Annotated in this window: 45 protein-coding genes, 4 tRNA genes and 1 pseudogene (1 of these 50 running past the window's edge); 17 read left to right on the forward strand and 33 right to left on the reverse strand. The window is 49.3% G+C overall.

Features of this window, described 5'->3' with window-relative positions; translation table 11 throughout:
* Positions 1 to 443: 443 nt before the first annotated feature.
* The 3 genes from HQN87_RS28690 to HQN87_RS33145 form a co-directional block, all read right to left on the reverse strand.
* Positions 444 to 516, reverse strand: a tRNA-Lys gene (locus tag HQN87_RS28690).
* A 146-nt stretch (positions 517 to 662) separates the two neighbouring features.
* Complete coding sequence (locus HQN87_RS28695; RefSeq protein ID WP_173140275.1) at positions 663 to 1,982, reverse strand: APC family permease; 1,320 nt, start codon at positions 1,980 to 1,982, stop codon at positions 663 to 665.
* Between the two features lie 53 nt (positions 1,983 to 2,035).
* Positions 2,036 to 2,320: a serine hydrolase gene (locus HQN87_RS33145; RefSeq protein ID WP_173140395.1), complete on the reverse strand. Its 285-nt coding sequence runs from the start codon at positions 2,318 to 2,320 to the stop codon at positions 2,036 to 2,038.
* A gap of 160 nt (positions 2,321 to 2,480) precedes the next feature.
* Between HQN87_RS33145 and HQN87_RS28705 the strand changes: the two genes are divergently transcribed.
* The 8 genes from HQN87_RS28705 to HQN87_RS28740 all read left to right on the forward strand — a co-directional run bounded on the left by HQN87_RS28705 (position 2,481) and on the right by HQN87_RS28740 (position 11,965).
* Positions 2,481 to 3,179, forward strand: a complete 699-nt coding sequence (locus HQN87_RS28705) for a response regulator transcription factor (RefSeq protein ID WP_173140277.1) — start codon at positions 2,481 to 2,483, stop codon at positions 3,177 to 3,179.
* Positions 3,180 to 3,203: 24 nt separating this feature from the next.
* Entirely contained in the window at positions 3,204 to 4,658 is a 1,455-nt protein-coding gene (locus tag HQN87_RS28710) for a HAMP domain-containing sensor histidine kinase (RefSeq protein WP_173140279.1), read from the forward strand.
* Positions 4,659 to 4,758: 100 nt separating this feature from the next.
* Positions 4,759 to 5,523, forward strand: a complete 765-nt coding sequence (locus HQN87_RS28715; RefSeq protein ID WP_173140281.1) for an ABC transporter ATP-binding protein — start codon at positions 4,759 to 4,761, stop codon at positions 5,521 to 5,523.
* Between the two features lie 32 nt (positions 5,524 to 5,555).
* Positions 5,556 to 7,925, forward strand: a complete 2,370-nt coding sequence (locus HQN87_RS28720) for an ABC transporter permease (RefSeq protein ID WP_254075719.1) — start codon at positions 5,556 to 5,558, stop codon at positions 7,923 to 7,925.
* A gap of 207 nt (positions 7,926 to 8,132) precedes the next feature.
* The gene (locus HQN87_RS28725; RefSeq protein ID WP_173140285.1) at positions 8,133 to 9,326 is read left to right on the forward strand and encodes a serine hydrolase domain-containing protein; all 1,194 of its coding nucleotides are present in this window, start codon (positions 8,133 to 8,135) and stop codon (positions 9,324 to 9,326) included.
* Positions 9,326 to 10,144 (forward strand): ABC transporter permease, encoded by an 819-nt coding sequence (locus HQN87_RS28730; RefSeq protein ID WP_173140287.1) that lies wholly within the window; start codon positions 9,326 to 9,328, stop codon positions 10,142 to 10,144. Before HQN87_RS28725 ends, HQN87_RS28730 begins: the two co-directional genes overlap by 1 nt.
* Positions 10,145 to 10,208: 64 nt before the next feature.
* Complete coding sequence (locus HQN87_RS28735; protein WP_254075720.1) at positions 10,209 to 10,958, forward strand: ABC transporter permease; 750 nt, start codon at positions 10,209 to 10,211, stop codon at positions 10,956 to 10,958.
* Entirely contained in the window at positions 10,958 to 11,965 is a 1,008-nt protein-coding gene (locus tag HQN87_RS28740; RefSeq protein WP_254075721.1) for an ABC transporter ATP-binding protein, read from the forward strand. Before HQN87_RS28735 ends, HQN87_RS28740 begins: the two co-directional genes overlap by 1 nt.
* Before the next feature lie 42 nt (positions 11,966 to 12,007).
* On the opposite strand, the gene HQN87_RS28745 is transcribed toward HQN87_RS28740, so the two are convergent.
* The gene (locus tag HQN87_RS28745) at positions 12,008 to 13,075 is read right to left on the reverse strand and encodes an ABC transporter substrate-binding protein (RefSeq protein WP_173140291.1); all 1,068 of its coding nucleotides are present in this window, start codon (positions 13,073 to 13,075) and stop codon (positions 12,008 to 12,010) included.
* A 204-nt stretch (positions 13,076 to 13,279) separates the two neighbouring features.
* Between HQN87_RS28745 and HQN87_RS28750 the strand changes: the two genes are divergently transcribed.
* From HQN87_RS28750 to HQN87_RS28770, 5 genes are all read left to right on the forward strand, one after another.
* Positions 13,280 to 14,386, forward strand: coding sequence for a FecCD family ABC transporter permease (locus HQN87_RS28750; RefSeq protein ID WP_173140293.1), 1,107 nt, complete (start codon positions 13,280 to 13,282; stop codon positions 14,384 to 14,386).
* On the forward strand, positions 14,386 to 15,153 hold the full coding sequence (locus tag HQN87_RS28755; RefSeq protein WP_173140295.1) for an ABC transporter ATP-binding protein: 768 nt from the start codon (positions 14,386 to 14,388) through the stop codon (positions 15,151 to 15,153). The genes HQN87_RS28750 and HQN87_RS28755 overlap by 1 nt, the downstream gene beginning before the upstream one ends.
* Positions 15,154 to 15,487: 334 nt before the next feature.
* The gene (locus HQN87_RS28760) at positions 15,488 to 16,630 is read left to right on the forward strand and encodes an asparaginase (RefSeq protein WP_173140297.1); all 1,143 of its coding nucleotides are present in this window, start codon (positions 15,488 to 15,490) and stop codon (positions 16,628 to 16,630) included.
* Between the two features lie 228 nt (positions 16,631 to 16,858).
* Positions 16,859 to 17,419 carry a hypothetical protein gene (locus HQN87_RS28765; RefSeq protein ID WP_173140299.1) on the forward strand — a complete coding sequence of 187 codons (561 nt, stop codon included), beginning with the start codon at positions 16,859 to 16,861 and terminating at the stop codon, positions 17,417 to 17,419.
* Positions 17,420 to 17,474: 55 nt separating this feature from the next.
* Positions 17,475 to 18,797, forward strand: a complete 1,323-nt coding sequence (locus HQN87_RS28770) for a TerD family protein (RefSeq protein WP_173140301.1) — start codon at positions 17,475 to 17,477, stop codon at positions 18,795 to 18,797.
* Between the two features lie 71 nt (positions 18,798 to 18,868).
* On the opposite strand, the gene HQN87_RS28775 is transcribed toward HQN87_RS28770, so the two are convergent.
* From HQN87_RS28775 to HQN87_RS28785, 3 genes are all read right to left on the reverse strand, one after another.
* On the reverse strand, positions 18,869 to 23,584 hold the full coding sequence (locus HQN87_RS28775) for an Ig-like domain-containing protein (protein WP_173140303.1): 4,716 nt from the start codon (positions 23,582 to 23,584) through the stop codon (positions 18,869 to 18,871).
* A 313-nt stretch (positions 23,585 to 23,897) separates the two neighbouring features.
* Complete coding sequence (locus HQN87_RS28780; RefSeq protein ID WP_173140305.1) at positions 23,898 to 24,239, reverse strand: carboxymuconolactone decarboxylase family protein; 342 nt, start codon at positions 24,237 to 24,239, stop codon at positions 23,898 to 23,900.
* Positions 24,240 to 24,268: 29 nt separating this feature from the next.
* The gene (locus HQN87_RS28785) at positions 24,269 to 24,655 is read right to left on the reverse strand and encodes a tautomerase family protein (RefSeq protein WP_173140307.1); all 387 of its coding nucleotides are present in this window, start codon (positions 24,653 to 24,655) and stop codon (positions 24,269 to 24,271) included.
* A gap of 110 nt (positions 24,656 to 24,765) precedes the next feature.
* On the opposite strand from HQN87_RS28785, the gene HQN87_RS28790 reads away from it, so the two are divergent.
* A complete protein-coding gene (locus tag HQN87_RS28790) occupies positions 24,766 to 25,641 on the forward strand; it encodes a LysR family transcriptional regulator (protein WP_173140309.1) in 876 nt (291 codons plus the stop codon).
* A 106-nt stretch (positions 25,642 to 25,747) separates the two neighbouring features.
* On the opposite strand, the gene HQN87_RS28795 is transcribed toward HQN87_RS28790, so the two are convergent.
* The 9 genes and pseudogenes from HQN87_RS28795 to HQN87_RS28840 all read right to left on the reverse strand — a co-directional run bounded on the left by HQN87_RS28795 (position 25,748) and on the right by HQN87_RS28840 (position 38,667).
* Positions 25,748 to 26,182 carry a hypothetical protein gene (locus HQN87_RS28795; protein ID WP_173140311.1) on the reverse strand — a complete coding sequence of 145 codons (435 nt, stop codon included), beginning with the start codon at positions 26,180 to 26,182 and terminating at the stop codon, positions 25,748 to 25,750.
* Entirely contained in the window at positions 26,175 to 26,843 is a 669-nt protein-coding gene (locus HQN87_RS28800) for a helix-turn-helix domain-containing protein (RefSeq protein ID WP_173140313.1), read from the reverse strand. Before HQN87_RS28800 ends, HQN87_RS28795 begins: the two co-directional genes overlap by 8 nt.
* A 160-nt stretch (positions 26,844 to 27,003) precedes the next feature.
* Positions 27,004 to 27,076, reverse strand: a tRNA-Lys gene (locus HQN87_RS28805).
* Between the two features lie 120 nt (positions 27,077 to 27,196).
* Complete coding sequence (locus HQN87_RS32165; protein ID WP_216857487.1) at positions 27,197 to 33,886, reverse strand: HTH domain-containing protein; 6,690 nt, start codon at positions 33,884 to 33,886, stop codon at positions 27,197 to 27,199.
* 92 nt (positions 33,887 to 33,978) lie between these two features.
* Positions 33,979 to 34,659, reverse strand: a complete 681-nt coding sequence (locus HQN87_RS28825) for a restriction endonuclease (RefSeq protein ID WP_173140315.1) — start codon at positions 34,657 to 34,659, stop codon at positions 33,979 to 33,981.
* Between the two features lie 238 nt (positions 34,660 to 34,897).
* Positions 34,898 to 35,422 carry a hypothetical protein gene (locus HQN87_RS28830; RefSeq protein WP_216857488.1) on the reverse strand — a complete coding sequence of 175 codons (525 nt, stop codon included), beginning with the start codon at positions 35,420 to 35,422 and terminating at the stop codon, positions 34,898 to 34,900.
* A gap of 45 nt (positions 35,423 to 35,467) precedes the next feature.
* Positions 35,468 to 35,632: pseudogene (locus tag HQN87_RS33150) on the reverse strand (hypothetical protein); the annotation flags it as partial.
* A 549-nt stretch (positions 35,633 to 36,181) separates the two neighbouring features.
* Positions 36,182 to 37,354, reverse strand: coding sequence for a copper amine oxidase N-terminal domain-containing protein (locus tag HQN87_RS28835; protein WP_173140319.1), 1,173 nt, complete (start codon positions 37,352 to 37,354; stop codon positions 36,182 to 36,184).
* A 125-nt stretch (positions 37,355 to 37,479) separates the two neighbouring features.
* The gene (locus HQN87_RS28840; RefSeq protein WP_173140321.1) at positions 37,480 to 38,667 is read right to left on the reverse strand and encodes a copper amine oxidase N-terminal domain-containing protein; all 1,188 of its coding nucleotides are present in this window, start codon (positions 38,665 to 38,667) and stop codon (positions 37,480 to 37,482) included.
* 450 nt (positions 38,668 to 39,117) lie between these two features.
* Between HQN87_RS28840 and HQN87_RS28845 the strand changes: the two genes are divergently transcribed.
* Entirely contained in the window at positions 39,118 to 39,387 is a 270-nt protein-coding gene (locus tag HQN87_RS28845; protein WP_216857489.1) for a helix-turn-helix domain-containing protein, read from the forward strand.
* 167 nt (positions 39,388 to 39,554) lie between these two features.
* The gene (locus HQN87_RS28850; RefSeq protein ID WP_173140323.1) at positions 39,555 to 40,247 is read left to right on the forward strand and encodes a helix-turn-helix domain-containing protein; all 693 of its coding nucleotides are present in this window, start codon (positions 39,555 to 39,557) and stop codon (positions 40,245 to 40,247) included.
* A 72-nt stretch (positions 40,248 to 40,319) separates the two neighbouring features.
* Here HQN87_RS28850 and HQN87_RS28855 read toward each other — a convergent pair.
* The 3 genes from HQN87_RS28855 to nrdR all read right to left on the reverse strand — a co-directional run bounded on the left by HQN87_RS28855 (position 40,320) and on the right by nrdR (position 41,297).
* Positions 40,320 to 40,392, reverse strand: a tRNA-Lys gene (locus HQN87_RS28855).
* 6 nt (positions 40,393 to 40,398) lie between these two features.
* A tRNA-Ala gene (locus HQN87_RS28860) sits at positions 40,399 to 40,474 on the reverse strand.
* A gap of 346 nt (positions 40,475 to 40,820) precedes the next feature.
* A complete protein-coding gene (nrdR, locus tag HQN87_RS28865; RefSeq protein ID WP_173140325.1) occupies positions 40,821 to 41,297 on the reverse strand; it encodes a transcriptional regulator NrdR in 477 nt (158 codons plus the stop codon).
* 126 nt (positions 41,298 to 41,423) lie between these two features.
* On the opposite strand from nrdR, the gene HQN87_RS28870 reads away from it, so the two are divergent.
* On the forward strand, positions 41,424 to 41,642 hold the full coding sequence (locus HQN87_RS28870; protein ID WP_173140327.1) for an alpha/beta-type small acid-soluble spore protein: 219 nt from the start codon (positions 41,424 to 41,426) through the stop codon (positions 41,640 to 41,642).
* 103 nt (positions 41,643 to 41,745) lie between these two features.
* Here HQN87_RS28870 and HQN87_RS28875 read toward each other — a convergent pair whose 3' ends face one another.
* From HQN87_RS28875 to HQN87_RS28940, 14 genes are all read right to left on the reverse strand, one after another.
* Positions 41,746 to 42,309: a lytic transglycosylase domain-containing protein gene (locus HQN87_RS28875; protein ID WP_173140403.1), complete on the reverse strand. Its 564-nt coding sequence runs from the start codon at positions 42,307 to 42,309 to the stop codon at positions 41,746 to 41,748.
* Positions 42,309 to 42,905 (reverse strand): dephospho-CoA kinase, encoded by a 597-nt coding sequence (gene coaE / locus HQN87_RS28880; protein WP_173140329.1) that lies wholly within the window; start codon positions 42,903 to 42,905, stop codon positions 42,309 to 42,311. Before coaE ends, HQN87_RS28875 begins: the two co-directional genes overlap by 1 nt.
* A gap of 9 nt (positions 42,906 to 42,914) precedes the next feature.
* Positions 42,915 to 43,640 carry a manganese efflux pump gene (locus HQN87_RS28885; protein WP_173140405.1) on the reverse strand — a complete coding sequence of 242 codons (726 nt, stop codon included), beginning with the start codon at positions 43,638 to 43,640 and terminating at the stop codon, positions 42,915 to 42,917.
* Between the two features lie 176 nt (positions 43,641 to 43,816).
* Entirely contained in the window at positions 43,817 to 44,668 is an 852-nt protein-coding gene (gene mutM / locus HQN87_RS28890) for a DNA-formamidopyrimidine glycosylase (RefSeq protein ID WP_173140331.1), read from the reverse strand.
* Positions 44,669 to 44,719: 51 nt separating this feature from the next.
* Positions 44,720 to 47,392 (reverse strand): DNA polymerase I, encoded by a 2,673-nt coding sequence (polA, locus tag HQN87_RS28895; protein WP_173140333.1) that lies wholly within the window; start codon positions 47,390 to 47,392, stop codon positions 44,720 to 44,722.
* Positions 47,393 to 47,520: 128 nt separating this feature from the next.
* Entirely contained in the window at positions 47,521 to 48,180 is a 660-nt protein-coding gene (gene phoU / locus HQN87_RS28900; protein ID WP_173140335.1) for a phosphate signaling complex protein PhoU, read from the reverse strand.
* A gap of 59 nt (positions 48,181 to 48,239) precedes the next feature.
* A complete protein-coding gene (gene pstB, locus HQN87_RS28905) occupies positions 48,240 to 48,995 on the reverse strand; it encodes a phosphate ABC transporter ATP-binding protein PstB (RefSeq protein WP_216857490.1) in 756 nt (251 codons plus the stop codon).
* Positions 48,996 to 49,141: 146 nt separating this feature from the next.
* Positions 49,142 to 49,870, reverse strand: coding sequence for a response regulator transcription factor (locus HQN87_RS28910; RefSeq protein ID WP_173140339.1), 729 nt, complete (start codon positions 49,868 to 49,870; stop codon positions 49,142 to 49,144).
* 119 nt (positions 49,871 to 49,989) lie between these two features.
* Positions 49,990 to 51,783 carry a two-component system histidine kinase PnpS gene (gene pnpS, locus HQN87_RS28915; RefSeq protein ID WP_173140341.1) on the reverse strand — a complete coding sequence of 598 codons (1,794 nt, stop codon included), beginning with the start codon at positions 51,781 to 51,783 and terminating at the stop codon, positions 49,990 to 49,992.
* 209 nt (positions 51,784 to 51,992) lie between these two features.
* Complete coding sequence (locus HQN87_RS28920) at positions 51,993 to 53,594, reverse strand: glycoside hydrolase family 43 protein (protein WP_173140342.1); 1,602 nt, start codon at positions 53,592 to 53,594, stop codon at positions 51,993 to 51,995.
* A gap of 42 nt (positions 53,595 to 53,636) precedes the next feature.
* Positions 53,637 to 54,989 carry an ABC transporter substrate-binding protein gene (locus HQN87_RS28925; protein ID WP_173140344.1) on the reverse strand — a complete coding sequence of 451 codons (1,353 nt, stop codon included), beginning with the start codon at positions 54,987 to 54,989 and terminating at the stop codon, positions 53,637 to 53,639.
* A 95-nt stretch (positions 54,990 to 55,084) separates the two neighbouring features.
* A complete protein-coding gene (locus HQN87_RS28930; RefSeq protein WP_173140346.1) occupies positions 55,085 to 55,924 on the reverse strand; it encodes a carbohydrate ABC transporter permease in 840 nt (279 codons plus the stop codon).
* On the reverse strand, positions 55,917 to 56,864 hold the full coding sequence (locus tag HQN87_RS28935) for a carbohydrate ABC transporter permease (RefSeq protein WP_254075722.1): 948 nt from the start codon (positions 56,862 to 56,864) through the stop codon (positions 55,917 to 55,919). Before HQN87_RS28935 ends, HQN87_RS28930 begins: the two co-directional genes overlap by 8 nt.
* Before the next feature lie 96 nt (positions 56,865 to 56,960).
* On the reverse strand, positions 56,961 to 57,671 hold the 3' portion of the coding sequence (locus HQN87_RS28940) for a response regulator (RefSeq protein WP_173140348.1). Its footprint extends 558 nt past the window's final position; only the last 711 of its 1,269 coding nucleotides appear in the window; the start codon falls outside the window, past its right edge — the gene reads right to left on this strand; its stop codon occupies positions 56,961 to 56,963.

Genomic DNA, 57,671 nt, shown 5'->3' on the forward strand with positions numbered 1-57,671 from the left:
CACAGTTTCCCTTTTAAACTCTTCGTTATATCGCTGACGCTGTTCTCCCATGTGAACACCTCCGTTACTTCTATTATCGGTCCGTACGTTAACGGTTGTCCACAGTCTATTCTAGTCGCACTTATGCTCCTCATTGGCTCATTTAGCCTGCGTCCGCTGAATTAAGGTGCACTTATGCTCCCCATTCGCTCATTTAGCCTGCGTCCGCTAAATTAAGGTGCACTTATGCTCCTCATTCGCTCATTTAGCCTGCGTCCGCTGAATTCAGGTGCACGTATGCTCCTCATCGGCTCATTTTGGCCTGCGTCCGCTGAATTCAGGTGCACTTATGCTCCTCATTACTCTCCTTCAATCGCATACGGCAGGAACAGAGGGACTTATCCTTATGTATTATAATCACGCAAACAGCAAAAAAACGGCATCTCTGCCGTTTCTTAAGGGAATGGACTCTCAGGGGCTCGAACCCTGGACAAATAGATTAAGAGTCTACTGCTCTACCAACTGAGCTAAGAGTCCGTATATTGTCTATGTCTGTACATCTACTAGACGATAATCTCTAAGCTGACTGCGCCCGCTCAAAAGTTACTTTCATAGTATACTTTTTAGATCAGGCGCTGTCAACTGTTTATTATTATTTTTCACACTTGGCCGTCAAACGCCGTCTACTCCTTATTCCTCCTGACCATCACAACGTACACCGGGAGTCCGGCCAGTGTGATTCCAATTCCTATAAGCGAGCGCAGCGGATCACTGATGATCGTGCTGGCCAGAATATAGAGGCCTCCTGCTACGCCAAGGACCGGAGTGAACGGATAGAGCGGCACGCGGTAGCGGCCTTTGGCGGGCGGCATCTTGGAACGCAGGATGAATACGCCGAACACACCCATGGTGAAGAAGATCCACAGCACGAATACCAGCAGGTCGGTCAGCGTATTGAAGGTTCCCGAGAAGATATAGATCACCGCCAGCACACTCTGAAACATAAGCGCATTGGCCGGTGTCTGAAACTTCGGATGAATACTGCTGAGTACCCGCGAAAAGGGAATTTGGTTCCTCTCGCCCATCGCCTGCGGCACCCGCGCGGCGGTCATCAGATACCCGTTCAGCGCACCCAGCACGGAGACAATAATACCAGCCGTGATGAACGCTCCGCCGCCGCTGCCGAACAGCGCTTCCGCCGCATCTGCACCGGGTGTCCGGGACGATACGATCTGGTCGTAGGGCAGCGCCTTGAATACCGCAATATTGAACAATACATACACGGCAATCACAAAAATAACCCCGATCGAAATCACCTTTGGCAGCGTTTTGGCCGGATCTTTGATCTCCCCCGCCATATTGGTAACGCTGATCCAGCCGTCATAGGCCCAGAGTGTGCCAAGCACCGCAGCCCCGAAGCCTGCTCCCGCAGCCGATGCACCGATGCCGCCGAAGCCGGGAGCCAGATCCGAGAACAGACCTACGCCCACAATTCCCGCTACCGGAATCAGCTTACCCACCGTTGCCACCGTCTGAATGATACCGCCGAACTTCGTCGCTATGACATTCATCAGCAGAATAAAGGCCAGAATACCCACAGCGAGCAGCTTCTGCTGCCAGGAATTCAGCGGCACAAAATAACCGGAGTAGGTAGCAAACGCAATCGCCAAGGCCGCTACAGAAGCCGGGTAAGAGATCACTGCCTGCACCCAGCCCAGCAGATAGCCGAACACCCCGCCGTACAATTCGCTTAAATAGGTATATAGCCCTCCCGACTTCGGAATAGCCGCAGCGATCTCCGCCACACTCAGCGCCGAAGCCAGTGTGATGATCCCCCCAGCTCCCCAGGCCAGGATACTCATCCATGGGCTTCCGGCGTTATTCAATACAATCCCGGGCTTCAAAAAAATCCCCGAGCCGATAATCATCCCGACCACCAGGGCCAGGGCTTGCAGGAAGGTTACACTTTTGGTTAACGGCTTCGTCTTCATGATGTCATTCATTGTCCTCTCCTATTTGCTCCGATACATTCTTCAACATATTGTAGGATATACCATTACAAAGTTAACAGGCAATGAGATTTGTATGCACGCCAAAAAGGAGCGAATAAATCGCCCCTCTTCCCATAGACTCTATTGCGGAGGGAGAGCTTCCCTTGATCGACCAGCTGCATAATGGCTGCCGCCGTGAATACTTTGGATACCGAGCCGATCCTGAAGGTATCTCTGTTCGCGTCTACCCCCGATCCCGGTGTTCTGCCGGTTACACCATCCCCCTTAGAGATGAGGACCTCCCCGTCCTGAACGGCCGAGACTTCGGCAGCACCGGCTTTCGCCTTAATATCCTCTCTCGCAAAAAACCATCCAGAAACGCCTCGACTTCCTTTGCATCATGAGGGCCATTAAGTCTCTCTCAGGAACTCCCCTTCCTTATAGGCCCGGACGTTATATCTCTGTTATGGTAGAATAATAAAGAAAATTAAACCAACAGGAGAATATATGATGAATCAGCCTAAACGGATACTTATCATTGAGGATGAACAGGATATATCCCGGATTCTCAAGGATTATATTAGCCTTCAAGGCTATGATGTACATATTGCAGACAATGGAATGGATGGACTCCGGCTGGTGGATTCCCTGTCGCCTGACTTCATTATTCTGGATATTATGCTGCCGGATATAAGCGGCATTGAACTGTGCAGACAGCTCCGCGAGAGAACCCATCATCCGATCCTTATTCTGAGCGCCCGCGGCAGTGATACAGATAAAGTACTCGGGCTCGGCTTCGGTGCGGATGATTATATGACCAAGCCCTTCTCCATCAGCGAATTAGTCGCCAGAATTCAGGCTCATCTCCGCAGAAGTGACGGTTTAACCAGCCTTCCCGCTCAGGAGGACCTGCTCTCCCTGGGTGCTATCACCATTGATAAAAAAGCCTATAAAACCACACTGAACGGTCAGGAAATCTCCCTGTCCGCCAAGGAATTCGAACTGCTGTATTATTTGGCCGGGCATAAAAACCAGGTATTCTCCAAGAGCCAGCTGCTCGATCAGATCTGGGGATATACCTCCCAAGGCGACGAGAATACCATCACCGTGTACATCCGCCGGCTGCGTGAGAAGCTCGAAGCGGACCCATCGAACCCGGTCTACATCCGGACGGTATGGGGAGTCGGTTATAAATTCACGCTTGATTAAATTATAGAATGGAGCAGCAGAACTATGTATTGGAGCCGCTGGTTCAAGGCCTGGTTCGCCTCAGCAGTCATATGTATCATTATATTCATCGCCAGCGGAGCATGGATCATCTATACGCTGGCGCACCAGGAGCAGGATGCCCAGCCCTCTTATGTGGTGAATCAGGCACGTGTCCAGGTAAGTGAACTCATGTACCTGCTGGAAGAGCATCATGAAGAGCTGGAGCAGGCTATAGATTCGTCAGTTATCCGGGAAGAACTGCGGGCCTGGAGTCAGCAGCAGAATCTGAGTCTGCTGTATGCAGGTCTCGACGGCACGGTTCTGTTCCATTCTGCTAACCCTCTTCCGTCCGGCAAGGACAAGCTGAATCTTAAGCATGAGCTTCACTACGATGTATACAGCGCCAGGACAGACGGGAACGCCTTCAGACTCGCTTTTCCGGTCATCGACCCTGACTCTGGCAGGCAGGCCGGAAATGCAATCTTTACCCTGTCTGCATCTGATGTTGCTTATCGCCAGGCTTCTTCTTTTCCGGTTACGGCAACGGTATTGATGGCTGCCTCCCTCCTCTTCCTCCTGCTTCTCCTGCTTCAGCTCAGAAACAAAGTGAACCGCAATCTGCTGCAGCCAATCAACCAGCTCAAGGATCATTCCGAAGCTATCCTTAAAGGAAACTATGAACAGAAGGCAGAGCATACCCGGCAGGATGAGATCGGAGAGCTCTACGCGGTATTCGATCAGATGAGAGGCGAAATCATGGAGCTCAGCCTGCAGAGAGAAGCTCAGGATACAGCACAGAAGGAATTAATTACCAATATTTCACATGATCTGAAGACACCGCTCACAGCGGTCAAAGCCTATATCGACGCTATTCAGGATGGAGTGTGCCCTGATCTGCCGTCCGTAATGGAATATATGAATATTATTCAGACGCAAACCAACAAAATGGCAGGATTGGTCGAGGACTTGCTGGTTCATGCTTTAAGGGATTTGGGCCAAATCTCCGTGAACCCGGTGGAGTGCTACAGCAGAGAGATTTTCGAGAATATTCTTAAGCCCATGGGGCCCTATATCCGGACAAGCGGCGTAGAATTTATTGAACCTTCAGAGATTCCCAATGTACTGATCCGCATAGATCCCGTCCGGATGGAGCAGCTTCTGTCCAATCTGATCGCGAATGCCCTAAAGCACACTTCAGCTAATGACTCCATCCGCATAGAGATTTCCAGGCAGCACAATCAGCTCCAGTTAACTATATCCGACACGGGAGAAGGAATTCTGGAGCAGGATATGCCGTTTATCTTCGAGCGGTATTTCCAGGGACGCGCCCCCTCACAATATGCCAAAGGGTTCACAGAAGGGACCGGCCTCGGGCTGTCTATCTGCAAGCACATTATCGAAGCCCATCAGGGGAGCATTTCCTTCAAGAGCCTCAAGCATCAGGGAACGGAGTTCTATCTCACTTTGCCTTTATGCTAAATCGGAATCCGCCTGTAGTACTTTATTAATATCCTGATAAGCTTATTGCAAGATCCCTCTACTATAATTGAAAAAAAAGCACTACTGGAGGGTCCAATACATGACGAAAGCTACCATTATTCAGACTAAAAATCTCTGTAAAACCTATTCCACAGGCAGTGAGCAATTTCATGCCATCCGCAATATTGACCTTAATATCTATCAAGGCGACTTCACGGTCATTATGGGAGATTCCGGATCAGGCAAATCGACCCTGCTGTACCTGCTCAGCGGCCTTGATTCCGTGACGGCAGGGGAGGTTTATTTCCATCAGCAGCGCATGGACACATTCTCTGACAAGGAATTGGCCAGCTTCAGGGCCGGTAAGATCGGCTACATCTATCAGAGCAGCAATCTCGTACCAGACCTGACGCTATTTGAGAATATTGCCTTGCCCGGTTATGTGGCCGGAACGCCCAAGCGGGAGGTGAAGCAGAAGGTTCTGTCGATCATGCAGGCAATGAGCATTGAAGGCCAGCGCTTCCGTCTGCCTGCGGAGGTATCCGGGGGACAGCAGCAACGGGCTGCGATTGCGCGGGCAATCATCAACACGCCGGAGATTATTTTTGCCGATGAGCCGACAGGCAGCCTGAACTATGATCAGGGAGTGGCTGTACTTGATATCCTGACAGAGATGAATGCCGGGGGCCAGTCCATTGTGATGGTCACCCATGATATCAAAGCCGCCTGCCGGGGTAACCGCCTGATCTTTATCCGTGACGGTAAAGTAGGCGGCATGCTGGAATTCAGCTCCTTTACGCCGGATCAGCTGCAGGACAGAGAATCGCTCATCTTCTCTTATATCTCCGAGAGGGGTAATGTCTGATGTCTGCAATAGGGTCTATTTGCCTTGGGAATTTGAGAAGACGCAAGGTTCAGAATGCTCTGATCGGGCTGCTTCTCCTGCTGTCCACGCTGCTGATCAATACGGCGATTACCGTGATCACGAGCTCAGAGAATCTGTATGAGGACTTGCACCGGGAAACCAGGGGCTCCCATGAGCTGTTAAAGCTGACCAAAGGCTTGCATGATCCGCAAAGGGTGCAGGAATGGTGGGCAGGCCAGCAGGGAATAACGGTATCCTCTGTGATGACCTACAAGTCTATGGCCGGGATTATTCATAATGGAGAAGATATCCCTAATCTGTCCTTATACATGATGAGCACGCCGGATCAGCCTTTTGGCACGGATGAGCTCGTGTTCGCCCAAGGCCAGGAAGCCGCACATCCGGAGCCGGGAACGGTCTGGATTCCCACCTCGCTCGCCTACAAATATAATGTTGCTGCCGGGGATACGCTTCAGTTCAAAGCAGGGGATGAACCTCTGCAGCTAAGCGTTTCAGCTGTCGTCATCGACCTGCCGCTGGGAGGTCCCTTCTCAACAACTGCACGCATCTGGATGAACCCTGCGGATTATCAGCAGGATCTGAGCACTGTTTCAGTGAATAACTCCTATCTCATGGGTATCCGTTTCGATGACTACAGCCAGAGTGCCGCTTACTGGGAACAGTTTGAGGAGTTTTTGGGTACTCCTTTTATGGAAGAGAGAACCACCTATGAGGAGATTTCCGCCTTCTATTTCATCATGAATAAAATCATCGGCTTCGTCATGACCTTTCTGGGACTTGTAATGATGCTGGTCGCCCTGTATACAATCGGCTTCACCATTTCAGATGCTATCCTGTCCAACTACAAAACGATCGGGATATTCAAGTCTCTCGGCCTGTCGTCAAGGAAGATTATCTTCACGTATATCCTCCAGTACGGCTTCCTTTCGCTAATTACTATTATACCCGGGCTATTGCTCAGCCGTTTGTTATCCGGAGTCATTATTGAGCTGTCCCTGTCCTTCTTAAAAACAGATCATTCCTCTGTCCATATCTACAGTTCAGATACAGAATTGATTGTAGGGGCCGGGATTCTGCTGCTGATTCTTCTGGTTGTGTGGGTATATGCAGGCAAAGCCCGTTCCATCCAGCCCATGCAGGCCATCCGTTACGGCATGTCTGAGGCAGCCCATAGCCGCATCAACAGAAAGTGGGGGGAAGAACGCAGACGCGGGAAGGAATTCGAAAAGTGGCCGGTGCCTGTAGTCATCGGACTGCGAAATGTGACCAAGAATCTGAAAGGCTCCCTCCTTATGCTCGTACTGACCACCGTAACATCGGCAGTGCTGGTCTTTGGGCTGGTTCTGCTGAACAGTATTTATCAGATGCAGGAGACCTCACCGCTATGGGGGTATGATTCCTCGGATGTGGTTGTCATGGTCACGAATGCAGCGGAATTCGACCACAGCAGTCTTACAGCTGATATCGCATCTGACAGCAGAGTGCTCAATCTGAATTGGGCAGGATATGCGATTGGTGTTGCACCGGCCAGCCGGACACAAGCCTCAGACCCGGCAGGCAGCCGTCCGCAATCGGTCAACATTCCACTGACGGTTGTCGAAGGAAGTATGGATGAAATAGGCCTCGCTTCCATCAGCGGCCGCAATCCGCACAACCGTAATGAAATCTCCATCGGCATTAACATCTCGCGGAAGCTTAACAAAGAAATCGGTGACGTTGTTGAACTCTATATTGAGAAGGAGAAGCATTCCTTCACAGTGACCGGCATCTATCAGTCCATTGCCAACATGTCCAATCAGGCCAGAGTAACCTCAGAGGTGGTTCGCAATCTCTCTGCGGAGACAGGTTATTTGAACTTAAAAGACAGTGCCGATTCCGATGATATTGTGCAACAGCTTAATGATTCATACGGTTCAGATATTCAGGCGGTCAAGCAGCAGACCATGCTGGATTCCGTGTTCAAGGAAGCTACAGCAGTACTTATCATTCCAATGAGCCTGTTAGGCCTGCTGTTCCTGCTCATTACCTGCCTCATTATCTACAGCACCAGCCGTATCCACATCCGCAAGGAGATCAAAACTTACGGGATCTATAAATCAATAGGACTGACTTCAAATACAATCCGCAGCGCTTTAACCTTGGGAATTGCAGCGCTTGCAGCAGCGGGAGCCATTCTGGGGATATTCTGCGGAGTCTATCTTCTGCCAGGCATCCTGAGAGGCCTGCTATCCTCTTACGGGATCGTTAAGCTGCCGCTGCTCATGCAATGGACAGGTATTTCCCTGCTCGCCCTGCTTAGCATTACTGTAGCCGGCTGCGGCTGCTGGTTTGCCTCCAGAATCATCCGCAGCCATTCAGCCCGGATTCTTGTGACGGAGTGACGGATAAGACACTTGCCCGGAACAGCCTGCCGGGCAGGCAAACTTTGGTTATAAACAAACTCTCTATTGCAGCATCCAATCGCTGGAAATATACTTAATCGTGCCGGCTGCCATTGACATGAAGCAAGGCACATGCCTGTCACTGTGAAAGCGCCAATATATTTTCCAGAACCATGCACGGCACTACTAATTTTAAGGAGGCATACTATGCATCACACTCCAGGAACTACCGACTGCTCACCGGCAGAGGTAGGTTATGACGTTTCACGAATTCATGTTTTGCACAACCATTTCCAGAATCTGATCGACGACAAGAAGATTCAGGCCGCCTCTTACTGCGTATCCAGATACGGCAAGACGTTCATGCACGGTGCCATCGGCCCGCTCTCGTTCCGCGAGGAACGGACGGAGCCGCTTTTGCCGACAACGGTTCATAGAATCGCCTCCATTACCAAAGCCATTACCTCAGTGGCGATAGCCAAGCTTGTGGAGGATGGCATTCTCCGGCTGGACCTTCCCGTTGGAACCTTTCTGGAACCGTTTAACGTGGAGCCTTTTAGCAAAATTGATATCTACAGCCTGCTGACCCATACCTCCGGCCTGTTCCCCGACTGCGCGGGTAGCATGATCCCTTATCACAAGTCTTATTGGCAGCTGATCGGTGAGTACTTCGACAAGTATAAGCCTGAGGATGGCGAGCCGGACTGGATCACAGCCGCGCTGAGCTGCGGGGTTAATAAAAAGGTTGGCGAGGAATGGCAATACTGCTCCTTCGGCTTCTGTATCCTCGGTGAGATCATTAAGAAGGTCACTGGCATACCCGCCGAACAGTACATAGAAGAGCAGATTCTGCAGCCGCTCGGCATGAAGGACACGATGTGGGAGCCTACGCCCGAGCTGGCTGCACGCTTCATTATAAGAAACGAAAGTAAAGAAAAGCAGCTTCATGACCTGATCCATGGCATACAGCCTGAAGTCCCTCCGGCAGAGAAGCTGTGGGAGACCGTGTCCAGTACAGGTGGCGGGCTGATCTCTACCCCTGCTGATCTCATCCGGTTCGCCAACATGCTGCTGGGCATGGGAACTCTGGGCGATACCCGGATTGTCGGCCGCAAAGCCGTTGAGAAGCTCACGACCCGCACCCTCTACGGGGTACCCGATTACTGCTGGGGCAATGATGTCAAAGACCGGAGCTATGGCATTGGACTGGATATGCGCCAGGGTCCCGCGTTCTTTTATTCCGAGGGCAGTTATTTTCATGAAGGGGCCGGGGCCTGCTGCATGGTTATCGACCCTGCCGAGCAGCTTACTGCGGTATGGTTCGTGCCGTTCACGGACGATAATTGGTATGCGGAAGGTCTGTTCAATGTAACCAATATCATCTGGTCAGGACTGATCTAATGAACCGCTTCAAGCATAACTGGCTCATCTGCCGCTCGGTAGCGGAGGTAACCTACAAGGAATGGAGTGCCTACCGCACCCATTCCCTGGTGTCTGTCATCGTCGGCCCTGTATATTTCATGGTGCAGTATTTCATCTGGACAGCGGTCTATGGCGGGCAAGCTACACTGGGCGGTATGGATCTCCACCAGATGATCCGCTACTTCGGGGCCACAGCGCTGATTGGTTATCTGATTATGGATTTTGCCGACTGGAACCTGTCGATGCTGGTACGCACCGGCAAATTCCTCACCTTCCATCTGCGGCCGGTGCATCACCGTTCCTTCGCCTTGTACCAGAAGCTCGGGCACCGGGCACTCGGCTTCCTGTTTGAATTTCTGCCTTGTCTATTGATCTTTATTCTTATATTCGGCATTGATATGCGGCCGGCAAGCTTTCCCTGGACTCTGGTGTCAGTGATGCTTGCCTTTCTGATGAATTTCTATGTAAACTACACAATCGGCCTGACTTCCTTCTGGCTGGTGCAGTCGGGCGGAATACGAAGCGCCTTTATGCTGGTGTCGGGGATTTTCTCGGGCGCGCTCATTCCGCTTGATTTCTTCCCGCACTGGCTTCAGGTGACCCAGCTGTTCTTGCCTTTTCAGTACATCGCTTATATGCCTGCCATGGTGTTCACCGGCCATTATTCGCTTGGGGGTCTGGAGTTATCTATTCCTGAAGCTGTAGCTATGCAAGGGGTGGCCGTGCTGGTGATGTTCGGGCTCTGTGAGCTTGTTCGCCGCCGGGCGATGAAGCAGTTTACTGCTGTCGGCGCATGAATACCCAGAGGGAAAGGAACTTCTTGATAATATGAAAAGATATGTCGATGTATATAAACAATGCATGTACTCCGCTATACAGACGGCAGCGGCCTACCGGATGAACTTCATCGTCAGCAGTCTGATCACGCTCATCGGCAACATTCTGTTTCCGCTGGTGACGGTGCTGATCTACCGGGCAGGCACAAGCTTTCCCGGCTGGAGCTTATTCGAGGTGCTGTTGATCCAGTCTATCTTTACGATGTCCAGCGGCCTCTCCAGTCTTGTCTTCGGAGGCGTGCTGTGGACAACCATGTCTCATGTGCGTGAGGGCAGCTTCGAGGTCATTCTGCTCAAGCCGCTGAATCCGCTGTTCTACATTGTAGCTACCACCTTCTCTACCGAAAGTGCCGGACTGTTCCTGGGCGGGGCGGCATTATTCATCTTCTCGGTTATGCAGGTAGGCGCTATTTCGGCCTTATCCTGGCTGCAATTCACAGGCATGTTCTTGGCCGGGACGGCTGTGCTGGCCGGATTAGCGCTGATGATGGCGGCGATGTCCTTCAAATGGGTGGGCAATTCGCGGATTTCCGAGCTTGCGGACAGCGTCCTGCATGTCGGCAAGTATCCGCTGCCGATCTTCCCTAAGGCGGTGCAGGCCGTGGCTACGATGATTATTCCTGTGGGGATGGTCGGCTTCCTCCCGGCCTCCGCGCTGCTTGGCCGGGTACAGGCCAGCGATTTCGCCGCGGTTCTGCCTTGCTTTGTATTCATGGGGGCAGGCATTTGGATATACCGGCACATGATCAGATTATACGAGGGGGTTGGCGGCTGATGTCAGTCATTGATGTGAAGCACTTAACGAAGACTTATACAACCTATAAGCGGGGCGCAGGCATGGGACAGACCTTCAGAAGCTTCTTCCGGCGGGAAGAAATCTCGGTCCAGGCCGTGAACGATATCAGCTTTGCCATTGAGCAGGGGGAAATTTGCGGCATGCTGGGTCCCAACGGGGCGGGCAAATCCACCGCGATCAAAATGCTCTGCGGCGCACTCTACCCGACAAGCGGAGAGATTGAGGTGCTCGGTTATTCGCCTGCCCGGGACCGAAAACATTATGTCCGCACCATCGGAGCCGTCTTCGGCCAGAAATCCCAGCTCATCTGGGATATTCCCCCCATCGACAGCTTCAAGATGAACAAGGCCATCTACGGGATCTCCACTCCGGACTTCAATAACCGTCTGGAAGAGCTGACGGCGCTCCTGGATATTGCCGGAGTGATGGAGAAGCCTACCCGGGTACTGTCCCTTGGTGAACGCATGAAATGTGAATTCGTCATGGCTATGCTGCACCAGCCGGAGATCCTGTTCCTGGATGAGCCGACCATCGGGCTGGATGTGATCGCCAAGGTTAAAATCCGCGAGTTCATCCGCCAGATGAACAAGAAGCAGAACATGACCTGTATCCTTACTACTCATGATCTGGAGGATGTAGAGGAGTTAGCCCACCGGGTGATTATCATTAACCATGGCGAGAAGGTCTTTGATGATTCGCTGCAGCGGCTGAAGCTGTTCCTGGGGGAGAAGAAGCGGGTAAGCTTTACTTTTGCAGAGTCCGTTCAGGGCACCGTCTTCGACAACGCCTGCACCCGCGTGGTTGAGCGCCCCTCCGACTTCCAGATTACGCTGGAGGTGGACACGGCACAGATCTCCATCAGTGAATTCATCGAGAATATCTCCCGGAAGCATAGCTTCTCGGACATTTCAGTCAAGGAACTGCCCATCCAGCAGGTGGTTATGAATATTTATGAGACCAAGAAGCAGCCTGAACCGTCACTCTGATCGTGACAGCTCAGGCTGCTTTTTTAATGGAATGATAGAGAGCTACTTCGCAGCTGCCAGTTCTGACGCAAGCTTCTCGGCCCCGTCAAAGATGGAGTAGCTATAGCCCCAGAACTGGTTGAAGTCAATCTTATAAATCGCCTTGTTCTGGATGGCCTTGAGGCTCTGCAGCGACGGATCGGCATAGAAGGCCTTGAGCGTCTGTTCAGGGTCTACACCGCCTGTATACACCGAGATCAGCATGACATCCGGATTGGTAGCGATTAATTGTTCCTTGCTGATCTCACCGGTAACATCAGCGTAGCTGTTAGTCAGTCCCAGCAGCCCCAGCACATCTCCCGCAAAAGTATCGACGTTGCCGCTATAGACAGCAATCGCCCCGTTGCCCGCGTCAGATACGTAAGCAAAGGTCTTTGCTCCTGTTGCTGCCGCCCCATCCTTCAGCTTCTGCGCACGCTCCTTCAACTCAGCGATATATGCCGCAGCCCGTTCCTGCACATCGAAGATTTGACCCAGCTGTTCAATATCCTTGTACAGGCTGTCAAGCGTGGCCCCGGCCAGACTGGTGCTCTGCACGAAGGTTCTGATTCCCAGCTCATTGAGTCCCTCTACCGTCCCCACTCCCCAATCCGCATCTGCGAACAGGCCGCCGCGCCCCAGCACCAGATCCGGGCCTCTGCCTACAACCAGCTCTTTGCTGGCATACTCCTGGGAGATCACAGGAATCTTCATGAATTCCTCCTGAACCGCCGGATCACCGGCACCGTAAAGGGCCGCTACTCCGACCATCTTGTCGGTAAGACCCAGCTTAATCAGCAGCTCGGCTGCGCCCTGGGTATTCGCCACCACCTTGTCAGGAGCCTTGTCGAAGATCTGCGGCTTCGCCTTCCATTCGGTGCCTTCCCCGCTGTTCGTGTGATTCTCGATCGTCAGCGGATATACAGTTTTGGCAGGCTGTGCAGTCTCCGCCGGTGCCGGGCTGCTGGATGCAGGCGCAGCCGTTCCCGCTGCCTCCTTCGTATTGCCTGTGCCTGATGAACAAGCCGCCAACATGAGCGCCATGACCAGCATCACCAGCGGTGACGCGTATCTTTTGAATATTTTCTTCATTCTCTTGGTCCCCTTTTCTGTATGTACGTTTGTGTATCCTGCCAGGAATTTCATGAAGACGGGTAGGTATGCAGGGGATACAACCGTAGAATATAGAAAGTCGGGCTGTATGTCAATGAGAATTATTATCATTGACAATCATTCTCAATGTGGCTTATATTTAAAAATAACTTATATTTAAACTAAAGGAGCCTGCTTATTGTCATGCAAACCGATCTAGCCGTACCCTCACCCCCGAAGCCATCTGTCCTTCATACACGTTACGGATTTATGGCTGTGATAGGCGTCCTGTTCATCCTTACCCTGCTGTCCGCCGGGGCCGCGGTCTCCTTCGGGCAGGTGGATATTCCGGTCTCCCAATCCTACCGGATTCTGCTTCACCACATTACCGGCCTCCAGATCGGAGATGTCCAGGAGCTGACGTCCGGCTCTTTTGTCGATATTATCTGGAAAATCCGCTTCCCCCGTGTCCTGATGGCCCTGTTCATCGGCGCCGGACTTACGCTGTGCGGAACGATTATGCAGGCCGCTGTGCAGAACCCTCTGGCTGATCCATACATACTAGGCATCTCCTCCGGCGCTTCACTGGGCGCAACCTTTGCCATTCTGATCGGCTTCGGCTCCATGGGCCTGCTCGGCCAGACCGGCGTCGCCTTCTGGGCCTTCGCAGGAGCGGTTGGCGCTTCGCTGCTTGTGCTTATGCTGGCCAGCGCAGGCGGCAAAATGACCTCCGTCAAGCTGGTCCTCGCCGGTATGGTGATTAACGCCTTATGTACCGCCTTTGCCAACTTTATTGTATATTTCGCAAGCAACGCTGAAGGCATCAAGACCGTCACCTTCTGGACGATGGGCAGCCTGGCTGCCTCAAGCTGGGACAAGCTCCCGCTGATTGCGATCACGATCCTGCTCGCTGTTATCCTGTTTCTGTCGCAATTCCGCGTCCTGAACGCGATGCTGCTCGGGGATGAAGCTGCGGTCACCCTCGGGATTCATCTGGGGGCATACCGCAGAGTCTACATGATCCTCACCGCGCTGATTACCGGGGTAATGGTCGCCAGCTGCGGAATGATCGGCTTCGTGGGACTCATTATCCCCCATCTGGTCCGCGGGCTGGTCGGCTCCGACCACCGCAGGCTGCTGCCGGCCTCCATCCTGTTCGGTGCCATCTTCATGATCTGGACTGACGTTATTGCCCGGACCATTGTGCCGAATGTAGAGCTGCCGATCGGGATCATTACCGCCTTGATTGGCGCACCGATGTTCATGTACATGCTGATCAGAAAAGGTTATGCATTTGGAGGGAAAAGCTGATGAACCTGAATGTCGAACATCTGAGTGTATCCTTCGGAGAGGCGAACATCGTGCAGGATGTATCTCTGAGAGTGAGCAACAAACAATTCGTAGGCCTGATCGGCCCGAATGGCTGCGGCAAGTCTACGCTGCTCAAAAGTATTTATAAAGTCATCAAGCCGCGCCAGGGGGATGTCTTCCTGTCCGAACTCAATGTGCTGAAGGCTGGCCCGAAGGCCGTGGCCCAAAAGCTGGGCGTAGTCGGCCAGTTCAACGAGCTAAGCTTCGACTTCACCGTGCGGGAGATGATTGCGATGGGCCGGACTCCCCACAAGGGGATGCTGGAGACCGACAATCAGGAGGATGCTGAACTTATCGCCGCCGCCCTTCGTAAGGTCAATCTGGAGGGACATGCTGACCGCAGCTATAATTCCTTATCCGGCGGCGAGAAGCAGCGTGTCATTCTGGCGCGGGTGCTGGCCCAGCAGCCTGAATTCATGATTCTGGATGAGCCGACCAACCATCTGGATATTAAATATCAGCTGCAAATTCTGAATATTGTCAAAAAACTGGACATCGGTATTCTCGCTGCCCTCCATGATCTCACTCTTGCAGCAGAATACTGCGATTACCTATATGTCATGAAAGAAGGCCGGGTGGCCGCCTGCGGGAAGCCCGAGGATATCTTAACGAAGGAATTAATCGGCGAGGTGTTCGATGTCGCCTGCGAGACCTACCGCAACCCGGTAACCGGGGCGCTGGGAATCGCCTATCTGCAGACCCGTTAGCTTGGCCCAGGTGACATACAGCTTCACTGTCACCTTCATTCCAGCAGCTTGTGAAGCTAAGACCGTCTTTCACGCTCTCTCCCATCCGATTTAGTTTTACGGAGGGATTCAGCAGGAAGGCGGCTTTTTTGCTATAGCTTAATTCACATCTAAATGGAGCCAAATACAATTTAATGTTATATAAACTAACATAAATAATAAATATTTTTAATATTTATACATTATAATTGCATAAATATAGATTTATTTTACATATAAGTAAAAATATCATTTTGACATTTATGATTTATGTCACCTATAATTACATTGAATTTAAATTAAAAGGAGGTCACTTATGAATTTCATTCCCAAAAGAAGTCTAAATCTCTTCACCGCCCTGCTTGTTCTCTTCACCCTGTTGTCATTCCCTTCCCTCACGAAGGCTGCCGAGGTCAGCGTCCCCGGGAAGATCATTCCTAATGTCGTAGTGGTAGGCGTCGGCGGAACGATCACCTCCACTTCACCTTCCAGAGAGCTGTTCCAGACTTACGGCACACCGAAGGTACCGATTAAGGATATTATCCAAAGATTACAGCCTGAGCTATCCAAAGTAGCTAATGTCACCAGCACGGAGCTAAGCAATATCAGCTCGGCGCAAACCACCTCCAAGGACTTATACAATCTTACGATTGCTGTGGATAAGGAACTGAGCAATCCTGCTGTCGATGCCGTAGTGGTTACCACCGGCACTAACATCATGGAAGAACTGGCCTACTGGACCGACCTCACCGTCCGCAGTCCGAAGCCCGTTGTCTTCACCGGCTCCATGAGACAATCCAATACCATCTCCTTCGACGGGGAAGCCAATCTGCTGAATGCGATCAGGCTGGCCGCAAGTAAGAAAACGGCCTATTACGGAACAGTGTTGATGATGAACGATGAATTTTTCGCCGCAAGAGAAGTTACCAAGACCGATGCTCTGCGCCTGGATACCTTCGACGGGGGCCGGTACGGCGCTCTGGGGACGGTAGATGAGAACCGGATTCGCGCGGTTCGTGCGCCAGCCCGTGTCAAGGATGCCGGAACCGAAAAGTGGAAGACTCCATTTGATCTCAGCACGATCCAGCCGGAGGATCTGGCTAAGGTTGACGTTGTGTACAGCTACACCGAAGCCTCCGCGACTCCCATCACTGCCTTGGCGGATGAAGGGGTTAAGGGAATTGTAACTGCGGGTCACGGTGCCGGAGGCATCTCCACCGCGCAGCAAGCCGCCCGCACAGCGGCAATTGAGAAGGGCGTCCTGTTCGTAAACGCTACGCGTGCAGGCTCAGGGGCGGTATATGACACCGGGGCCAAAGGAATCATCGGCGCAGGCGATTTACTCCCGCAGAAGGCAAGAATCCTGCTTCAGCTGGGCCTCACCTTCTCCAAGGATCAGGAGCAGATCCGCCAGTGGTTCTCTACCATCGGCATGCCGGATTTCGATATGAGCAAATAGGAAGCCGCGGCTTGAGGAAGTTCCACGCATCATCCACCCTGTATTGAATGACCAAAGACAAGCGGAGGCCGGCGGCCTCCGCTTGCTCGTGTTCTGCCTGCCCGTTAGATCTCAGGCCACATCCTAATACCTCAGCCTCAATTTAGGATAAAATCCTCTCTCCAACATTCCCCAACTTCTGCTATGCTAGTAGAAACCTAAAAGTAGAAGCAGGAGGCGTACATTTGCATGGATGGATTTCAATATGAGCTTACTTCAGAGACTGCCATTAATCTGAAATATGAGTATGGCGGCGAATACTTCACGTTCAGCCTGTACCGGGATGACCGAGGCTGGGTGCTTCATCCTTTTGACGGCATCCTGCTGAGGAATCCGGCGATGTGCACGCTTGTCGCACAGGAGTTGTTCAAGCACAAGCCTTTTCAGGTGATGCTGGCCAAGGAAGGCATTCTCTTCACCGACATCCGTTCCACCGTTAACCTAGATAATGTGAACACTCCGATTGCTGCGCGCAATGAGCGGGAGGTCCAGGGGAACCCGGCCGACGACCTGATGGACTTCGTGCAGCAGCACTCCATTGAAGAGGTCATTGATTACGAATGCAGCCTTGTTGATAACCGCATCTCCTTCTATAGAGAAATCCTGCAGCGGATGTTCATGGATAATCTCGGCCCCTCAGATCCGGAGTTCCAGAAGGTGCAGGATATTGTCCGTATCTACGAACAGACCCTGGATCAGTTATCCAGCCTGAATGGTCCAAGCCTGGACTTCGGGCGGCGCGGCAGATGATAACCTCCTCACGTATGGACGGAGACTCTACTAATCTATTGAAAGGCTGGTTCTAATGACACTTGAGCTAATCAAGGGACAAAAATGCAGCTTAACCAAAGACGCTCCCGGCCTTACCCGGATCATCGTAGGCATGGGCTGGCACAATACACGGCCTGAGGTGGAGTTTGATGGCTCTGCCTTTTTACTTACACCGGCCCAGACGGTCTCTGCAGATGAGGACCTTATTTACTACGGCAATCCCTCAACACCGAACCAATCCGTAACTGTAGTCCTGTCCGATCAAGCGGCTTACGCAGGGCTGACCGACAACATACAAATCGTTGTAGAGCTTAGTCAAATTCCTGCAGCCTATGAGCGGATTGCATTTGCGCTTACGATTTATGAGGCTGAGAAGCGGCAGCAGAATTTCTCGCTGCTACAGGATGCCTATATACGAATGATCAACGCTGCGGATGGAACAGAGCTTGTGCGTTATACGCTGGGTAATGCTTACACTGTGGAGACCGCCATTGTCGCCGGAGAAATCTACAGATACCGGAACGAATGGAAATTCAGCGCTGTAGGTTCCGGGTATGCCGGAGGCTTGGCTGCCTTGTGCAACAGTTATGGGATACAGGTCAATGACATCCCGCTGCCCGCCCCACCCGCCGAACGGATAATTCAAACGCAGCCGTCCCGCCTTGTTCTGCCGGAGCTGCGGTCACGGCCCAAGCCTGCCGGCAGTGTGCCTCCTGTTTCACCAGCAGCGCCAGCCTCACCTCCAGCCCTTCCTTTGAATCCGAATACGAATACCATCCAGCTTAAGAAACGCGGGGAGGTGATCAGCCTCCAGAAAGGGATGGGCTCTCTGGGCGAGATCCTGATTAATCTCAACTGGTTCCAGAAGAAAACCCCGGGCTGGTTCGGAAGCAAAGGTGTCGATCTGGATCTGGGTTGTTTGTTTGAATTAAAAAACGGGCTGAAAGGCACAGTCCAGGCGCTCGGCGAATCCTTCGGCAGCCTGAACCGGCCGCCTTACATCTCCCTGGACGGGGATGACCGTACCGGGTCGATCGCCACGGGTGAGAATCTGCGGATTAACGGTCATTATCTCTCCGAGATCAGCCGGGTGGTGATCTTCGCCTTCATCTATGAAGGGGTCACGAACTGGGCGGAGGCTGACGCCATTGTAACCATCAAGCAGCAGAGCGGTCCGGAAATTGAAGTCCGGCTGGATGAGCATAACAACCATAAGGGCATGTGCGCCATTGCCATGCTCCGCAACCAGCAGGATGAGACCTTCAGCGTGGAGCGGCTGGTAGAGTATTTTGCCGGACATGAGGAGCTGGATCAGCGTTATCACTGGAATCTAAGGTGGGAGGCCGGAAGTAAATAGTATCCGGCCCTATCATCAACAAACAGCCCTTCCCCGTCAGAAGACGGTAGGAAGGGCTGTTTGTGTTAAGGCTACTCTACAGTATGATCCACAGATGCTGCCTGGATATTGCCGAATGCCCAATAGCTCGCCGGGACATCATTCCATTTCTGGACCGCACCCGTCAGCGGAGCGATGCCAAGAGCACGGTTAACGATGGTTACGGCTTCCGCGCGTGTTAAGGTCTGGTTCGGACGGAAGGTGCCATCTTCATAGCCTGTAATGATGCCTGCTTGTGACATTCTATTAATGGCTGCCTGGGCCCAGTGTCCGGCCACATCACTGAAGCTGGCTGCGTTGCCCTGGGCGCCTGGAATCAAGCGGGATAACATGGTCGCCATCTCGGCTCTTGTAATCGTCTGGTTAGGCTTAAAGCTGCCGTCTCCATAACCTTTCATAATGCCGCTTCTGGTCACTTGATCAATTGCATTCGCCGCCCAATGTCCGGCAGTGAGATCAGCGTAAGATACGCCAGAAGTGACTGCGGACTGGGTGAAGGTGCGGGAGATGATGCTGGCGGCTTCCGCCCGGGTGATGCTGTTCCCGGGTCTGAAGGTACCGTCGGCATAACCCGTCATATAAGCCTTCACTGGTACCGCAGGATCTTCTGCCAGAACAACGGTAAATGTACTGAATTTATTGATACTGAATTGAATCCCGGACTTTCCGGTCTGGCCGAACGGTACAATTTCACCCTTGACCAGTTCTTTGGTGCCGTCGCTATGCTCAATGAATACCGCCAGCGCCTTGAGCTGCTCCGCTGTTAACGAAGTGTTGTTAAGCGGCAACACCAGCGTAACCGGGCGGCTCTGCAGGTTGGTCTCTATCGTTACCGGACGGCCCACCAGAGTGACCGCTGCACCGCGGGATACACTTTGCACCTGTGCTTTTGCACGGGCTTCAGCCTCTGTAGTCTGCTGCTGCGTTTTCAATGGAACCAGGTTGAAATAAATATCTGTATCGAATCCAGCCAGCGAGCTGGCCGGCACCTTCACTTCCGCATTAACCGTGAAGATATCCAGTGTGATCTGGTTATCGGCAAGCTGCTTACCGGAAGCTGCCGGAAGGGTCAACCGGGTCTCCGCAACCTCATCATTCTTATCTGGTACGATGATTCTGGCAATACCGGAACCGGCAGCCTTAAGTTCATTGATCGCCCGGATGGCCTGCTCCAATGTGAACGAGATGGCATCCTTTTTCACACCGTTAGCATCCTTCGTACGGCTAATGACAACCGAGGATACTGTGGAGCCTTGGGTTGCACCATTTTCAACGTTCGCATTAATAGTTTCCGTCTGGGGGCTTGGTGTTGCTACCGGACCCGGCGCTACTGGACCCGGCCCTGGACCGCCGCCCGGTGGAGGAGGATCTGTTGGTGTGACCGGTACAGGAACGGTGGAGAAGCTCCAGAGTGTTTTATCCGCAATTCCTGCATAACTGTTGCCTGATTCATCTGTAAATGCACCCGGCTGAATCAGTACATAATAGCTGACGCCTTGCTTAAGCAGACCGCTTGTATTGATGCTGACGGTAGAGCTCGTGATGGTGACAAGCGCCGGGTTACCCGCTGTAATCTTCGTTACAAGCTCATCATTCGCTGCATTCACAAGTTCAATATCTGCAGCCCCGGCTAACACATTCTCATTAAAAGTCAGCGAGAGCGCTGCGGTTGTAGGTATATCAGTTGCATTGGCTGCCGGACTGTATGCTGTTACCAGGGGCGCAGCTGTATCCGGGCCGCTGGTTGTTACAAACCGCCAGGCTGTGATGCCTGCGATGCCCGCGAAGCTGTTGCCTGCGGTGTCTGTAAACGCGCCTTCTGTAATACGTACAAAGTAGCTTGTCCCCTGCTCCAGGTTGTCAGCCGGATTAATCGTTACTGCATGATTCCGAATCGTTACCCTATCTGAATTCGCAGCAATCGTCATGACCGGATGAAGTTCATCTGTGCTGCGGAAAATCTCAATGTTCCCGGCCGCCGCCAGCACATTCTCGCTGAAGGTAAGGACGAGATTAGCGTTAACGGCTACTTCTGTTGCCCATGGCTCCGGAGAATAGGTGCTCACTGTTGGTGAGGTTCTATCCGGTACATCGGTTGTTGTGAAGTTCCAGGTGGTGCTGTCTGCGATACCGTCATAGCTGTTGCCTGCGGTATCTGTAAATGCCCCGGCTCCAATGCACACATAGTAACTTGTCCCGTACTTCAAATCATCCGCAGGATTAATCGTCACTACATTATTCAGGATGCTTACATTCCCGGAAGCAGCGGGAATCGTAGCTACCGGTGCATTATTCACACCATTGTAAATCACAACACTGCCTTCCCCTGCCGTTACATTCTCGCTGAACGTAAGAGTAAGATTAGCGTCTGTCCCTACACCAGCCGCCCCATTGATAGGCGTATAATTGTTTAATATGGGTGCGGTTGTATCAGGCGCAGCCGTAGTTGTGAACTGCCAGGTGGTGCTGTCCGAGATCCCGGCAAAGTAGTTGCCGGATGGATCTGCAAATGCATCTTCCGTAATCTGCACATAGTAGCTTGCACCATATTCCAGATTGTGGGCCGGATTAATCGTTACTACATTATTCAGGATGCTTAAGTCCTGAGCTGATATCGTAGCTGCCGGTAGGTCGGTCGCACTGTTATAGATCACAATACTGCCTTCCCCTGCCATTACATTCTCGCTGAAAGCAAGCTCAAGATTCGTTCCAATAGCTACCTCTGTTGCCCCATTCTTAGGCGAGTATGTGCTTACGATTGGTGCCGTTCTATCTGGCTCACTGGTTGTTGTAAACCGCCAGGTTGTATTGTTCGTGATTCCTGCATAATTGTTACCGGACATATCGCTAAATGCACCGTTCACAATCTGTACATAGTAGCTTGTGCTGTAATCCAGGTCAACCTCCGGATTGATCGTTACCACGTTGCCATCCGTGGTCACACTGTCGGAAGAGACAGGAATAGTCACAGCCAGTTCATTGCTGTCCGCAACACTGCTGTAAATCTCAATGTCGCCTTCACCTTTAATAACATCCTCACTGAAGGTAAGCGTCAGGTTGGCGCCAGTGGCTACCTCCTTAGCTCCATCCTTAGGGGAATAACTGCTCACCACCGGTGGTGTAGTATCCGGCGCATCGGTTGTTGTGAACTGCCAGGTGTCATTGTCTGCGATACCAGTATAATAATTGTCTGACGAATCTTTGAATGCTCCGTCTCCGATGTTCACAAAGTAGGTTGTACTGTATTCGAAATCTTCAAACGGAGCGATGGTTACCACGTTGTCCAGAACAGTAACATCATCAGAATCAACTTGAATTACCGCTACCGGATAATCTTCGTCGGTGCTTTTGTAAATCAGAATACTTCCGCTATCCTTCGTCACAGGCTCATCGAATGTAAGCGTCAGATCCGCGTCAATAGCCACTCCTGTCTCACCCTGCACAGGGGAATAATCGCTTACGGTTGGAGCTGTCGTATCTGCTGCTCCAGCAACTGTCGTAAAGCTCCAGTCACCCGCTGCAATCGCTGCGTTTCCGTTTTCGCTCTCATTGATGAACGCATTTGCGTCCACTGTAACGACATATTTAGTATCTACTTTCAGATCCTGACCGGGATTAATCGTTATGGTATCATTATCTACCGTCACCCTGCTGTCTTCCGCCGGAATCGTTTCAACCGGAGTGGACAAATCCGCAGCCTTGAATATTTGAATGCCAGCTTCCCCACTGGCAGCCGTCACCTTCTGATTGAAGGTCAATACCAGATCTGCATTGATTGCCACATCGGTCTCATCATTGCCTGGAGTCAGACCCATAACCCGCGGAATGTCGGGAACCATATTAGACACAATCATCACGCCCGAGACGCCAACTGCAATAAAACGTTTGTGACTGGGATTGAACCCGATGCCGTTAAGCTTAGCAGTCGTGCCTGTAGTCTCAGGCAGCCAATTCTGCCCCATATCAGCAGTGGAGAACACCTTCCCTCCGTCTCCTGCAGCCATAAATACGCCGTTTCCGAAAGCCGCTCCATTCAGATTCACTTTCGATTCAAGGAGCCTCTCCACGCCTTTCGAACTCTCTGGTGAGATTACAATGATTCCTGATGCACCAACCGCTACGAATATACCGCCGCCAAAGGTGATTCCGTTCAAGTTCAGGTTTGAGTTATCGGTTATTTTGCGGTTTACCTTTTCCCAACCCTTATCTATCGTGTACGTTAACACTGTACCGTTATTGCCAACTGCTACAAACTTGTTGTTGCCATAGGCAATAGCGTTAAGATTAACAGTAACGCCTGGAACGGATGTTTTAACCCAATTGATTCCGCTGTCAACAGAAGTAAATATGCTACCAGAATTGCCGACTGCGACCAATTTCCCATCGCCATATGCGATTGCATTCAGCTTTTCATCTGTGCCCGTAGTTTGGGATGTCCAGTCCACATTATTTGCGGACGTTAGGACTGCCCCATTGTCGCCTACAGCAACATATCCGCCACTTGTGCCTGTATAAATAATATCGTTCAAGTGATCTTCTACACCTGACATACGGTCTGTCCAGGACATAGAGCTGCTTAACGTACCAATGCTTCCTCCTTGACCTACCATAACTATCCCTGTGCCTACAGCTACTGCATTTAGATTAGTGCCGTTTGGCACGGGACTGAGCCTGTCCCAAATTGCCGGATCTGTATCTGTTGAACCAGCATATACAGGAAAAGCTCCAGTCCAAATTAAACTGATCACGAGTAACAACGAGAAATACCTTTTCAATCTCCTGCCCATAAACAATGTATCGCTCCCCCTTATTCAATAATTCCACATAGAAATTTTTCATATCTGCGGTTCATTCTATCAGACAGCTCTAAACAAACTCTTAACAATTCTCGACAAAAACCGTTTCAACAGGACCTAAATAGGGTAATTGTCTCGAAAAAACGAAAACGTCCGGATTTTCTAACGTTTTTTCAAAAAAATTGTCTAAACAAAAAACGCACGGAGCTATCGCTCACATGCGTAATTTTAATCATAATTGACCCTTCCTCTTTAACTTTAACGCTTAACTCTTATCGTTTCTGGCTTCCTCGAAAATCCCCTTGGCAACCAGTATCGCTGATGCGGCACGCGGCCAGCCTGCATAGAAGGCGAGATGAGTTATAGCCTCAATCAATTCTTCTTCGGATAGACCGTTCTCCAGAGCCAGACGGATATGAAAGGGCAACTGCTCGGTAAGTCCACCGGCGACTAGTGCCGATATCGTCAGGAGACTGCGTTCCCGCAGCGATAACTGCTCCCTTCTCCATACCTCCCCGAAGAGCACTTCCTCCGAATAGCGGGCGAACGAAGGAGCAATCTCCCCAAAGGCTTCGAGCGCATTCGATGCAATTTTCGGATGCTTCATTCCAACACCTCCATATTCTTTAATGACATTCATTCAATCATTTGAGCAATGCCATTACCAAACGTCCAATCTTCGAATTCTGTATCGACTAGCACGACGAAGACGTCTTCTTTCCTGATGCCCAGTGCGCCCGACAACGTCTCAGCCAGCTTGCTGTAAAAGCTTCTTTTCTGTTCCTTGCTTCGCCCGGATTTGAGCGTAATTTGAATAAAGAGCAGCCCGTCACTCCGCTCTATGTTTAAGTAATTCGGGCTGTAATAAAATTCGCTTGCTTTATGGGCATGGAATACCTGAAAAAAATCATCTGGCGGCACGTTAAAATGCTCCACGAGAGCGCTCATAATTTCCCGGCTAATGACGGGCAACTGCTGGTCATCATATTTGTTCTCCAAGTAACTGACTCTGACAAAGGGCATGTTCACTTCACTCCTTCTGTGGTGTAACCTCATTGTACTCTCCGTCTTTTATTCTGTATAATTGAATTAAATGATACATAAATTCAAATTAACCGATGGAGATATCTGCTATGGACCTCAAAGAGTTAACTACATTTCAAACCATCCTGCAAGAAGGAAACTTCTCACGAGCCGCTGCCAAACTGAACTACGCACAGTCTACGATCACCAATCAGGTTCAACGTCTGGAGAAGGAACTGGGCATCAAGCTGTTCAAACGGGGCTGGGACTCCGAGCTTACAGCTTCGGGGCGGATATTTGCCGCTGAGATCGGCAGTCTGATTCGGCATTGGAACTATGTTGCGGACCAGGCAAAGGCTCTGCAACAAGAGGAGATCGGAACGCTTAGAATCGGAGGGCTGGAATCGTTGACGGAGCAGGTACTGCCCAAGTCACTGCTGCGGTTCATGGAGCATAAGCCTAAGGTATCCTGCCATTTTGTAATCGGTAACACCGCTTCGCTCTCGCATGCCCTGACTCAGAATCAATTGGATTTCGCCATTTGCGGAGAGCCCGCCGATCTCTCTTCGGTTCACTTTGAACCGTTGTACCATGAGCGGCTCTCCTTTATCGCAGGGAACAACCACCCTTTAGCCGCAAGAGACGAGATCACCTTTGAGGAGTTACTAGGTTATCCAATCTTTGCCGGGGGAGCTACCTGTTTGTATTATTCCCAATTAGCGAAGCATTTCTCCCGCTACACCGATACTCCTTTTCTGCATACCGTAAGTCAAATCTCAGCCATTGCGGGCTTCGTCCGGCAGATCCCTTCCATAGGAGCCGTCCTCGAATCTACGCCATTACCGCCGAATGTGGTGAGACTCCAGGTCACGCTGAAGGACACCGCCATCCCCGTAGGCCTGCTGCAATCACGCAACGATGAGTATCTATCTTCATCCAAGAAGCTTTTGATGCAAATTGTAAAAGAGGAGCTGCTCCACTTTTAGAAATATATACAAAGAAAACAGACAACCCTTTGCAACTGCAGATGGTTGTCTGTTGGATAATAATGTTTTCTTCATTGAAAAATGTGCATTGGTTTAGCTTCTCATTTCAAGCTTTCCTCGCTTCGATCCATTGCAAATGACGCAAAAAGTTCAGTACATCATCCAGCGATTGATAGATGCTATGATCCCTGACTTTCCCCTCATAATCAGTTACCCCAAGTAACGGAAATTGAAGGTGAACGGGATCGAACTCGGTAATCTCCTCAGCCGCATCGGGGTAATTCTCATGGGTATGATTATGAAACTTCATAATTAATGAATGATCCTTGTTATACCAATTGTAGAAAAAAGCCTGTAGATTGCCTCGCTTATCGCCGTGTTCTTCACATTTCAAATAAGAATTCCATCCATTAAGTTTGATGGTGAACTTCGGATTATACGCAGACGGATGATCTTGCGTGACATCTAAAACGATTTCCGGATGTACGTTTTTGATGTTTCCTGGATTTGAGGTGAAAACTTCCTGTGTGAACTCAGCCAAGCAGGCTCTCTTTTCTTTTTAGCAAATAGGTCCATACATCCAAATCAATATCTTCATCAGAAGTAACGAGTTCCCCGGATTCACTCTTATGCATGAAACGTTCAATAGGTCCATACTTTTCTTCGTAAGCACTAAGCTTTTGAGCTATAAACTGTAATTCATCTTCAGACTCTGTCTCTACAGCAGTTTGCATACGTGCTTGATAGGACTCCGCTACCTCACTAATTCTTACAGTCTCACCACTCGGATACTCCAAAATCGAATTGGCAGGAATATCAACATGTTTTCCTGGCTCTGTGCGAGTAACACCGTCGAACCGTCCCTGGGCAATCCAGCGGGAAATCGTCTGATGAGATACTCCCAGCATACGCGCTACTTCCCTGGTAGGATAATGCTTGACCTTGGAGGAGACAGCCTGTGATGAATGCTGAACTTGAGTAAGTTGGTATACGATGTCCTGCTGGCCGACCCGAAATTTCTCAGGGACAAGTAATTCATCATCGGATAACCGTTGAATCTTGATTCCTGAAGCCTCTACAGCATCACACAGCATTTGGTAGGTAATAATATTTTCTCGTAATTGGAGCGAAGAAAAAATATTGCTCGCATATGTCGCTTGACGTTCCCGTACTTCCAAAATATCCTGTATCGCCATACTCATCACCTCTCCCCCATTTTACCATGAAAAATGACATTAAAATAAAAATAGTTCTCAATAAATCAACATTAAATCAACATTTACGTATAGATTATCCCATTGACCATGAAAATACTCTTCAACAGAAAACAAAAAAAGAACGGCATCTGCCGTTCTTCTGTGATGGACTCTCAGGGGCTCGAACCCTGGACAAATAGATTAAGAGTCTACTGCTCTACCAACTGAGCTAAGAGTCCGTATGAAATTGGTGGAGCCAAGGGGGATCGAACCCCTGACCTCATCGCTGCCAGCGATGCGCTCTGGCGTGATGGTCAGGGGCACTGCCCTAAAAGCTATCAAATTTATATTCGCCTTAATTAAACACTTCGACTTGAAATGCACGCCCTTAATGCTGCATCAACTTTCCCACACGTAAACCAAAGCTCTGGCACTGCATGACAAAGAGATTGCAAATGTGAAAGGAAAATTTCATCTTCATTGCCTTCTAACACACCAAATGCTATATCTGAAAAGCAATTCCCTACAAATTCACTCCACTTTTCCAGATCTTCGCAACTAGCTGCGGCAATCAGACATATTCTCATAGCTTCCTCAACTGACAAATTATAATGTGAATCCATTCTATATCTGCGTACAAGAATTCGCAAATCATTGGCAAGCTCACTACTTCTAGATACAGCCGCGACTGCAGATAGCCCGTTCAATGTAGTATACAATTGGGAGCTGTCAACTAGATTAGAAAGTTGATAACTGCTTAATCTCAATGCTTTTGCAGCCATTTCTGCATACTTTAATTCAATATTAAAAATAAAAGCCGAGTTTATTAATGCAACAAATGAAGAAGGTGATACTTTCTCATTACTAAGTTGCAATTCAATAATCTCCATAACTTCAGCAGGCATAATTATTGTGTTATCACTCGTGCCCTCTAGCGGTCCTGGGAAAAACAAATTACCAACCCCAGCAAACAAATTAGAACTACTACCAAAAACTAGGTCGCGTAACTCACCATCTTTGATATGCCCCTCGTAATTCTTAGCTGCAATCAAAATACGACTAAGAAATTCAGCCTTAAGTTGTGATGCAAATGCAAAATCCGGGTTCCATCGAGGCTCTAAACGCATATCAGAAAGTGTTTGAAAATAATACTGTTCTACACGTGTAGAAAGCGCCCATTTACAAAATTGTTGAATATCAATACCTGTAATTAAAAGTTCACGTTGAATCAGCGCGGCTTGTGATAAAGATGCTAATCTTCTATAGAAAGGTGGCTCCCCTGAAAATAGCCTGATTCTTGACAATTCCCCATCCACAAGAATGAACAATGCTGAGAGAAGCTTAAACCCGCTATCACTTTTGTCAACGTCATCATCTCTGATTTGTTTCATAAGTCGAATTATTATTGGTTCAATTTCGGGTTTTTCAGGTAAAATTCGCAATCCGATTTCGACTGCACCTAGTTGTGAGATTTTATCTCCGTATTCTTCTAAAAAACCAAATATACGAATAATTTCTTCGCTCTCCAAGTCCTCAACATCAATCTCCGCTGTTAACTCAGAATGTGATGAGAGAAACAAGCTCCATAGAAAACCATTGTATGAAGTCCATTCAGATAACTGCTGGAAAAGTTGTCTTCCAATCTTTTTAGCATATTCTTTGATAGAGACACTTCCATCATAACATCCTATCAATCGCTCATAGTATCTTCTAGATGAAGGGACGAGGTTAGAAACATTGCATTGCCTGTTTTCAAAATCTTCACGCATCGAACGTGCCATAAGTATCGGTGTATCATCCAGATCACTTCGATAAGCATCCATCTCATCATCATTAAAAGAATGCTCAGAAAGAATACTTCTCCAAGACTCTCGTGCAGTTATCGGTAAATTGACATCAAAAACTAATCTATCAAATGAATCTAACCTAGTAGCTCTGTCATGAGAAAGCTCAGTAAACTGGGGTAAAATGAAAGATTCTTCACCTAAAGAAAGCAAGAAGTACGGTGATTCCTTCTCCCCTTGGTTATAAAATTCTAAATTCCACTCTCTGCCTGAATTGTCTTGTACAGTTATATTCGATTTACCTGAATATATTTTTCGAAAAGCATCATAAAGCTCATAGCGCCGAATTGCAAGCTCAGAGGTAATCATGAGAAAGTAGCTCGCGCTGCCACTGAATTCTCTTGAAAATTGCTGGTGTTCCAGTAAGGATGTGCGTACTATTGGCGGTAGTTTATTTAACATGGACAAAACAATCATTTTCTTAACATGTGGATTTCCCGCCAATTTCTCAGCTAGCTCTTCTGAATTAGACATCTCGATAATTTCATTTATTAACCAGTTTATAATCCAAGTATACAATTCTGGAGACTCTTCTTTAATTGGAATTAGAACCCTTTCCTCCAACCAATCCCAATATGCATTAATAGTGCTGTTGGGGATGTTAGAAGAAGGGGTAAGAAGCATTAGAATAAAAACACCTCTACCCGTTTTAACGAGATTATCGGCAATTTCTTTTTCATAGAATTGGCTCCATCCACGAATGTCCATCAGATCAAATATCCAATTAGAGTATGCTATAACTTTGTTAAGATCTGTTCCCACCCTCCAAAATTTCATTAGCACCTGGAGTAACGTTTTAAAGGTATTATCTAGCCAATTGGCTTCTTTCGGTAATTGAAACCAACTACTCATTCTAACTTGTAAAATACTTTCTCGAATGGCCTTTAGCTCTGCTGTCTCAATAACGACTTCTTCCTTGACAGAAGCAGCAACAAGTGAAGCTTCCAACTCGTTAGTGGCTATCGGTACAAGATAATACCCCGCTCGTCTTAATTTGGTTTTGATCTCCAGCAGTTCGTCAGAATTTATAGTGCCATTGGAAGCCATCATCTCCAGAACATCCACTGTTGATAGAGTTTTCGCCTGTGCCTGACCGTTATCAACATGCTCGTGCTGGTTAAGAAATCTGTCATCAGAAAGAATGGCATCACAATAAGTTGCTAATGAAATCACCCCTACAGTTGGATGATCAGTTATTGATTGCTTATCCCACTCTTTAATGTTCTGTCTTCTACCAATTTTAATTTTTCCATCCTGAATCCGCAAACTTACAACAGATCTTATTCGCTCAATCGATTGACTGACGTCACTGGAGATACTCTCATATGAGATTAGTTCATTTGCTTCTAACACTTCTCTTGTTGATATAATTGCAGTAAAACCAGCAGCTTGAATTTTCCCAAGCATTCCAAGATGCAAAAAATAGTTGACAGCTACATCATCCAAGTAGAGAATAGCACCATTCTTAATTTCAGGCTGATTTGGCCAAGGCTTCTCATGAAACTGTAAATAGGCAGTTGCTCTTTTATGTTCTTCAGCAGTGATTTGCCCCTTTTGTCGTAACTTATCTACAATGATTTGACAACTACTCATTGTAGCTGTGTGTGCAGTCAAATCAGCTTCTTCTTCCATAAGTGAATTAATGCGATGAACTGGTGAAGACCTAACAACAATACGTTGAATATTATCCTGTCTATCCTTTTCAGCTTCTGAAATCAACTTTGCCAGGGAATCACCTATCTGATTTGATAGATCATTATCTATTAATGCACTTTGAACAAACTTCTCCAAAACACCTGTTGCAATCAAATTACTTACTTTATGAGCATCTTTAATCCGACTTGGTTGATGAAATGAGACTTTTTGTTTCTCCTCGAATAACCAGTGCATAGTTGAGTGTGGTAAATATATCGTATTGAAATAGTCAAACACTCTCTCCAAAAGATCCAAAAAACTCAACGTGAGTAAAGCGGTGGCTTCAATAGCAATATTATCCACTTTATCCAAATTCATCGCTTGTCTATTACCATTGTAGGCTGGAATAGTAGATCTACGTCTTGGATCACTCAGAGACAAGTTTACTAGAGCTGGAAAGAGCATGAAATTTATCAATGATCTATTTAGCGAATCAGCTGCAAGAAACTGTGGGATTTCTCCACGTTTTAATAGAAGCAAAGTTTCTGACTCTCTTTGTTCCCAATCAGGTTTACGATCAATTAGGTCTTTTAGAGTCATTGTTTGAATGGGGCCATCTTCACCGGAAAGATCAGCAGCCATCTGTAGCCATTGAGAAATTTTTATATCATTTTCCCATCCAGCAGTAGTTGCTAAAAAGTAAGCAGCAGTTAAAACATTCGCATCATTCACACCTTTTTCTGATGCTGCAAACATTAGATCCTTAGCATAAGGAGAAGTTAAATGATAGGCAAGTTGAGCGGTTTTAATCAACTCATAAGCGCTCCTATCATCTTTTTCCATATATTCATTAGCAACAAAAGCAGTAAGATAGTGCCACTCTCCGAGAGCAATCCCCAGACTAACTTGCAAAGCACGATAATTGCTATCTTTTTTAATATAATTGTTAAGCTTTTCAAACTCAGAACGTGCTTTAAGTAAGTCACCCTCATTATACAATGCCCAACAATACAATAAGTGTAAACTTTTAGATTGTGACAGGAACTCATCATTGGCTTCTATCATTTCAATAAGGCGTTCGGTTTCTTGGGCGTTATATAAAGCGGTTGCTAATCGCTCGGCATCTTGTGTTGAGCGAGTCTTTTGAAAAAGAATATCACCATATTCACAGAGGCTAATCCATTCTTCTTTATTTTCTAGTTCTTCAACAAGACTGTAAAGATCACTTATAGAACCAGTCTGTTTAAATTGAGACTTTCGAATTTCTATTAAATCAGTTCCTTTAATCTCAGCTATGGTATTACGAAGACGAAACTCATCAGCGGGAGAAATCCCTTCATTTAATAGTAAATCCAACTCAGCATTCGCCTTATCAGCAAATCCAGCTTTTGAAAACATATCAATCTGGAGAAATCGAAGTGATTTTCGATCAAAATAAGTCTCAAGTTCTTCAGAGTGTCGTATCACATAATTTGCAATGTCTTCTGGATTTTTTCGAGTAAAAGCGAGCGCAAAGCGAGTTATTGCTGCGTCACGAGTGATACCACCATTCAGAGCAATTTGTCGTTCAATCTCCTGTTCTACCATTATAAGATCTAATTTAATGTCGAACTGTAACCCCAGAGGTACTAGCCCCAGAGAAGTCCTGGGATCGCGTAATTTCTCCTCCAAGCGTTGTCTTCCTTTGGTATAAAACTCCGGTTCAGTCATTTCTAGCCAAATCGCATATTCATCATCCATTTTTCTTGCAGTGGTAAGCTTTAGCACCTCTGCAATTTCAGTAGCTTTGATAAAATTTTCATGTGCAATTCGACGAGCTTTAATAGCATTTTCATCTGATGCTAATGGGAAATTCCTAATATCTATCGGTAGTTGATTAAGCACTGTGGCTCTTAATTCCAAAGGTATCGCACTCGTGAGATATACAATAGCCACCAGATGATAGAGAATTGGCAATTCATCCTTATCTTTATTTGTTAATATGTAAACGATTTCCAATGCATCACTCCAACGTGCAAGTTCAAGCAGATTGGATATAAGGAATACTTTTCCTGATAAATCAAAATCCACTATTTTTATTCCTGCAATATGGGGCCAATTAACCGCCTTTTCAGCTCCTTCATGATGTGAAATAATCATCATTGCTGCTGAACGGGAATCTGGTGAATCAATACCAGCTAAGAGACTTAAAGCTTTTTTCAGTTCACCTTTCTGTGAATAAATAAATGCTTTTGCAATTTCAATTTCCTTACAACTACCCATTCCAATTGCAACTTCAAGATATTCTTCCACCTTAGATATATCATACGTTCGCACCATAAAACGCACACACAAGGCTATTGCTTGACTTTTTAATCCATTACTTCCTCCAATTAGTTCCCCTTCAATTAGTTTTCTTATAAGTACTAGGGAAGAACCCGTTGTATCAAATTCACTAAAATATCGAGATTTCCGAAGTACACCAACCTCATATTTTATTTTTTGGTCGATAAGTTCAAGGGGAAATTGAGAAAAAGAAAATACCCCGGAATTTATTGGCGGGATATCACTAACATGTAATTCTGCTGCAATATCTGAATCTTCTGGTGTATTATCATTAGAAACATAAGCACCAAAATTGAAGAAACCTGGTGTCCTTTTTTCTTCCCAAGGGCGATCACTTGCTCTTGGATCAAATTCAAATCTCCGCAAAGAAAATCCGCTTTTTTTAACTTTTATTATAGAAAAGTTATTAAAATGTCCAGGATTGTCAAACGTAGCTCCAGCAGTAATGTTCCATGCAGCATCTGCTATCTTATCAGGTTTCCTGATACTTCCATGAGTATGGCCAGTCAGAATAAGATCGCATCTTTCGGCTAGATAATCAATTGTGTTTGGACGATTTCCTAAAGCATATCCTGTATGTTCGCTATCATTTAACCATTCGCGCGGATGATGAATGAGAGCAATACACGGTGAATCAGTTGAGTCTCGTTTAAGCTTAAGAAAACCATCGTTTTCCACTGCTTGAATATGAGAGAGTCCTACCCATAATTTAGACCTGTCATCATTATCTATACAAAACCAAGATGAGTTAAAACTTACGAAGCGCATACCATTAACTTCTCTAGCACCAACAAGATATTGCTCATCTTTTAGAATTTTAAAGGGAATAATACCAAACGATTTACAAAAGGATGCAAAATGTTCAAAAGGTTTTAAAATATGAGACGGAACTGGCCACTCCAACCATTTATCGGCAGTCTCTGGATTAGATGGATAAGATAATCCTCTGGTTTCTGTACGATTAACATCATGATTTCCAGCACATAATATTATTTTTGAAGGATCTAGTCTAGTAGCTTCCAGTAATTTTGACAACCATTCACTAGCCTCTACATAATCTTCAGCTGAACCAGCATATCCAATATCTCCAGAAATACATATTATAGTTGGTTGCCATTCGGGTGATTGTTCTTTTATACATTCAAGCAAGTTATTAAGACAAAGAGTACGCATAGCGGTTTTTGACAGGTTTCCTCTTTCAGAGCCAAAATGAAGATCCGATAGGTGTAGAATAACTTGTTCCATAAATAGACCACCTTGCAACTAGTGATTTTTCAAATATTCCTCAAACTACATATTACACCACACTACCTCATCTTTCACAAAAACTATATTACTTATTTAGTCTTCCATCTTCTCAACCTATCATCCAACGACAGCCCATTAATTAACTTAATATTCAGCCTATCTGCAGCCTCTTTCGCCGCCTTCGTAAAATTACTGGTCGTCACAATCCAAGCATCATAACAGCCATGAACCTGCTTACCAGCTTTGAGCCGCAAAACAATGTCATTTCCGACATCCTGTTTCCAGCGCTTGCACTGCACGGCGATTTTATATCCCTCTTTGCCTTTGAGGATCAAATCCACTTCATGATCGCCGGAACCACCGACACGTTGTACGGAATAACCTTGATCCATGTAATATAACTCCATTAACCTCTCAAAATCCGTACCGGACAATGTCCTTACGTCTGCTTTAATAATCTGCGCGTCTGTTAATTTCTTCATGGGTGCCTTAGTCGAAGGACTGTAAGCGTTAGCCTTAGACTTGTTTGAGCTGCTCTGTCTTACACCAGAAGTACGGGCTGTCTTCCTTGCCTTCTTATCTCTCCGACGCTTACGGGTCCAAATGCCGCCGAAAATCTCTCCAAGAATGATAGAGCCAAATAAAATACCAAAGAAAAATCCCCAGTGCAAACCCGGAATGCTAAAGTAAATCCCTAAGCCTCCAAGGATAAACAGTCCTCTTACTAAATAGGCCACCTGCCTACCTTCTGCATAATAAGTTTTGGCCATTATTCTTCCACCTCTTGCTATAATAGGTCTATCTCAAAAGATAAAAGGACTATCTAACCAGAATATTCGACATCCTATTTGATCATTCTTCAATAATTTCTATATTTGGTTATATTATCTCTACTATATCATATTTTTGGTTGGATTTGGCATAGAAAAAACCCTTGAATAAGTCCAAGGGCCTACCACTATCCACCTGTGAGGGTATAACTGCTGAATTAATATATAAGTCTCCACTCTACTCGTTATTTATTTTTAATAGATGTGAAAGCATCTTGCTCGGATCTTCATTCTTAACTTTCGTTCCAGTTAAATAGTTTTCACCTGCGGTCGACAAAAATGAATTGATATCTAGCTTCAGCGTAAGTTCCACTGACTCTCTGTAGACCCTCACGCATTCAATGATGGTGCTAAGCATCATTTTCTTCTTAGCTGTTGAAGCTTTCTTGAATACTTCTCGCCACACGGGAATGTAAGTTTGGAGAGCTTGAATTTCCACTTGCTCTACCTTCTTGGAACGAAGTACTTGTTCCGCAAGTCTTATAGTTTCTTGGATCTTCAATACCTCCTCTTCCTTCTCTTTAATCATTCCATTTAGCAATTCTCTATCAAACTGACTTTGTCCCAATACAACTTTAAGGACCTCATCCTTAAGAGCTTTAATTTCAGAGTTCACTTTACTCTCTAACTTCAGCTGTTTCCGTAAAGCCTTCTCCTCTCCTCCAGAGTTTCGACTTTTTATTTGTTCAATTTGCTCTTTCAAGTCCACAGTTTCCAGTTGATCCAAATAGGTATAAATCTCATCCAGTACTATCCCTTCTAAGCGGATAGGGGAGTGTATCGTTTTCCCGCTACACTTTACTTTTTGAAGTGCCTTACCGGAGCAGCGATACTTTGCCTCACGTTTTACTTTTTCCGTTCCGTCCTTAAGAATATATTTTTTAGTGTTCCATGTTGTTGTAAGGGGATTGCCACAGTGACCACATCACACCAACTGTTACCATGCTTGTAAAGTACCGAATGAACCAGAGTAAATGCATCAAATTTCACACTAAATATTAAGCCCATGTCAGGGGGTATACGAAACGATGCTCTGGAGTAACTCCATGAAAAAAGACTATTCTGCATTAAAACCTGATATTTTCCGAAGCTATCTGCACCAATATATCTAATCATCATGCCAGAACATCCTAACTCGGAAATTTAATCAAATATAACCCTTTAACCTACAAAACATAAAAAAATCGAAAATAGAAACTAAGGCAACTACCACCGTAAGCCACTCAACCCCGCTGTAAGCGGCAAGGGCTAGAGGGAGAACTTCCCCACTATACCGACCATCGAAGGCCCCTTACAACCCCTAAAGAAGAGGCCTAGTATATAGGAGAACCAACCACCACAGAGCCGTTAACCAGCTGCAAAACAAAAAAGAGCCGAACGCCTTGACGCTCGAACTCATATCTAGGAATTATTGATCGATGGATGCAGTGAAGCTATTCGCAAGGTTTGCTCAAGAATGTACCTATAAAGTTGGTGCTGTGTACAAGAAAAGTGGCGCTGATTGCGAAGTAGTTGTAAGTAAAGTAGTCTTTGCAAAAGTACCAGATGATACAACGTACCAGTTACCTTCTATTTGAACAACTGGTTTCGCATCCGCGCCATTGGATACAATAGCTGTGTTAAACCCATTTGCATCGAAAGTTGCAATGACTACATTTGAGATTCCATCACAATCTGCGATCTTGTCATTTAAGGCTGTGAAGGCTGAATCTGGTTTGCCTGTTCTTGGGTCTACTGTATTATCTAGTAAGGTGTAGGCTACAATACTTGTTTGGTACGCTTTTTCTATTGTTGAAGAAGAGACACCATTCGCTACAAGCTGACCAAGTGCTCCTTCTGCAATCTTTAATCCTTTGTTTTGGGTGGAACGATCAGACGTGTTACCTGACCACCGCTGACCAGCTAAAAAGTCCTTAAACTGCTGTTCGTAAACGCCACCTTCATTGTACCGAACCGAACTATACCCCTGTAGGGCAGCATTGACTTTATCCATGACAAACTTATACTCTGATTGGGACTTAGAGCCGTAATCATGCTTACCAAATTGCACTACTATACCTTTCTCAGAGACACTCACTGTAGAACTTGGTCTTCCAGAGGGCACTGCCTCAGCAGGGGTAATCACAGCACTCCCACCACTTGTCCCGCTGGTAATGGTAGCTGTCAAAGTGCTGACGTTCCAACCCACCTGTGCTCCAAATGCTTCACTAACGAAACGAAGTGGCACCATTGTCGAGTTGTTGATCGACTGCGCCTTGACCGTCAAGGTTATCCTGTTGCCGTTGACTGTGGCTATGTTGCTGCCAATTACGATCTTAATGACGGTGCTTCCCCTGGTTGCTGTTACCGTTTGGGTGGCTGTGTTGAAAGCGATCGTAGCTCCAAGCTTTTCAAAGATGGATCTCATTGGCACCATTGTTGCCCCACCAATAACTACAGCTGATTGAGGGAAGTTTTGCATGACCCCGTCAATGACAACCGATGCCTTTTGATAGACACTTGCTACATTGACTGTTTGTGCACTCTTAGCGGCTAATGTTGATCCGGTTGTTGTTAGAATTCCCCCGACAAAAACTATACTAGCGAGTAATAAGGCCCGTCTGTGAACAACTAAACTACCGTTCTTACTGACCATGAAAACGACTCCTGACTATTTATATAATCTTTTTACCTGGAGCAAATTGAATGATGCAGAGCTAACTCCGTGTTGACTAGAGCGGATAGAAAAACAAGCTAGAAACCCTTCACCTCAGGGATAATTTAAAATGTTGGTGAAGTGTACAAGTATAACGCAGCTGACGCAGAGGTTGTTGTAGGTAAAGGTGACTTCACGAAAGTCCCTGACGAAACCATATACCAAACCCCACCGATTTGAACATATGGCTTAGCATCTAAACCATCAGCAACGATAGCAGTGTTGTAGCCATTTGCATCAAATACAGCACTAAACACATTCGAAATACCATCGCAGTCGGCCATTTTTTCAAACAATGCCTGATAAGCCGAGCGTACTACCGTTGTCCCTGGGTCAACTGTGCCATCAAGTAAGTTGTACGCTATCATACTTGTCTGGTATGCCTTTAAAATAGCAGATTCAGAAACACCATTTGCTACTAGCTCGCCAAGTGCATCTTCTGCCATTTTTAACCCCATGTTCTGATTAGAACGATCTGATGTACTACCAGTCCAACGCTGACCAGCTAGGAAATCTTTGTACTGCTGTTCGAAACGACCACCATCATCATAACGGATAGAAGAATATTCCTTTACTGCTGCAGTGATCTTATCCATAACCGCTTTATACTGCGACTGAGACGTCGACTCGTAATCATGCTTACCATACTGCACTGTGATCCCGTTCTTAGAGATGTTCGAAGATACCGGAGCTGTAGTCGATGGACTTCCCGATAAAACTGTCTCAATCGGGATAACCACTGCTCCTCCACTACCTGATGCTGCACTTGTGATGGTTGCTGTTAAGGTACTTGGGGTCCACGAAACCGTAGCTCCAAGTGCTTCACTCACGAATCTGAGCGGCACCATGGTACTGTTATTGATTGACTGGACTTTGGCAAACATCGTTACCTTGGTCCCGTTGACCGTGGCTACGTTGCTGCCGACCACTATCTTAATGGTGGTTGAACCCTTGACTGCAGTTACCGTTTGGGTAGCTGCGTTGAAACTTAGTGTTGCTCCTAGACGTTCAAAAATGGCTCGCATTGGCACCATTATTACTCCGTTGATAACGACAGCGGATTGGGGGAAGTTTTGTGTTGCGCCGTTAATCACTACGGATGCCTTCTGGTGCTGTTCCGCTGTTACTGCGAGGGTACCCGCCTCCGAGCCATTCTCTTTCGCTGCAACTGTAGAACCTCCAGTAGCCAACATCGAGACGACTAAAGCCGCGCTAAAGGCTGTAGAAAGCACCTGTTTCTTTTGGTGAACCATGACCATACCTCCGATTATATTATGTACTGTATTAAGTAGCTTACTTTGCAGGGATAGAGCCGAGACATATCCAAGTGAGGAAAGAGAGTCCGACTTAAAACCTCTCGGTGTCCACTTCCATGAATATGTCCCTGTGGGCAGTCTGTCGTTTTCCTCAGATTCCTTCATCGTTATGTTTTATATCCCGCATTAACTCCCTAATTGCTTAATGCTTCTCGTTGTTTCAGTAAAACTCCCGCGACATCCATCGCCAGATAACAAACCAGACTTGACCTGTTTTCATAGGCATTGATGGCATCCGGTGGTTTCCATAGGCTTCTAAAGCCTAAACAAAGGGTAAAGAACTTTTTTCTTTCGTGTTAAATTACATATATTTAATTTTTGTTGGATACTCGACCTGTCATTTGTATTATACCTTATTGAAAATGGTTATAAAAGGAGTTTTCTCTTTTGAACGAACATCCCTTAACCATAAGACAGATTATTGGCAAGACCATTAAAGCCATTCGATTACAACAAGACTTAAGTCAGGAAGATCTCGCAGGTCTTTGCTCGGTCGACCGCGCCTACATATCCCTTATCGAAGTTGGCAAGAACGAACCCTCCGTCAGCAAGATCTTTCAGCTTTGTGAAGGACTTCAAACAAAGCCTTCCACCTTTTTCAAAATAGTCGAAGTAGAGTACGAAAATCTAAAAGATGTGCATTCCGATATGGAATAAGCGCTCAGAAGCTATCAGCCGCTCGCTGATAGCTTTTTTCATATTACCTGAGATTCTTCTTCATTTCAGTTGACTATGAGTAACAAATGCTGATTGATCTACAACTTTAGACCCGATTTTCCGATATCTTTATATGTGGATTGATTTTGTTTAGGAGGTTCGCAGTTGTGGGTATAAGGCAGGAGTTTGGACAACGTTGTAAAGAATTAAGAGCACGGTCAGGCATGTCTCAAGAAATGCTTGCTTATCGAGCTGGACTTGATCGAAGCTATATCAGCGGTGTTGAGCGCGGGGAACGCAATATCAGTATTGTCAACCTTGAGAAGATCGCATTTGCGTTTAATGTTTCTATGTCCTACCTATTTGCCGATGAGCGATTCTCTGCAACCCCTGCTTATCAGCAAAAGGACTTTACTATTCCGTTCCTTGAGCGGTTCAAATACTCTCTGGATAGTGAAAAGAAAGTGCTCAGCTTTCAGGTACATGGTTTGTTGACAGCCGCTAATGTCGAATACATGTCGAAAACTTTAAATGGTTTTTATTCCGCTTATGGAAAAGATGAACTCAGTGTCTTAGTCGATCACCGCGAGATGAAAGCGTCTGATGGGGAAATCGCAGTCTACTCGCCCGAAGTGGCGGAAAAAGCAGTTCTGTTTCAGCAAGAGTTAACAATCTATAGCAAGAAGGTTGTTGCCCTGTGCAACTCTAATTACATGGTGCAACAATTAAATCATGTTGCCAAACAAAGTGGCATTCTTGAAAAAGCAACTCATCTATACGATCAAGATAACATCATGGTCTGGAAGGCGTTCGAACTTCTGGAGATCAGTGGCAATCCATTAGTTAAAACAATTAAGTAAGTTCATCCTCTCCGTGTTGAGTATGCTCAATAATAAAACAAAGAAACGGCATCTCTGCCGTTTCTTCTGTAATGGACTCTCAGGGGCTCGAACCCTGGACAAATAGATTAAGAGTCTACTGCTCTACCAACTGAGCTAAGAGTCCATAGTATGGTGGAGAATAGGGGGCTCGAACCCCTGACCTCATCGCTGCCAGCGATGCGCTCTCCCAGCTGAGCTAATTCCCCATACGCTTACATTTTTTCCAATTATTTCAAAATGGTCTTTATTACTTTGTTGGGCAGTGTTTCTAGCCAGCGTGTACTCCCAGCTGAGCTATGGCCCCACAAGCTTGATTTAGAATGACATTATGTATTCTAAAATCCAATTAGAGCAGTGTGTTCTAGTCGCTTATAAATCAATGTGTTTCGTAGGCGACTTCTATATAATACAGAAATTCATCGTTAGTGTCAACCATTTTATGAAATTAATTTGATGGTAACTTGGGACGGCACTCTACACAGGGACTTGACCCCTAAACTCAAGGCAAGTCCCATTCAAGCCGCTACCAGCATGACCCAGCTTTTTATGCGCTTACAAGCCGTCCAGCTCTTCCGTGTTCTTGGAGAGCAGTCCCTTCAGTTCCTTCATGAACATGTTGATGTCCTTGAACTGGCGGTACACGGACGCGAAGCGCACGTAGGCCACCTCGTCTACAGGGTAGAGCTGCTCCATGACCAGCTCGCCGATCTGGCGGCTCTCGATCTCCGCCAGGGCTATGCCGCGCAGACTTTTCTCGACCTCGGATACGATGACCTCCAGACGCTCTACAGGAACGGGACGTTTCTCGCAGGCGCGGATAAGGCCGCGGAGGATTTTGTCCCGGCTGAACTCTTCACGGCTGCCGTCTTTTTTGATCACAATCAGGGGGGTCTCTTCAATCATCTCGAAGGTGGTGAACCGGCGGCTGCACAGCTCGCATTCACGCCTGCGGCGGATCGACTTATTCTCGTTGGCTGGACGCGAATCAAGCACTTTGGTATTGGTGTGATCGCAGTAAGGACATTTCATAAGCTTCTTCACTTCCTCATCTTAAGAATGGATTGTTAATTTCCAGAAATCACCGTTTATTTGTTGTTATGAATATGGCATGTCCGGCACATAATACAGTTACCAACCGATAGGAGGTGAACAGCAATGAGCCAAAACAACAGCTCCAACAACCTGGTAGCTCCAAATTCACGTGGTGCCTTGGAACAACTGAAATATGAAGTTGCCCAAGAACTCGGTATTACCCTCTCCCCAGACGGATACCAAGGCAATAAAACTTCTTACGAAAACGGTTCGATCGGTGGTTACATCACTAAACGTCTTGTAACCCTGGCTGAACAGCAACTGGCAGGTCAGTTCAAATAACCTGCCCAAACGACATAAGCTTGCCTAAGAAGTATCGAACGGCCTCCGGGCCGTTTGATGCTTCTTTTTAACGTGCAGCAGAATAATTAAAGGGTAAAGTGCCTCAGAACTCGCTGTAAAGCTCTGTGTACTGGTCGTAATAATAAATCACACGCTGCACGTAGTGCCGGGTCTCACCGAACGGAATGTCCTTCACCGAAGCTTCCGTTCCGTCCCATTGTCCCGCATCCAGCCAGCTCTGCACTTTGCCTGGTCCGGCGTTGTATGCGGCTATGACCGCAATGCGGTTGCCGTCAAACTGCTTGGACAACGTAGACAAATACCAGGTACCCAGCTCAATGTTCGATGACGGCTCCTCCTTGAGCCGCTCGAGCGACACTTTGGGAAGCTTGGCCTTTTCCAGAGCCCACTTGGCGGTATCCGGCATGAGCTGCATGAGCCCGAGCGCTCCTTTTTTGGATTCGCGTCCGGTCTTATAATTGGTCTCCACTCGAATGATTGACGCTACAAGGAACGGGTCCATCTCATAAGTGAGACTGTGCCGGCGGATCTCTTCTTTATAATGGATCGGATAAAACCACGACATCCAGTGGGTACCCAGGAACAGAATGGCTGTGAAGCCCACGAATAACAACAGCAGTACTCTTTTTTTGCGCAGCCACTTCATCATAGCAGACCCAGCTTGTCCCACAGACCGGCAACCTGCCGCTCCGTAGCTTCGAGATTGCCGCTATTGTCGATTACATGACTGGCTTTCCTGCGTTTCAGCTCAATGTCCATCTGGGATCTAAGCCGGTCCTCCGCCTGTTCAAGCTTCATTCCGTTCCGCTCCATGAGGCGGGCCAGCTGCACCCTCCTGGGAACATACACCACAATGATCTGATCAAATAATGAATCCAGCTCGGACTCATAGAGCAGCGGAATATCCACAATCACCAATCGCTGCGGATCTTCCTGCTCCAGCGTATACATCCGGTCCTTAATTTGCCTGCGGATCGCCGGATGGGTCAGGTTGTTCAAGGTCTTAAGCGCCTCCGGGTCCCGGAAAACGATCTCACCCAGCACCGCCCTGTCCAGTGAACCGTCAGGCTGCAGAATCCGCTCTCCAAATGCCTGCACAGCAGCGGCCAATACCGGATGCCCCGGAAGCATAACCTCTCTGGCGATGACATCCGCATCCACCAGAGCGGCTCCCTTCCGGACAAACATTGCAGACACGGTGCTTTTGCCCGAAGCAATTCCTCCGGTTAAGCCTATAATCATGTACTCACCTCATAATAACTTCATTATACCCATTGCTATTAATAATATCGCCGGCAGAACAGCCGCATGCTTCATCCAGTAGCTGCCGGACAATCTCAGTCCGGTCTTCATCCCCAGCAGCAGAAAGGTTCCGCTGAACAAGGCGATCATCAGCGAGGTTGATAATGCACCGAACCCAAGCAGCGCAGCACCGAGACCGGCGCCGAAGGCATCCAGCGACAACGCTATGCCGAGGATCATGGCTTCCATGGAGGAGATACTCCCGGAAGCATCCATGTCGGCCGAAGACGGTGTGCGGAGGATCTGGATGACCACCCCCAGGTGCCGCAGCTCCAGAGAGAACACGGCCGGCTTTGGCAGCTCTGAATCTGCAAGAGCCGCAGCGGCAGCAGTCTCCTGCATGGCTTCCCGGCCGGAAGTTCCCTCTGCCGCCCCGGGCGCTGATTCTTCCTGCTCTTGTTCCTTCTGCGTCAGCATCTGGAACAAGGACCAGCAGCCCATTAAGACCAGAATAACCGCTCCGATACTGGAAGCGGCATTCGGCGAGACCACCTTGGCCAGCAGTACGCCGACCTGCATCGAACCATAGATGACCACTCCCGAACAGAGCGAGATAATCATAATGGAGAGCAAAGGGATTTTCATTTTACGCAGTCCATATGTAATACCAACACCAAATCCGTCTAAACTTAGAGCAAACGCAAGCAGCAGCAGTGACAACAATGGGCTAAGCACCCGCAATCCCTCCCGTGAAGAACCGGAGCCTGACGGATCATATGATCCGCGCTCCGCTTCGCCATAATCAGCAATCTTCACACATTATATGGGCGGGACGGGCAGTGAGTGCCTGCCATTTGATGTAACATGGATAACTTAAGGTGTAACTTACTCAGAATGGAGCTTCGCAGGCTTCACCGCGGCTGTTGAATCAGCACGGGTAGAGGCTGGCAGCTTGGACAATAATGCGTCCCCCGGCCGCCGACAACACTCTTCTCAATCAGCGTGCCGCAGGTCGCACAAGGCTGATCCTTACGTCCGTATATGCGGTGCTGATCCTGATAGTTCCCGCTCTCTCCCTGGCCGTTGACATACGACTTCACCGAGGAGCCTCCCGCATTCACTGCTTCTGTCAGTGTTGCGACAATGGCATGATGCAGCCTGGCGAGCTGTTCTTCCGAGAGTGACTTCGCAGCTTCCTCAGGGTGAATTCCTGCACGGTGCAGGGACTCATCTACATAAATATTGCCGATCCCGACGATATATTCCTGATTCAGCAGCAGCGGCTTGATCTTGGTGCTGCGCTTCGAGACTATCTCCTTGAACCGGTCCAGTGTGAAGCCCGCGTCTAGCGGCTCCTGTCCCAGCTTGTTCAGCGGCTTCAGCAGCAGATCCTCGCCCGGCTGGAACAGATGCATCGTTCCGAACTGGCGGACATCGGTATAACGCAGCTCCGTACCATCCGTGAAATGGAAAATAACATGCGTATGCTTGTCCAGCACCTCGTCCTTACGGTACATCCCGTAACGGCCTTCCATCCGCAGATGGGAGACCATCACAAGACCATCGAACACGAACCGCAGGAACTTGCCTCTGCGCTCAACCGTTACTACTGTATGGCCTGCCAGCATATGGGCAAAGGCCTGAATATCATCCGGGCGCTGAATAATCCGCGGCAGCCGGACCGTGACATGCTCTATCTGCTTGCCTGTAATTAAATCATTAAGTGTTCTTCTGACTGTTTCGACTTCCGGCAGTTCCGGCATAATGGCTCACCTCCCTTCCATTATACCGGATATACAGCGGATGCGGGGACCCTATTTCGCTTCGTACCAGTTGCTGCCAAAACTTACCTCCGCCTTCAGCGGAACGGATAGCTCCAGCGCACCCGCCATTACCTCCGGCAGGAGCAGCTTCATCTGCTCCAGTTCATCCTCCGGCACCTCGAACACCAGCTCATCGTGCACCTGCAGCAGCATCCGGCTCTTAAGACCGCGCTCATGCAGCGCCTTGTCCATGTGAACCATGGCCAGCTTAATGATATCGGCAGCCGTTCCCTGAATCGGCGTATTCATCGCCGTACGTTCAGCGAATGAACGCAGATTGAAGTTCTTCGCATTGATCTCCGGCAGATAACGGCGGCGCTCCAGCAGTGTAGTGACATACCCCTGCTTGCGGGCCTCCACGACAATATCATCCATATAACGGCGGACGCCCTTGAACACTTCGAAATATTGTTCGATGAACCGGGACGCTTCCTTGCGCGGAATATTCAGGTTCTGTGACAGGCCGTAATCGCTGATGCCATACACAATGCCGAAGTTAACCGCCTTGGCGGAGCGGCGCATATTGCTGTCGACACTGTCCGCTGTGACTCCGAAGACATCCATGGCTGTCTTGGTATGAATGTCCATATCCTCTACAAAAGCATCCTTCATCCGCTCATCACCCGAGATATGCGCCAGCACACGCAGCTCGATCTGCGAGTAATCCGCTGCCAGAATCGACCAGCCCGGTTCGGAAGGCACGAACACCTTGCGAATCTTGCGGCCCTCTTCCAGCCGGATCGGAATATTCTGCAGGTTCGGGAACTGGCTGCTCAGGCGGCCCGTTGCGGCAATGGTCTGCCGGTAGAAGGTATGCACCTTGCCGGTCTCCGGCGAGATTTCCTTCAGCAGGCCTTCCACATAGGTAGATTGCAGCTTGGCAATGGAACGGTATTGCAGAATCAGACGCACGGCGTCATGATAAGGCGCAAGCTTCTCCAGCACCTCAGCATCGGTTGAATACCCGGTTTTTGTCTTCTTCACCACAGGCAGGCCAAGCTTCACGAACAGGATTTCGCCCAGCTGCTTCGGTGAATTGAGATTGAACTCCGTACCGCAGATGGAATAGATCTCGGCCACCAGCCTGGCGATCTGAGCTTCGAATTCTTTGCCCAGCTCCAGGAGATCGTCTCTGTTGACGGCAATTCCCTGCTTCTCCATATCGGCAAGAATCCGAGAGAGCGGCATCTCCAGATCCTGGAACAGTCCGGTCATTCCCGTCTTGTCCAGCTCCTCCTGCTGCTTCTGCACGATCCCAAGCACGGTTGCACTCTTGCGGGCGACATGGTTCCCAAGAATCTCAAGCTCCGGTATTCTATATTTAGCCCCTTTGCCAAACACATCTTCATCCGGCGACAGGCGGGGCAGGCCGTATTTGCTGGTGAGATCATTCAGGTTCTGGCTCGCTTCCGTCGGGTCCAGCAGATAGGCAGCAAGCTGAACATCATTCGCCGCTCCGGCAAAAGCAATCCCGTGCCAATGCAGCGCCAGATCGGCACGGTGCAGGTCATACCCGCTCTTCGGCGCCTGTTCGTCGCCGAGCCAATCCCGCAGCGGCTTCGCTGCGGGACTCTTCAGCAGATCAAACGGCACGAAATAATGCTGCTCCGGCGAAGACAGCCCGAGGCCAATGACCTCCGCACGGTGCGGATTCTCACCATTCGACTCCACATGCAGCGCAGAGATGTCCGGCAAGGCGGCAAGCAGGCCAGCCAGCCCGGCTTCGTCCACAATCGTGATGGTAAGCGTTGCCGCTTCCACCTCTGCGGGATCTGAACCGCTGCTGCCTGCTGCATGGGAATAAGCGCTCAGGGACAGACGTTCGAGCAGGGATTTGAATTCCAGCTTGGCAAGGGCCGGACCGGCCGTATCCGTATGGATTCCGCTGAAGACCATATCCTCCCAGGCATGTTCAAGTGGAACCTCCCTATAGATCGTCGCCAGTTTCTTGCTCATGATGGCGCTGTCTGCGTGCTCCTCCAGCTTCTCCTTCATTTTCCCCTTCAACTCACCGGTTCCAGCCAGTACCCCTTCCACCGATCCGAATTGCTGGAGCAGCTTAAGCGCCGTCTTTTCCCCTACTCCCGGAACTCCGGGAATATTGTCGCTGGCATCGCCCATCAGCCCCTTCAGATCAATAATCTGCTCCGGGGTGAGATCATATTTGTCCCGGATTTGCTGCGGACCGTACAGCTCCACTTCTGTAACGCCCTTGCGCACCAGGGCCACCGTGGTATGCTCGGAAGCCAGCTGCAGCATGTCCTTGTCCCCGGACACAATCATGACCTGACGCCCGGCGGCATCGGCCTCCCGGGAGATCGTGCCGATAATGTCATCGGCCTCATAGCCGCCGATCTCAAACTGCGGAACCCCCAGGCCCTTCAATAATTCCTTCAGCAGCGGGAACTGCTCGGACAGCTCTGGCGGTGTCTTCTGGCGTCCGCCTTTATAATCTTCATAGCCTTCATGCCGGAAGGTAATCTTCCCGGCGTCGAAGGCAACAATCATATGACTCGGTTTGTATTCGTCGATTAAACGCAGGAGCATGGTCGTAAATCCGTATACCGCATTCGTCTGCTGGCCCGCCGTATTCGTCAGCGGGGGCATCGCAAAAAACGCCCGGTAAATGATATTATTTCCATCAATCAGTATCAGCTTGTCCACACTAGCACCTCGCCTTTGTCTTTCTTACTTCTTATATAGTACCATATGCCCTGCACCAAGTTGAAATCGTGTAGCGCAAAAAAAACAAGCCCCCGGGGAAAAAAGGCTTGCTGTCGTAAGCTGTGCTTTTATTGATTCAGATCCGGGCGTTTGCCTGTAACAAGATAGACAACGCTCTCGCCAATATTGGTCGCGTGGTCGGCGATCCGCTCGATATAACGGCCCACCAGGGTCAGCAGCATGGCCTGATTCAGGGACTCCGGCTTCTCAACCATATAGGCATACAGTTCATTGATCATCGCACTGTACAACCCGTCTACCTGATCGTCATCCTGCGCCATTTTGTAGGCCAGATCCGTATTCTCGTCCAGATAAGACTGAATGGCTTCCGTGGTCATTACAGTTACAAGCTCAGCCATCCGCGGAATATCCACCAGCGGCTTGATCAGCTGCTGCCCTTGGATGCGCATTGTCACCTTCGCCACATCCAGTGCCAGATCCCCCATACGCTCAAGGTCACTGGAGATTTTGAAGGCCACAATAATGCGGCGCAGATCCTTCGCTACCGGCTGCTGGGTAATGATCAGGCGTGAGCCGATCTCCATAATCCGGTCTTCCATGGCATTCAGCCGCAGATCGGCTTTGACAATCTCCTGGGCCCTTACGGTATCCAGAGTCTGCAGTGCCAATACCGCACCATCCAGGGCATCCGTTACATGCTCGCCCATCTGGTGCAGCAGCGTGCGCAGCTCTTCCAGATCTTTATCGAATTCTTTTCTGCGAATCATATGGGTAAACGATCCTCCTCCAAAACATATGGTCATCCAAGCATGAACCTAAGCCTCACTTAGCCGAAACGGCCGGAGATATAATCTTCTGTGCGGGAGTCCTTCGGGTTCGAGAACAGCAGTTCTGTATCCGCAGCCTCCACAATTACGCCGTTCAGGAAAAATACGGTGCGGCCCGATACGCGTGCAGCCTGATGCATATTATGCGTGACCATCACAATCGTATACTTATCCCGCAGCTCCTGCACCAGCTCCTCAATCTTCAGTGTGGACACGGGGTCAAGTGCGGAAGTCGCCTCATCCATCAGCAGAATATCCGGCTGTACTGCAAGGGCTCTGGCAATACAGAGACGCTGCTGCTGGCCGCCGGACAGGCTGAGTGCAGACTTCTTGAGGAAATCCTTCACTTCCTCCCAGAGCGCGGATTGGCGCAGGCTTTGCTCCACAATGACATCCAGCTCGGCTTTGCCCTTCACCCCATGGAGGCGCGGACCATAAGCCACATTGTCATAGATCGACTTGGGAAAAGGATTGGGCTGCTGGAACACCATCCCTACCTGCTTGCGCAGACTTTCCACTTCAACCTCGTCGCTGTAAATATTTTTGCCGCCGATGTTCACTTTGCCTTCAATGCGTGTTCCGGGAATCATGTCGTTCATACGGTTAAGGGTACGCAGCAGGGTGGATTTCCCGCAGCCGGAAGGGCCGATAAAAGCAGTTACCTGCTTCTCTGGGATTTGCAAATCCACATTCTTCAGTGCGTGAAACGACTCATAGTAGAGATCAAGCTTCTCTATGTCAATGATGGATTTCATTGGTTTCTGTTGTCTCCTTCTCATCATCTTCGTTCCCCATGATAAGCCTTCAGTGTAAATAGAGCTCCAGAGAATTGTTAACACAATGTAAAATCAAAGCGTGACCAGAAGGATCAATTATCTTGTGATGCTTATATATTATCTTTTTAAGTGACCGGTGTTCTCTTCTTGTTCACAACCAGCTTATATCCTACGCCGCGAATGGAATCAATATGCACGGATTCAGGATCAAGCTCAAGCTTCTTACGCAGCGAGCTGACATGCACATCTACGGTACGCTGCCCCCCGATATAGTCAAAGCCCCAGACTGCATTCATCAGATCATCCCGCGTCAGGACTACGCCCGGCTTCCGGGCCAGATACAGCAGCACTTCAAATTCCTTGGGACGTAGATTGATGCTCTGTCCGCCCAGGGAGACCTCATAACGCTCGGGGTAGATCTCGAGTTGTCCGAGAATAATCGTCGATGAAGACACGGCCGTCTCCGGCGGGGCTTCCTCGGCAATGCCGGAGATCCGCCGCAGCACGGCGCTGACACGGGCCAGCAGCTCCGATACGCCAAATGGCTTGGTAATATAGTCATCGGCCCCGGATTTCAGTCCCCGCACGACATCCTCTTCGGCATTCTTGGCCGTCAGTACAATGACCGGTGTCCGTATGCCTTGTCCGCGCAATTTATCCAGAATGTCAATGCCGTTCATGCCGGGCAGCATAAGATCCAGTACGATCAGGTCAAAAGGTTCTCTAGTCGCACGGTCGTATCCTGCCGTTCCATGATCCTCCACCGTCACTTCATAGCCTTCCTGTGTCAGGTTATACGACAGCAGCCGGGCCAGTGTCGGTTCGTCTTCAATGACAAGCAATCGTTGTGCCATAGGTTCCCCCGTCTTTTCATAGGTTATTAATTTACAAAACTACACATATGCACATCATAGCACCACAATGTTAACTTAGTGTAAAAATACGAATTAAATTAAGCTGATCCCTATCATCCCTATTGATGATCTTCCTGCAATAGCGGCAGTTCCAGGATAAACGAGCTGCCGATGCCAAGATCGCTCTCTACATTAATGGAGCCGCGGTGCAGCTCTACCAGATGCTTGACAATGGATAACCCGAGACCGGTTCCGCCGGAGCTTCTGGAGCGGGCTTTGTCCACCCGGTAAAAGCGTTCAAAGATCCGCGGCAGATCCTTGCGCGGAATTCCCATCCCCGTATCACTGACGGTAAAGCGTACGCTCTCTGTTCCATCCGCCTTCTGAATGTTCATGGCGGTGACTCTTACATTCCCGCCGTCCTGGGTATAGTTGATTGCATTGGAGAGCAGATTCATGAAGATCTGGCGCAGCTTGTCCTCATCTCCCTCAATGAACAGCTCGGCTGGCACATCAGAGCTGAGTGTAATTTTCTTCTTCTCCGCTACCTTACTAAGTGTCTCCAGGACAGAATCGAAGAATTCGATGAGATGGACCGGAGAGCATTCCAGTTGAACGCGTTTGGATTCGATTTTGGACAGCTCCAGGATGTCGCCGATCAGGCGGTTCAGCCGTTCATTCTCGTCGTATATGATCTGCAGGAACGACCGCGCTGTCTTCTCATCCGTAACCCCCCCGCCCAGCAGGGTCTCGGCGAAGCCTTTTACGGCAGCGACAGGGGTCTTCAGCTCGTGGGAGACATTGGCGACGAATTCGCTGCGCATTTTCTCCAGACGGCGGATCTCCGTAACCTCCTGCAACAGGAACAGCATTCCCCGGGAGCAGCCGTCCTGTATCATCGGCACCCCGTCCACACGTACAATCCGCTCCACCGGGTTATAGATGCTGCGCTCCTCATGAATGGGCTCGCCTGCGGATACCCCGTCATCAATCAGCCGGGTAAGCTCATAATGATGCTTGATCTCCTTATAAGAATGCCCGGTCATCTCGCTGTGCTTCACATCGAGCAAGCGTTCGGCCGCCCGGTTAAGCAAGGCGATCTCCCCTTCTGCGTTGATCATCACAATTCCGCCGGTCATGTTATCAAGTACGCTCTGCAAAAGGTCCTCATTATCGCGGATCGTCTTGAGCTGGGCTTGCAGGCTGTCGGCCATCGCGTTGATTGCCGTTGCCAGCTGGCCGATCTCATCCTTGCGCTTCATAGGCACGCGGGCGTCATAGTCCAAATCGGTAATCCGCCGGGCCACTCTGGTGATCTGCTCCAGCGGTGAAGTCATACTGGAGGCTACCTTGTAGCTCACCAGGGTGGCCGCGATAAAGAGCAGCACAAGTCCCCCTGCCATGATCATCCACGCCCGGTTCAACCCTTCCGATACCGTATCCAGACCCATGGACAGCCGAATATATCCGTCGAACCCCTGATCAGACACGACCGCACCGGCAACATACAGCATCTCGCGGTCCAGCGTATCGCTGTAGCGGATCGCATGGCCTATCCCTTCCTTCGCGGCAAGCAGCTCCTCTTCACGGGTGGAATGATTGTCCATATCCAGCGGATTTTTCTCCGAGTCGCCAATCACCCGGCCCTGCTTGGTAATGAAGGTGATCCGTGATCCGGTCAATGAAGAGATCTTCTCTGCCTGTTCGGTATAGTAATTCAAGGCGTCCGGACTGTTGGTGTTGAGGAATGAAAAGGTGCCGGAGAGCAGCTTTATTTCCCGGGACATGTTCTCTTCCAGTACGGAAATATGTGAATCCTTGAACAACTGAGCCATGGTTATTCCGGCCCCGGTCATTGATATCCCTATCAAAGCCATAAGTATGATGGTAAGTCGAATGCGGAATGGTTTCATCAGCAGTAGTCCTCTTCCTTGTCATTATGTCCTTGAGAACACTCTACCTTCATTCTCGTCAAAATACCAGTTCCGGCGGTGATTATCAACGGAGTGTAAAATGGGGTGCATGAGCTTGTTAAGCTAGGTGGGATACAGAGCACGCAGGAGAAATCAAGAATTACGCACGAAAGCACGCGGCCCGATGAGGGTGACGCGTGCTTTGTGTGCTAATTATTTAATTTAAGTGTCTGGACCCCGAACCGCCCGAACTCGGCATAACCGTGCTCCGCTGCTGCGTTAGCCGGACCGCAACCTAGCGCGAACAGGCCGAATTTGGCACCTACCCAGGCTCCTTCGCCTTCCTTCAGTTGGAAAGGAGAGCCTATCTCTGTGTAACTTTCTCCGTCAAGGCTGTACGCCAGACGGCATTCTGCTTCTTCCGAGACCGTAAGCTGAAGATATACAGCATCCGAGTCCAGCTTCACAAAATCATCCGTGAACACACACTCCTGCTCCACTTCTTCCTCCGGGCTTGCCGGCAGGCTCTCGAACCGGCCTAGGCATAGGCCGCCATCCTCACCGGGGAACAGGCTTACATGTACCGCCTTATGCCCCAGCACTACCAGGCCTGCGCGTTCAGACCTGGCGCTGAACTGCGGTGTAATCTGCACCCGGGCCGTGAAGGCAGGCGCGGCGAATTTCTGCATCAGGAGCTGCGGCGCATCATATAACCGCTGCGTGTCCAGCGGTGCGCAGCGGAGCCGGAGTCCCGGACCCGGGTGGCTGGAGACCATCCAGCCGTCCTGCGGATTGGCCTGCCACTGCCATTGCAGCCCCGGACGCCCGTCCGCGAAATCATCGGAGGTCTGGGGAGCCGCCGGCAGAGCTGTCCCTGTGCCGGAAGACTCCGACTTGCACCATTCGGATACCGGATTCCCGGTCAGAGTTCCTGCTGCGGCCTGCCCCATTACCGGCCAGCCGTCAATCCATTCTACGGGCTGCAGATGGACAATCCGCCCGTAAGCCCCCTTGTCCTGGAAATGCAGGAACCAGCTTTCTCCTTCCAGCGTCTCTACCCAGCCGCCCTGATGAGGGCCATTCACCAGGGTATTCCCTTGTTCAAGCACAATCTGCTCCTCGTATGGGCCATAAATGGACTTGGAGCGGAAGGCAGCCTGCCAGCCTGTGGACACACCGCCCGCAGGGGCAAGAATGTAATACCATCCTTCCCTCTTGTACATTTTGGGACCTTCCAGGGTCGGATGATTGATCGTTCCGTCAATAATCAGCCGGCCTTCATCCAGCAGCTCCCTGCCGTCCGGGGTCATCCTGCACACATGCAGAATATGCTTGATTCCGCTGCGGCTCTTCGCGAAGGCGTGGACCAGGTAAGCCTGTCCGTCCTCGTCCCAGAAGGGGCAAGGGTCAATCCAGCCTTTGGCCGCTTTGACCAGATGGGGTGCAGACCACTTCCCGAGCGGGTCCCCGGCCTGCGTCATGAAGATTCCTTCATCCGGCGTACCGAAGAAGATCCAGAACTTCCCGTCATGATGGCGCAGGCTGGGTGCCCATACACCTTTGCCGTGCTGAACCTGGTCATACCCCGGCAGGTCCAGCCTGTCCAGCGCGTGATTGACAATCGTCCAGTTCACCAGGTCACGGGAATGCAGAATCGGCAGTCCAGGCATGTGGTTGAAGCTCGACGCGGTCATATAATAATCATCCCCGGCCCGGATCACATCCGGGTCAGAATAATCTGCATACAGCACCGGGTTGCGGTACCGGCCATTGCCAAGGTCGGATACCCAGGGCGCATTGATTGTCTCCATTGAATAACTCCTTCAGCGCCGGACGCCTACCGCCCGGGCAGTTTATTGTGCCGCCTTTTCCTGTTCCAGCAGCGATGCCCATTGATCCAGCATTTCCTGCGCAGTCAGCTGCTTGGCCATTACCTTCTGGATCAGCGGTTCCACCGATTTCTGCACGTTGGAATAACCCGCCAGGTAATACGGCACATCGGAGAACTTCGTCTCCTGGCTGTTCAGCAGATCGGAGGCCGACTTCATGTAAGGCACGCCCTGCACCCATTCATCACCGGCAGCTTCTGTATTGGCAGGAATTTCGCCATAGAGCTTGCCGTATTTGCTGTTGATATCATGCGACAGGTAGAAGGTCATGAATTTCCAGACCGCATCCTTGTTCTTCGCCGATTTGCTCATTGTCAGCCCCAGCGGCATCAGACCGGGGTGCTCGCGGTAGCCTTTTACACTCTTTGGAAAAGGTACAGCTTCGAACTTCGTATAGTCACCGCCGAAGGCTTTCTCATGGGAGCTGGCCGAGCCTAAGTTATGCACAACGATTCCGGCTTTGCCCGACTGGAAGGTTGCAGCCAGTTCACTCCAGCCTTTATTGAGGTCATCCTCAGGTGTATAGACATTGTAAGCGCCCAGATATTTCTCTACAAATTCAACATTAAGCGGGTCATTAATTGTTGCTTTGCCGTCTGCCGTGAAATAATCGGTAATGCCGGAGTACGCATACATCAGCATTTCGAGCGTATTGGCACTGCCTGCGCCGCCGCGGATACTGAGCCCGTAACGGTCTTTCGATTTATCCGTCAGCTTGGCGGCAGCATCGAAGAATTGGTCCCAGGTATCCGGCAAGGTCAGGCCGGCTTCCTTGAACCAGTCCGGACGTACCCAGAGATTCCAGGTCTGCGAGCTGTATGGCAGCGCATACAATTTACCTTCTGCCGTATCCAGCTTACGGTTACTTGCGATTAGTTCAGGGTTGAGCAGATCCTTGTCCGCCCACTGGTCATAATACGTATCCAGCGGCTCCAGCACCCCCCGGGCCAGCAGATCGGATTTGAAGTCATTCATCACATCCGGCGCCTGATCAGCGGAGATGGCTACGTTAACCTTTTGCTCATAAGCCGCAAGGTCTCCCGGCACGCCCAGATAATCCACATCAATATCCGGATTCTCCTGCTCGAACTGCTTCACGATCTCTTCGAAAAAAGCATTGCGTTCTGTGGTGACGGCTGCCGCCCAGAAGCTGATTTTGGCTTTCTCTCCGCTTGCTGCTTTACCTGCCCCGTTATTCGCCGCTGCCGCGCTGTTGCCCCCGGTATTCCCGCCATTATTTCCTCCGCAGCCGGCCAGCAGCAGCAGCAATGCTGCCGATACTAGCGCCGTGCGTTTCGCTTTGTGTTTCCCCATCATTCTGTGATCCTCCCTAATTGAATTTCTTGTATATATCTCAAAGGACGAACCCGGCGTATTCTGCCCGGCCGTGTCCGTCCTTGCGATACCGGACACTAGCCTTTGACTGCGCCGCCCAGTCCTTCGACCAGATAACGCTGGATGAACATGAAGAGCAGCACGGGCGGAATCAGCCCGATAATACTGCCGGCCGCCAGCGACGCGTACTGGACGCTGAATTCGCCAACCATGAATTTGAGGCCGATCGGGATGGTGAAGCGGTCGGGCGTCGTAATGAACGAGAAGGCGACCAGGAACTCATTCCATACCCCGATGAAAGCGAATGCGCTGGTTGCTACGATTCCCGGAAGCACGATCGGCATAATGATCGCGAAGATAATCCGGAACCGTCCGGCGCCGTCGACCATCGCCGCTTCATCAATTTCCTTCGGTGTCGAGGAGATGAAGCCGCGCATCAGAATCGTGTTGAATGGAACCTGCAGCACGATGTAGAACAAGATGAGCGCATAGGGTGTGTTAATCATCCCGAGATTCTTGAAGATGAGGAAGAGCGGAATAACGAACAGAATGACCGGCATCATCTGGGTCGCCAGCAGAACCAGCATGAAGGCCCCTTTGCCTTTGAACTTGAAGCGGCTCATAGCGTAACCGTTGAGTACAGACAGCACTGTAATCGCCACTACGGACAGCACCGACACGAACACACTATTCATGAAATATTGCGAGAAATTGTTGTCATTCCACACATGCACGAAGTTCTCGAAGGTCGCCGGACTCGGAATGTACCGGACCACGCCGCTAAGTACATCCCCCTCCCGCTTCAGCGAGGTGGAGATGGCCCACAGGAACGGAACCAGCACGAACACCAGTGTCAGGACAAGCGGTATATAGAACAGCAGCCTTGAACCCAGCTTGCGGTGCCATTTGCTATTCATCCTGCATCCCTCCTGACCGGTTCAGTCTAAGGTACAGGACAACGAAGATCATCAGGAACGCGAAGGTGACCACACCAATGGCGGAACCATAACCATAGTTTCCTTCAAGGATGGAAGTCTTCATCATATAAATCGGCAGCGTGGTGGTCATATCCATCGGCCCGCCGTTCGTCATCGTAAAGATCATATCAATGGAGTTGAACTCCCAAATGGCACGCAGCAGCGTTGCGAACACAATACTCTCCTTCAGGAAAGGCAGTGTGATGAAAAAGAGCTTCTTCACGCTCCCTGCACCGTCCACCTCACAGGATTCATACACCTCGTGCGGAATCGTCTGCAGCGCCGCCAGCAGCGTGATCGCGAAGAACGGAATGCCGCGCCACAGCTCGGCGACAATCACAGAACCAAAGACGGTATGGATATTGGCCAGCCAGGCGACCGGCTCAGAGATCAGCCCCACCTTCATCAGGATATCGTTAATGATTCCTATATGCTGGTTGAACATCAGCGACCACAGCATGGTAGTAAGTACACCGGACACCGCCCAGGGAACAAGCACCAGGGAACGGACCAGACCGCGCAGCCTGAACGCCTGGTTCAGCAGCAGTGCGACAACCAGACCGAATACTAGCTGCAGCACTACCTCTATCAGTACCCATTTCACCGTGATCCACAGCGAAGAGTAGAACATATCATCCTGCGTGAATATATTCTTGAAGTTCTCGAGTCCGATGTAACCCGCTTTCTGCAGCCGGGTGAAATCATAGCTTTGCACACTGAGATCGAACACCCTGAAGATCGGGAAGACGAGAAGTCCTGCGATCAGCAGAACTGTCGGTGCGATCAGCAGGTAGGGAAACCAGCGGTCGCCCTTTTTTTTGCGAGCAGATTTAGATTTGACGGTCATTGTCTTGCCGCCGGTTGATTGGGATAATTCCATAACAGCACCTCCACGCTTATCTTAAACCAGCGTGTGAACATGCTGAATACACTATCTTTCGAAGATTGTTTGTTTTCTTTCACTCCTTTGTTTGCTCTAGGAATGCTGCTGGTCCCTGCGGTACTCGGAGGGTGATTTGCCGTAATGCTTCTTGAACAGCACGCTGAAGTATTGGGGGTTGCGGTAACCCACCTGCTCCGACACCTCATAGGATTTGGCATCCGTGGTAGACAGAAGCTCCGCTGCCTTGTCTATACGCAATTGAATGAGGTACTCACTTAAGTTCATGCCTTTATATTTCTTGAAGAGTGTACTCGCGTAAGCGGATGAAATATGGACATGGCCCGCGATGGCGGTCAGGTTCAGCTCCTCCTCATGAAAATGCATCCGCATATACTGCTCCATCTCCTTCAGCAGCGTATGATGGGAATTCTGCGAGTGGCGGATCTCACCGCTGACGAATACCCCTGCCCTGCCGATGATCGGCTTGAGCTGGGCAGCGTTCAGAGCCTCGCTGTAGGAAATGGCGATGCGCTCAATCCCTTCCCGGCAGCTGCCCAGACCGATGCTGACCTGAAGCTTCAGACAGCTCTCCAGCGTCCGGCGGATCTCCTCCAGATGTTCAGTCAGGTGTTCTGCAGTGCCTTCCTGTTCTGCCGGAGCAGGCAGGTTAAAGAGCAGGTTGACCCGGTTGTTATAGACCGCTGAATACCAGTAAGGAAATGGCTCAGACACAAGCTCTGAGCAGATATTGCGGATCGAGAAGAGCAGCAGCTCCGCATTATCCCCCTCTCCGGAGCGGGCGAA

It is taken from the genome of Paenibacillus tritici, assembly GCF_013204885.1.
Classification (GTDB): Bacteria; Bacillota; Bacilli; order Paenibacillales; family Paenibacillaceae; genus Paenibacillus_AQ; species Paenibacillus_AQ tritici.

What these genes read in the sequence shown, in the direction of transcription:
- HQN87_RS28695 (WP_173140275.1), bottom strand. Translation starts at nt 1,982, where the DNA reads ATGAATGACATCATGAAGACGAAGCCGTTAACCAAAAGTGTAACCTTC.
- HQN87_RS28705 (WP_173140277.1), top strand. Translation starts at nt 2,481, where the DNA reads ATGAATCAGCCTAAACGGATACTTATCATTGAGGATGAACAGGATATA.
- HQN87_RS28710 (WP_173140279.1), top strand. Translation starts at nt 3,204, where the DNA reads ATGTATTGGAGCCGCTGGTTCAAGGCCTGGTTCGCCTCAGCAGTCATA.
- HQN87_RS28715 (WP_173140281.1), top strand. Translation starts at nt 4,759, where the DNA reads ATGACGAAAGCTACCATTATTCAGACTAAAAATCTCTGTAAAACCTAT.
- HQN87_RS28725 (WP_173140285.1), top strand. Translation starts at nt 8,133, where the DNA reads ATGCATCACACTCCAGGAACTACCGACTGCTCACCGGCAGAGGTAGGT.
- HQN87_RS28730 (WP_173140287.1), top strand. Translation starts at nt 9,326, where the DNA reads ATGAACCGCTTCAAGCATAACTGGCTCATCTGCCGCTCGGTAGCGGAG.
- HQN87_RS28735 (WP_254075720.1), top strand. Translation starts at nt 10,209, where the DNA reads ATGTACTCCGCTATACAGACGGCAGCGGCCTACCGGATGAACTTCATC.
- HQN87_RS28740 (WP_254075721.1), top strand. Translation starts at nt 10,958, where the DNA reads ATGTCAGTCATTGATGTGAAGCACTTAACGAAGACTTATACAACCTAT.
- HQN87_RS28745 (WP_173140291.1), bottom strand. Translation starts at nt 13,075, where the DNA reads ATGAAGAAAATATTCAAAAGATACGCGTCACCGCTGGTGATGCTGGTC.
- HQN87_RS28750 (WP_173140293.1), top strand. Translation starts at nt 13,280, where the DNA reads ATGCAAACCGATCTAGCCGTACCCTCACCCCCGAAGCCATCTGTCCTT.
- HQN87_RS28755 (WP_173140295.1), top strand. Translation starts at nt 14,386, where the DNA reads ATGAACCTGAATGTCGAACATCTGAGTGTATCCTTCGGAGAGGCGAAC.
- HQN87_RS28760 (WP_173140297.1), top strand. Translation starts at nt 15,488, where the DNA reads ATGAATTTCATTCCCAAAAGAAGTCTAAATCTCTTCACCGCCCTGCTT.
- HQN87_RS28765 (WP_173140299.1), top strand. Translation starts at nt 16,859, where the DNA reads ATGGATGGATTTCAATATGAGCTTACTTCAGAGACTGCCATTAATCTG.
- HQN87_RS28770 (WP_173140301.1), top strand. Translation starts at nt 17,475, where the DNA reads ATGACACTTGAGCTAATCAAGGGACAAAAATGCAGCTTAACCAAAGAC.
- HQN87_RS28780 (WP_173140305.1), bottom strand. Translation starts at nt 24,239, where the DNA reads ATGAAGCATCCGAAAATTGCATCGAATGCGCTCGAAGCCTTTGGGGAG.
- HQN87_RS28785 (WP_173140307.1), bottom strand. Translation starts at nt 24,655, where the DNA reads ATGCCCTTTGTCAGAGTCAGTTACTTGGAGAACAAATATGATGACCAG.
- HQN87_RS28790 (WP_173140309.1), top strand. Translation starts at nt 24,766, where the DNA reads ATGGACCTCAAAGAGTTAACTACATTTCAAACCATCCTGCAAGAAGGA.
- HQN87_RS28800 (WP_173140313.1), bottom strand. Translation starts at nt 26,843, where the DNA reads ATGAGTATGGCGATACAGGATATTTTGGAAGTACGGGAACGTCAAGCG.
- HQN87_RS32165 (WP_216857487.1), bottom strand. Translation starts at nt 33,886, where the DNA reads ATGGAACAAGTTATTCTACACCTATCGGATCTTCATTTTGGCTCTGAA.
- HQN87_RS28825 (WP_173140315.1), bottom strand. Translation starts at nt 34,659, where the DNA reads ATGGCCAAAACTTATTATGCAGAAGGTAGGCAGGTGGCCTATTTAGTA.
- HQN87_RS28835 (WP_173140319.1), bottom strand. Translation starts at nt 37,354, where the DNA reads ATGGTCAGTAAGAACGGTAGTTTAGTTGTTCACAGACGGGCCTTATTA.
- HQN87_RS28840 (WP_173140321.1), bottom strand. Translation starts at nt 38,667, where the DNA reads ATGGTTCACCAAAAGAAACAGGTGCTTTCTACAGCCTTTAGCGCGGCT.
- nrdR (WP_173140325.1), bottom strand. Translation starts at nt 41,297, where the DNA reads ATGAAATGTCCTTACTGCGATCACACCAATACCAAAGTGCTTGATTCG.
- HQN87_RS28870 (WP_173140327.1), top strand. Translation starts at nt 41,424, where the DNA reads ATGAGCCAAAACAACAGCTCCAACAACCTGGTAGCTCCAAATTCACGT.
- HQN87_RS28875 (WP_173140403.1), bottom strand. Translation starts at nt 42,309, where the DNA reads ATGAAGTGGCTGCGCAAAAAAAGAGTACTGCTGTTGTTATTCGTGGGC.
- coaE (WP_173140329.1), bottom strand. Translation starts at nt 42,905, where the DNA reads ATGATTATAGGCTTAACCGGAGGAATTGCTTCGGGCAAAAGCACCGTG.
- mutM (WP_173140331.1), bottom strand. Translation starts at nt 44,668, where the DNA reads ATGCCGGAACTGCCGGAAGTCGAAACAGTCAGAAGAACACTTAATGAT.
- phoU (WP_173140335.1), bottom strand. Translation starts at nt 48,180, where the DNA reads ATGATTCGCAGAAAAGAATTCGATAAAGATCTGGAAGAGCTGCGCACG.
- pstB (WP_216857490.1), bottom strand. Translation starts at nt 48,995, where the DNA reads ATGAAATCCATCATTGACATAGAGAAGCTTGATCTCTACTATGAGTCG.
- HQN87_RS28910 (WP_173140339.1), bottom strand. Translation starts at nt 49,870, where the DNA reads ATGGCACAACGATTGCTTGTCATTGAAGACGAACCGACACTGGCCCGG.
- pnpS (WP_173140341.1), bottom strand. Translation starts at nt 51,783, where the DNA reads ATGAAACCATTCCGCATTCGACTTACCATCATACTTATGGCTTTGATA.
- HQN87_RS28920 (WP_173140342.1), bottom strand. Translation starts at nt 53,594, where the DNA reads ATGGAGACAATCAATGCGCCCTGGGTATCCGACCTTGGCAATGGCCGG.
- HQN87_RS28925 (WP_173140344.1), bottom strand. Translation starts at nt 54,989, where the DNA reads ATGATGGGGAAACACAAAGCGAAACGCACGGCGCTAGTATCGGCAGCA.
- HQN87_RS28930 (WP_173140346.1), bottom strand. Translation starts at nt 55,924, where the DNA reads ATGAATAGCAAATGGCACCGCAAGCTGGGTTCAAGGCTGCTGTTCTAT.
- HQN87_RS28935 (WP_254075722.1), bottom strand. Translation starts at nt 56,864, where the DNA reads ATGGAATTATCCCAATCAACCGGCGGCAAGACAATGACCGTCAAATCT.